This is a genomic window from Pseudonocardia sp. HH130630-07, assembly GCF_001698125.1.
Lineage (GTDB): Bacteria > Actinomycetota > Actinomycetes > Mycobacteriales > Pseudonocardiaceae > Pseudonocardia.
This window is the reverse complement of the sequence record NZ_CP013854.1, coordinates 2,783,779-2,841,449: the sequence shown is the minus strand read 5'-3', so window position 1 is coordinate 2,841,449 and position 57,671 is coordinate 2,783,779. Positions and strand designations below refer to the sequence as shown.

Genomic DNA, 57,671 nt, shown 5'->3' with positions numbered 1-57,671 from the left:
CGTGACCGCATCCACCGCTCCCCCCGTCTCCCCCGGCGGCTCCGCCGGCACCGCCGATCCGGCCGCCCTGCGGGTGATCCGGCGCGACGGCGGCGAGACCGCGTTCGACGCCTCGAAGATCTCGGTGGCCGCGACCAAGGCGTTCCTCGCCGTCGAGGGTGACTCCGGGGCGACGTCGTCGCGACTGCACCACCTGGTCGGCGAGCTGACCTCCCAGGTCGTCGCGGCGCTGGCGCGGCACCCGGTGCCGGCCGTGCACGTCGAGCAGATCCAGGACCAGGTCGAGCTGGCGCTGATGCGCGGCGGGCACCACAAGGTCGCCCGGTCCTATGTGCTCTACCGCGAGCAGCAGGCCAGGGCCCGGTCCGGCAGCGGTGGGGAAGCCGCTGCCGGCGACGGCCCGGTCGTGCACGTCACCCAGCCGGACGGCACCCGGGCCCCGCTGGACCGGCTCCGGGTCGAGACCGTGCTGGCCGAGGCCCTGCAGGGGATCGACGGTGACGTCGCGGCCGGGCCGGTGCTCGCCGAGCTGGACCGCACCGTCTACGACGGCATCACCGCCGACGAGCTGTCCCAGGCGCTGGTCATGGCCGCGCGCACGCTCGTCGAGCGGGAGCCGGACTACTCGCTCGTCGCGTCCCGGCTGCTGATGGACCGGCTGCGCACCGAGGCCGTCTCGCACCTGTCCGGCACCCGGCGGACCCCCGACGCGGCCGGCATGGCCGACGGCTACGCCGCCTACACCAGGGACTACCTGACGCACGCGATCGCGATCGGGCTGGTCGATCCCGAGCTGGCGACCTTCGACCTGGACCGGGTCACCGCGGCGCTGCGCCCGGAGCGCGACCTGCAGATCGGCTTCCTCGGGCTGCAGACGCTCTACGACCGGTACTTCCTGCACGAGCGCGGCACCCGGTTCGAGCTGCCGCAGGCGTTCTTCCTGCGGGTCGCGATGGGGCTGGCGGTCCGCGAGGTGGACCGCGAGGCCCGGGCGATCGAGTTCTACGAGCTGCTGTCGAGCTTCGACTTCATGGCCTCGACGCCGACGCTGTTCAACTCCGGCACCACCCGGCCGCAGCTGTCGTCGTGCTTCCTCACCACCGTCGACGACGACCTCGACTCGATCTTCGGCGGGTACCGCAACAACGCGCTGCTGGCGAAGTACTCCGGTGGGCTCGGCAACGACTGGACGCCGGTCCGCGGTCTCGGCGCGCACATCCGCGGCACCAACGGGGTCTCCCAGGGCGTCGTGCCGTTCCTCAAGATCGCCGGGGACACCGCGGTCGCGGTGAACCAGGGCGGCAAGCGCAAGGGCGCGGCGTGCGCCTACCTGGAGACCTGGCACGTCGACATCGAGGAGTTCCTCGACCTGCGCAAGAACACCGGTGACGACCGCCGGCGCACCCACGACATGAACACGGCGAACTGGGTGCCCGACGAGTTCCTGCGCCGGGTGCAGGCCGACGCCGACTGGACGCTGTTCTCCCCGGACGAGGTCCCCGACCTGCACGACCTCTACGGCAACGAGTTCGCCCAGCGGTACCGGGCCTACGAGGCGGCCGCCGGGCGCGGCGAGCTGCGGGTGCACCGCACGGTCCGGGCGGTCGACCTGTGGCGCCGGATGCTGACGATGCTGTTCGAGACCGGGCACCCGTGGATCACCTTCAAGGACCCGTGCAACCTGCGCAGCCCGCAGCAGCACGCGGGCGTCGTGCACTCGTCGAACCTGTGCACCGAGATCACCCTGAACACCCGGGCCGGCGGCGACGGCCGGGGCGAGGTCGCGGTCTGCAACCTCGGCTCGGTCAACCTCGCCGCGCACGTCACCCCGGACGGCCTCGACGCCGCGAAGCTGCGCCGCACGGTGAGCACGGCGGTCCGGATGCTGGACAACGTCGTGGACATCAACTTCTACACGATCCCCGAGGCCCGGCGGTCCAACCTGCGCCACCGCCCGGTCGGGCTGGGCATGATGGGCTTCTCCGACGCGCTGTTCGTCCAGCGCATCGCCCCGGCGAGCGAGGCGGCCGTCGAGTTCGCCGACCGCAGCGCCGAGCTGCTGAGCTACCACGCGATCGCGGCGTCGTCGGACCTGGCCGCCGAGCGCGGCCGCTACGCCAGCTACGACGGCTCGCTGTGGAGCCGCGGCATCCTGCCGATCGACTCGCTGGCCCTGCTCGCGCAGGCCCGCGAGGCCGGTGAGCTGGAGATCGACCGGTCCACCACGCTGGACTGGGACGCGCTGCGCGAGACGGTGCGGCGCCAGGGCATGCGCAACTCCAACGTGCTGGCCATCGCACCGACGGCGACGATCTCCAACATCTGCGGGGTCGCCCAGTCGATCGAGCCGATCCACCTGAACCTCTACGTGAAGTCGAACATGTCCGGCGACTTCACCGTCGTCAACCCGCACCTGGTCCGTGACCTCAAGGAACGCGGGCTGTGGGACGAGGTGATGGTGTCGGACCTGAAGTACTTCGACGGCTCGCTCGCCGAGATCGACCGGGTCCCCGACGACCTGAAGGAGCTGTACGCGACCGCGTTCGAGATCGAGCCGCGCTGGCTCGTCGCGGCGGCCTCGCGCCGGCAGAAGTGGCTCGACCAGGCCCAGTCGCTGAACCTCTACCTGGCGGGCCCGAGCGGCCGCAAGCTCGACGAGCTGTACCGGCTGGCCTGGCGCAGCGGCCTGAAGACCACCTACTACCTGCGGACCCGCGCGGCGACGTCGGTGGAGAAGTCCACCCTCAAGGGCACCGACGGCCAGCTCACCGGGGTGCCCAGCGGCTCCCCCGGCCCCTCGGCCGCGGCCACCGCCGGATCGGCGGCGGTCGCACCGTCCGTCACCGGTCCCGCAGCGGGGTCCCCGGCCGCGGTCGTCCCGGCGGGCGCGACGGTCCCCGCCACCACCCCGGAGAACGCGGATCCCGGCCGCGGAACCGGCTCCACCGCCGTCGACGGCACGGAGCTCGACCTGAACCCGGCGAACGCCTGCTCGATCGACGACCCCGACTGCGAGGCCTGCCAGTGACGACCACCGAGACCACCGAGAGCACCGACACCACCGGCCTCGGCGAGATCGAGCGCGGTGCCGCTCCGATCGACGCCGACGACAAGCGCATGATCAACGCGCGCGCCGACGTCAACCAGCTCCTCCCGCTGAAGTACACCTGGGCCTGGGAGAAGTACCTCGCCGGCTGCGCCAACCACTGGATGCCGACCGAGGTCGCCATGCAGGCCGACATCGCGCTGTGGCGCACCCCGGGCGGCCTGACCGACGACGAGCGGCTGATGCTGGTCCGCAACCTCGGCTTCTTCGCCACGGCGGAGTCGCTGGTCGCGAACAACATCGTGCTCGCCGTGTACCGGCACCTGACGAACCCGGAGTGCCGGCAGTACCTGCTGCGGCAGTCGTTCGAGGAGGCCGTGCACACGCACACCTTCCAGTACGTCTGCGAGTCGCTCGGCCTGGACGAGGGCGAGCTGTTCAACGCCTACCGCCAGGTCCCGTCGATCACCGACAAGGACACCTGGGCACTGCGCTACACCCGGGCGCTGTCCGACCCGGACTTCGTCACCGGCACCACGGAGGCCGACCAGGCGTTCCTGCGCGACCTGGTCGCGTTCTACGTGGTGTTCGAGGGGATGTGGTTCTACACCGGGTTCGCCCAGATCCTGGCGCTGGGCCGGCGGAACAAGATGGTCGGCGTCGCCGAGCAGTACCAGTACATCCTGCGCGACGAGTCGATCCACCTGAACTTCGGCATCGACTGCATCAACCAGATCAAGATCGAGAACCCGCACCTGTGGACCGCGGAGTTCGTCGCCGAGATCCGGCAGATGCTGCACGAGGCGTGCGAGCTGGAGGTCGCCTACGCCCGGGACACCATGCCGCGCGGCATGCTGGGCCTGACCGCCGAGTCGTGCGAGCAGTACCTGCGGTTCATCACCGACCGCCGGGCCGAGCAGATCGGGCTGGCCCCGCTGTTCGGCGAGCCGGAGAACCCGTTCCCGTGGATGAGCGAGGCCATGGACCTGCGCAAGGAGAAGAACTTCTTCGAGACGCGGGTGACCGAGTACCGCACGGGCGGTTCGCTGGACTGGGACTGACGGGGCGCGGGACGTGCTGCACTGACCGGTGTGCCGACGCTGATCCAGCTCAACGGCCTGCCGGGGACCGGCAAGTCCACGCTCGCCGAGCACCATGTGCAGCGCTTCCCGCCCGCGGTGAACCTCGATCCCGACGTCCTGCGCGGGCTCGTCGGCGGCTGGTACGACGCGCCGCAGCGGGCGGGGCTGCTGACCCGGCGAATGGTGCTCGCCGCCGCCAGGGTGGCGCTGACCGACGGTGTGGACGTCGTCGTCCCGCAGTTCCTGGCACGGGCGGAGTTCCTCGACTCCCTCGCCGGTCTCGCCGGGGACTGCGGGGCCCGGTTCGTCCCGGTCGTGCTGCACGAGCCGCTCGGGACGACCGTGGCCCGGCTCCGCGCCCGGGCCGCCGGTCCAATGACCCCGGCCCAGCGCGACGCACACCGCACCCTCGACCCCGCCGTCCTGCCGGAGTGGCACCGCCGGCTGCGGGAGCTGGTCGACGCCCGTCCCGGCACCGCCGTCGTGACCCCGGTGGTCGGCGACGTGGCGGCGACCCACCAGGCGCTGCTCGCCGTGGCCGCGTGACCGCTACCGGGGCGGGCGCACGCCGGGGAGCCGGGTCGCGCCGGCCAGGGCGAGCAGGCAGAAGCCCAGGACCCACCAGAACGTCTGGCCGAACGCGGCCGCGGCCGCACCGTCGCCGAGTGCGCCCAGCCGGGACTGCAGGATCACCGCGACCAGTGCGGTACCGACCGAGCCGCCCAGGGTGTTCAGCAGGTTCAGCGCGCTCGCCGCGCGCGGGATCATCTCCTTCGCCATCGTCCGGTAGACCAGGGCCATCACCGGGGCACCGATCAGCGCGGCACCGGCGCCGCGGACCAGCAGCGAGACGGCGACGAGCGCGTCCGCCGGGTCCCGGTCGAGCTGGGTGAACACCACCGTCCCCAGCGCGACGAGTGCGATCCCGGCGAGCACCAGGTTCCGCGGCGCGATCCGGTCCACCAGCCGGTTGACCAGCAACGAGCCGGCGAGCGCTCCGATCCCCTGCGGAGCGAGCAGCAGGCCGGTCGCCCAGGCGTCGAGCCCGCGGCCGGACTGCAGGTAGAGCGGGAGCAGGAAGGTCGCGCCGTACACCGACAGGCCCAGGATCACCAGCGCGAGCGCCGCCGGGCCGAACGGGCTGCGCACGAACAGCCGCGGGTCGATCAGCGGCGTCCCGCGGAACCGCAGGCCGTGCCACAGGAACAGGCCGAGCATCACCAGTCCGGCCAGGCAGACCGGGACGCCGGGCAGCGCGCCGCCGGTGCGCTCCACCTCGGTGAGGCCGAGCACGAACACCGCGAGGCCGGGCGAGAGCAGCAGCGCCCCGCGGACGTCGAACGCCGTCCCGCGGGACGCCGCCGCGTCCCGCGGAACGCACAGCACGGCCAGCACGGCGGCGGCGAGCCCGACCGGCAGGTTGACGTAGAACAACCACGGCCAGCTCGCGACGCCGAGGATCGCGCCCCCGGCGAGCGGTCCGAGGACCGGCGACAGCAGCGGGACGACACCGACGATCGCGATCAACCGGCCGATCCGCCGCGGCCCGGCGAGCCGGGCCAGCACCGCCTGCCCGGTCGGTGGCAGCAGCCCGCCGGCCAGCCCCTGCACGATCCGGAAGACGATCAGCGACGGCAGCGACCAGGCCAGCGCGCACAGCGCGGACGCCGCGACGAAGCAGAGCACCGCCGCGATCCAGGTGCGGCGCCCGCCGAACCGGTCGACCAGCCACCCCGAGGTGGGGACGGCCGTGACCACCGCGAGCAGGTAGGCGGTGCTCACCCACTGGATCTCGACCGGGTCGGCGCCGAACTCCGCGGACAGCGTGCTCACCCCGACCGCGACGATCGTGGCGTCCAGCGAGGCCATGAACGTCCCGAGCACCAGCACGAACGCGGCCCGCACCAGCGGCGCGTCGATCCGGTCGGTGGTCGCGGCCCCGGTCCCCCCGTCGCTCATCCGGTGCCCGTGCCCGGCGTCCCGGCCAGCGCGACCAGCTCGGCGCGCACGGCCTCGGCCAGCGCCTCGATCCGGGACGCGGTGAACAACGCGTCGGGCCAGGTGAACCGGACGGCGAGGACGGGCGCGTTCCCCGGGCCGTCGCCGGTGGCGAGCGCGTTCACCGCCAGCTCGTGCGGGAACGGCATGGCACCCGGTTCGCCGGAACCGAGCGGCCCGGCATCGGCCGGTGCCCGCCACGGCTCGCCGGCACCGGCGCCGGAGGAGCCGGAGCCGGTGAATCGGCCCAGATAGTTCAGCGTCACCCGCGGCCGGACGACGTCGCCGAGCGGCCGGTCCGGGGCGTCCCGCAGCAGGCCGTAGCCGAGGCCGTCCCCACCGGCCCGGATCTGCTCGCCGACCGCGGCCGGGCCGCGGTCGCCCGGCCGGACCAGCGCCGGGACGACTGTGGTGAACCAGCCGACGGTGCGCGAGAGGTCCAGTGCCGCGCCCGTACCGTCCGGGGCGGCCGTGGGGCGGCCGTGACCCTGCAGGTCCACCAGCAGCTCCGGGGACCCGTCACGGCCCCGCCACCGGTGCGCGGCCCTGGCCAGCGCGGTGAGCAGCACGGCGTCCGGGCCGGTGCCGTGGGCCTGGGGCAGCGCGGTCAGCACCGCCTCCGTGGTCGCCGGGTCGAGCCGGATCTCGTGGTGACGGGCCGTGGCCGCGGTGTCCCGGGCCGGGTCGGACGCGCGCTCGCCCCAGCCGGTGTCGGGGTGCGCGGTGACCGCCCGCCAGTGCCCCAGCTCGGCCCGGCGGGCGTCGGTCGCCGCGCGCGCCGTGCCCGCCCAGCCGACCCAGGTCCGTGCGGACGGCGGCAGCGCGGGGCGGGCGCCGTCCGCGGCGGCCCGGTACGCCTGGGCGAGGTCGTCGAGCAGCACCCGCCAGGACACCGGATCGACGACGAGATGGTGCGCGAGCAGCACCATCCGGCCCGGCCGGTCCGCGCCGGCGTCCAGCCACTCGGCGCGCAGCAGCGGGCCCCGGTACGGGTCGAGCCCGTCCCGGGCGGCGGCGATCCGGCGGTCGGCCACGGCCCGCGGGTCGGCACCGGGGTCGAGCGCGGTCCGGACGAGCACGTCGGCGCCGGTGACCGAACCGGGCGGCGGGACCCGCAGCACCGGCTCGCCGTCGCCGTCGGCGAGGTGCGCGCGGAGCACGTCGTGCGTGGCGAGCACCGCGTCGAGCACCCGGTGCCAGCGCGGTTCGTCGGCACCGGCGGGCACCACGGTCTCGACCCACTGGCAGTACCCGGCCGAGGGGTCGCCGGGACGGCCCGGGCCGCCGCGGCGCAGCAGGTCCCGCATCACCGGGGTGAGCGGGGCGTCACCGGATACGGGGCCGGCGGTGTCCGGGGCGGTGCCGGGGTCCGCCGGGACCGCGCGAGCCGCCATCCCGGCGACCGTGCCGCCGTCGAACACGTCGCGGGCGGTGAGCAGCCACCCCGCGCGCCGGGCCCTGGAGAGCACCTGCAGCGAGACGATGCTGTCGCCGCCGGCGGCGAGGAAGTCGTCGTCCGGGCCGAGTCCCGGGTCGCCGAGGGCGGCGCGCAGCACCTCCAGCAGGGCCCGCTCGGCGTCGGTCGCCGGTTCCCGCGCCGGACCGGTCGTCGCCCGGTCCGGCGCGGGCAGCGCGTCGCGGTCCAGCTTCCCGGCCGGGGTCAGCGGGAGCCGGTCGAGCAGGACCAGGTGCGCGGGCACCATGTGCGCGGGCAGCTCCGCGGCGAGCGCGGTGCGGAGCGCACCGGTGTCGGCAGGAGCCCCGTCGGCCGGGACGACGTAGCCGACCAGCCGGTCCTCGCGCACGATCACCGCGGCGGCGCGGACCCCGTCCCGGCCCGCCGGCACGGTCTCGATCTCGCCCGGCTCGATCCGGAACCCGCGGATCTTCACCTGGTGGTCGACCCGGCCGAGGAACGCGATCTGCCCGTCGGCGCGCAGGTGCACCAGGTCGCCGGTGCGGTACATCCGCTCGCCGGGCGCCCCGTACGGGTTCGCGACGAACGCCGACGCGGTGGCCCCCGGCCGGCCGAGGTAGCCGCGGGCGACCCCCGCCCCGGCCAGGTACAGCTCGCCGGTGCGGTCCGGCCCGACCGGCTGCAGACCGGTGTCGAGCACGTAGGCCCGGATGCCGGGGTCGGGCACGCCGATCGGCAACGGCCCCGGGTCGGCCGGGTCGTAGCCCCAGGTCACCGCGTTGATCGAGACCTCGGTCGGCCCGTAGCAGTTCACCATCCGGCGACGCGCGCCCCAGCGCCGGGCCAGCGCCGGGTCCAATCGCTCCGCCCCCACCATCAGCGCGATCTCCGGCGCCAGGGTCCGGTCGTCGGGCATCGCGGACAGGAACGACGGCAGCAGGTTCGCCAGCGTCACCCGCTGCTCGGTAATGTGGTCGAGCAGCGCGTCCCCGGACTCGCGGACCTCGGCCGGTGCCACCACCGAGGTGCCGCCGGAGGCGAGCGCGATCGTCGTCTGGAAGAACGCGACGTCGAAGCTGGTGGAGGCGAACTGCAGGACCCGGTCGTCCGGCGTCGCGCCGATCAGGCCCTCGGCCAGCAGCACCAGGTCGGCCAGTCCGGCGTGCGCCACCCCGACCGGCTTCGGGCGGCCGGTCGTGCCGGAGGTGAAGATGATGTAGGCGAGCCGGTCCGGGTCGTAGGACGGCAGCGGCACCGGCCCGGCGGCGTCGGTACCGGTGCCGGCCGGGCCGATCGGCTCGTCCAGCCGGATCCGGGGTACCCCGTGACCGGCGAGCAGCCGCTCGGCGTCGCCGCCGGTGGTGGCCCCGACGGTGAGCGCGGCGACCGGGGCGGCGTCGGCCACCATCGTCGCGAGCCGTGCCTGCGGGTAGGACGGGTCCAGCGGCAGGTAGACCGCACCGGCCCGGAGGATGCCGATGATCGCCAGCGGCATCTCGACGTCCCGGTCGAGCAGCACCGCGACCGGCTGTTCCGGCCGCACGCCGCGGCGGACGAGCTCACGGGCCAGCTCGTCGGCCCGGCGGTCCAGCTCGGCGTAGCTGAGCACCCGGTCCCGGCACTGCACCGCCGGATGGTCCGGCCGGGACGCGACCCAGCCGGCGAACCGCTCGGCCAGGGTGAACGTGGCCCCCGGGCCGCCGTCGGCCGCGCGCAGCGCCGCCGCACGGGCACCGGGGTCGAGCAGCGGGAGGGACAGCGCCGGGCGCCCCGGATCGGCGACCAGCTCGCCCAGCACGGTGTGCAGGGCGTGCCCCAGCGCGCGGACGGCGCCGGCGCCGAGCACCGCGGGCTGGTACCCGAGGCCGATCACGATCGCGTCGTCCGGGATCACGACGACGGTCAGCGGGTAGTGGGTCGCGTCGGCGATCTCCACGCCGGTCAGCTCCGGGCCCGGCCCGGTCCCGGCGGCCGGGCGGCGCTGGGCCGCCGGGAAGTTCTCCATCACCAGCATCGTGTCGAACAGGTCGCCGACCCCGGCGTCGCGCTGCACCTCGGGCAGTCCGACGTGGTGGTGCTCGGACAGGGCGACGGCCCGGTCGTGCACCCGCTCCAGCACGGCGAGCGCGGACTCCTCCGGCGTCCAGCGGACCCGCACCGGCACGGTGTTCCCGAGCTGGCCGACCATCTTCTCGACGCCGGGCACCTCGGCCGGGCGGCCCGACACCGGCTGCCCGAACACGACGTCGCGCCGGCCGGTCACCCGGCCCAGGACGATGCCCCAGGCCGTGTGCAGCACGGCGGTCAGCGTGACCCCGCGCTCGCGGGCGAAGCGGCGCAGCGCGGCGCTGAACCCGGCGCCGAGCTCGACGGAGTGCCGCTCCGGCCGGGCGACGGTGCCCGCGGCGCCGGTCCCGGCGCCGGGCGCGATCCGGGTGCCCTCCGCGACGCCGTCGAGCAGCTCGCGCCAGGCCCGGCGGCCGGCGTCGTGGTCCCGCGCGGCCAGCCAAGCGAAGTGGTCGGCGACCGGCGGCGGGGCCGGGACCGCCGGGCCACCGCTCAGTTCGTCGTGGATCGCCAGCAGCGCCCGTCCGACCAGCGGCATGGACCAGCCGTCGAGCAGGGCGTGGTGGTTGGTGATCGCGAGCCGGTGCTCGTCCGGGCCGAGCCGGGCCAGCAGGAACCGGATCAGCGGGGGGCGCGCCGGATCGAACGGGCGGGCCTGTTCCACGGCGGCCGTCCCGGCGAACGCGGCGGCCGGGTCGTCGGCGCCGGTGAGGTCGGCGAACCGCCAGTCGAGATCGGACTCGGTCGGGACGACCTGGACGACCTGGCCGTCGTCGAGCGCGGCCAGATGGATCCGCAGCGACGGGTGCCGGCGCAGCAGCTCGGCCGCCGCGGCCCGCATCCGCTCCGGGTCGAGCGCACCGGCCAGCGTCACGACGGCCTGCACGACGTAGACGTCGGCGTCACCCTCGGCCAGCGCCATGCTGTGGAACGCCAGCCCGGCCTGCAGCGCGGTCGCCGGGAGCACGTCGGTGACCGGCCGCTCGCGGGCCAGCTCGTCGATCGCGGCCTGGTCCAGGCGCACCAGCGGCAGGTCCGACGGGGTGAGCCCGCCGTCGCCGGCACCGAGCCCGCCCGCGTGCGCCGCCAGCCCGGCGACGGCGGCGCCGAAGGCCCGCCGGACCTCGGCGACCCGCTCGGGCCCGAGCGCGGCGCCCGCGACGGTCCACTCGACCGACAGGCGTTCACCGTCGCCGGTGCCGTTGAGGAAGCAGTTCAGCGCGAGCAGCTGCTCGAGCGCCTTGCCCGGCGGCTCGGTCACGCCGAACGCCGGTCCCGCCGGCATCCGCCAGCCGGCACCCGGGGCCGCCGCGAACCGGCCCAGGTAATTGACCAGCACGTCCGGCGGGGCCTCGGCACCCAGCGGAGCGGCCGGGTCCAGGTGGCGGAGCACGCCGTGCCCGGCGCCGTCCCCCGGGACGGCGCGGGCGGCCTCCTTGACCGCCCGCAGCAGCCGACCGGCGGCCGGGCCCCCGGCCAGCGCGTCGCGCAGCGCGTCCGGCCCGGCGACCTCGGCCAGCGGGAGCAGCACCGGGTGCTCGACGGTGAACCACCCGACCGTCTCGGCCAGGTCGAGATCGGCGGAGGAGCGGCCGTGTCCCTCGGTGCTCACCGTGACCGCGTCCCGGGGACCGAGCACCGAGCGCAGCGCCAGCGCCAGCGCGGCCAGCAGCACCTCGTCGACACCGGCCCGGTACCCGGCGGGCAGTCGCTCGACGAGCGCGGTGGTCTGCTCCCGGGTCAGCTCGGTGACCTCGCGCCACCCGGTCCCGGCGGTGTCGCGCCGCGGGTCCAGCGCCCGCTCGCCGAGCCGGGCGGACGCCGCCCCGGCGGCCAGCCAGTACGGCAGCTCGGCGCGCCGCGCCCCGGTCCCGCCCTGCTCGGCGAGCACGGTCGCGTGCCGCCGCCAGGACGCACCGGTCCGGCCCGGCGCCGGGTCGAGGCCGCGGGACGCCGCCTCCCACGCCCGGTGCAGGTCCGGCAGCAGCACCCGCCAGGAGACGCCGTCGACGGCGAGATGGTGCACCACGACGAGCAGCCGGTCCGGGCTCCCGTCGCCGGTGCGGGCGAGCAGCACCCGGACCAGGTCCGCGGCGGCCGGGTCCAGCTCGCCGGCCAGCAGCGTGGCGAGATCGGCGACCCGCTCCTCGGTGAGCGGCCCGGTGACCGTCTCCCGCACGGCCCGCCCGGTGTCGACGGCCTCCGGTCCGAGGACGGTGAGGCCGGATCCGCCCGACGACGGCTCGCGGCGCAGGCGCAGCGCGTCGTGCCGGGTCAGCAGCGCCCCGACGGCGCGGGTGAGGTCGCCGACGTCGACCGGCACGTCGATCCGCAGCGCCGTCCACTGCGCGTGGCCCGCGACCGTCGCGGGGTCCGGGTTCGGGTCGAGCAGCCCCCGGACGATCGGGGGTGCCGGGACCGGGCCGGTCGGGTCGTCGGCGGGGCCGTCCGGTTCCCGGTCCGCGGCGGGCAGCGCGGTGGCGGCGAGCGCGGCCAGGCTGCGCCGGGCCAGCAGGTCCCGCGGGCGCAGCTCCAGGCCGGTCTCGCGCAACCGGCTGCCGACCGAGATCGCGGTGATCGAGTCGCCGCCGAGCGCGAGGAAGTCGTCGTCGACGTCGATCCGGTCGGCCCCCAGCACCCCGGCCACGACGTCGTGCAGTGCCCGCTCGGCGTCCGTGGCCGGGGCGCGGACGGCGTCCGACGGCGCCGGGGCCGGCAGGGCCGCCCGGTCCAGCTTGCCGTTCACCGTGGTCGGGAACGCGTCGAGGACCAGCACCGTGGACGGCACCAGGTGTCCGGGTACCCGGGCGGCCAGCGCGTCGCGGACGGCGTCCGGGTCGAGGTCGCCGGTGACGTAGCCGACGAGCCGGTCCCGCCCGCCCTCGGCCCGGACGGTCACGGCGGCCGCCCCGGCCCCGGGCACCGCGGCCAGCGCGGCCTCGACCTCGCCGAGCTCCACCCGGTAGCCGCGGATCTTGACCTGGCCGTCGTCGCGGCCCAGGAACTCCAGGCCCGCACCGGTGAGCCGGGCCCGGTCCCCGGTGCGGTACATCCGCCCCGGGCCGAACGGGTTCGCGACGAACCGCTCCGCGGTCGTGCCCGGCCGGTCGAGGTAGCCCAGCGCCAGGTGCGGGCCGGCCACGTACAGCTCGCCGGGCTCCCCGGTCGCGACCGGCTGCAGGGCCGCGTCGAGCAGGTAGCCGCGGGTGCCGGCCAGCGGGAGGCCGATCGTCGGGTGCTCGCCGGTGATCGGCCCCAGGGTCGCGTCCACCGTCGTCTCGGTCGGGCCGTACAGGTTGTAGGCGGCGGTCCCGGAGGCCGCGACCCGCCGCCACAGCGGCTCGGGGGTGGCCTCACCGCCGAGGATCAGCAGCACCGGCCGGTGGTCCGGGGCGTCGAGCAGGCCGGCGTCGAGCAGCGGCCCGGCCAGCGACGGCGTGGTGTCGACGACGTCGATCCGGTCGGTGCGCACCGCCGCGGCCAGCGCGTCGCCGTCGCGGACCAGGTCGGTGTCGTAGAGGTGCAGCTCGTGCCCGGCCAGCAGCCAGAGCAGCTGGTCGAGCGCCGCGTCGAAGGCGAACGAGTAGGTGTGCGCGATCCGCAGCGCCCGGCCCGCGAGCTGCTCCGCCTCGGCGACCAGCGTCCCGCGGTGGTGGTGCACGAGAGCGGCGAACCCGCTCGCCCGGACGAGGACGCCCTTGGGCCGCCCGGTCGAGCCCGAGGTGTAGAGCAGGTAGGCGATCCGGTCCGGGTCGAGCGGGCCGGACGCCGCCGGACCGGCCGGGAGCGGGCCGGTCGGGTCGAGCACCGGGACCCCGGGCCCGGCACCGGCCGGTCCCGGCAGGTCCGCGACGCTCGCCGGGGTGCCGAGCAGCAGGGCCGGGCGGGCGTCGTCGAGGAGCTCGCGGCGGCGCTGCGCCGGGTGCGCGGGGTCCAGCACCAGGAAGGCCGCACCGGCGTCGAGCACCGCGAGCAGGGCCACGACCAGCGCGGGCTCCCGGGGCAGCGACACGGCCACCACGTCACCCGGGCCGAGGCCGCGACCGCGCAGCGCGGCGGACAGCTCGCGGACCCGCCCGACCAGCTCACCCGCCGTGCAGCAGGCACCGGCGTGCACCAGCGCCGTCCGGTCCGGGTAGGCGCCGAGATCGTCGAGCAGCTCCGGCAGGTCGGACGGGACACCGGCCGGCGCGGGCCGGTCGAGCGCGGCGAGCACCCGGTCGCGCTCCGCGCCGGGGAGCAGCCGGACCGCACCGACCGCGGGCAGCTCCGGCGCCGCCAGCCCGGTGAGCAGGTCGGCGAGCATGTCCAGGCGGCGGGCCACGGTGGGCTCGTCGTTCGTCCGGGCGTCGGTCTCGAAGCCCAGCAGCAGGCCACCCTCCGCGGTGGGGGTGGCCGTCAGGCCGAGGTCCTCCGGCGGGCCGCCGGCCACGTTCTCCAGCACGCCGGTCGCGTCGCCGAGCCGGACGCCGAAGTCGAACGACGCCTTCAGGTTGATCCCGCGCCCGTGCAGCAGCGCCCCGGCGCCGGGCAGCTCACGCGGCAGGTCCTCACCACGGAACCGCTGGTGGGAACGGATGTCGCGGAGTGCGGCCGCGGTGCGCAGGCCCAGCTCGTCGAGCCGGTCGCCGGGGCGCACCCGCAGCCGCAGCGGCAGGACGTTGACCATCATCGCCGGGGTGCGCAGTGCCGCCGACCCGGCCCGGCACATCAGCGGGAGCGCGAACACCACGTCGGTGCGGCTCTCCAGGCGGTGCAGGAACGCGGCGTACCCGGCGATGACCAGCTCGCCCCAGGTGACGCCGGCCCCGTCGGCGATCTCCTTGAGCCGGGCGACGACCGGCGCGCCCAGCTCGCGGTGCGCGGACACGGTCGCCGTGGCCGGGCCCTCCGGCGCCGGTGTGACCGGCGGTGCCTCGGGCAGCGGCGTCAGCAGGTCCCGCCAGAACGCCCGGTCGATCCCCGGCTGCTCCCCGGCCCGGTACTCCAGGTCGGCGGCGACCAGGTCGGCGAACGGGCGGAACGGGCACGGCGGCGGCTGCTCGCCGCGGACGGCGGCGGTGTACCGGGCGCCGACCCGGCGGCACAGCTGGGTGGCGGAGTAGCCGTCGAACACCAGGTGGTGGCCCAGCTGCAGGTAGTGCACCTCGGTGTCGGCCAGCACGGCGACCGACGGGTGGAACAGCGGCCGGTCGGTCATGTCCCGGCACCCGGCGGCGATCCGCGCCCGCTCCGCGTCGACGAGCTCGCGGGCCGCCGCGTGCGGGTCCGGTTCGCCGCGCAGGTCGACGACCGCCGGCGCCGGTACCGGGGCCGGGTCGACGTACTGCCGTGGACCGTCCGGTGTGGACACGACGCGCAGGCGCAGCGTCTCCGCCTCCTGCGCGGTCGCCCGGACCGCCTCGACCAGCGCCGCGACGTCGACCGGGTCGTCGCCGCGGACGTGCAGGACGTCCCCGACCACGTAGTACGGCGAGTCCGGCTCCAGCCGCTGGGCGTTCCAGATCCCGAGCTGGGCCCCGGTGAGCTCCAGCAGCCCGTCCCCGGCGCTGCTCGGGGTGTCCACACCGGTCCGGACGGTCGCCGTGCTCAACAGTTCTCCTCGGGTGCTCGTGCTCGTGCTCGTGCTCAGTGCTCGGGATCGTCGAAGTCCGCGACGCCGCGCTTCCAGTAGCCGGTGACGTCGCGGTCCGCCGGGTCGAGGCCCAGCTCGTCGCGCAGGAACCGGCGCACCGGCTTGATCGCCGTCGTCTCGCCGGCCACCCAGGCGAAGACCCGCGCCCCGGCCGGTGGACGGTCCGCGACCACGGCCCGGGCCAGCGCGTCCGACACCCCGGCCGGGACGCCGTCGCGGTGCACCCAGCGCACCTGCACCCCCGCCGGCGCGGTCAGCGGCAGCTCCTCACCGGCGTCGGCGACCTCGACGAACGCCCGGCCGGCGGCGTCGGCCGGGAGCCGCTCCAGGATCCGGGCGATCGCCGGCAGCGCGCTCAGGTCCCCGGCCAGCAGGTAGTGGTCGTAGCCGCGCGGGATGGCGAGGCCACCGGGCGGCCCGGCGACCGGGATCCGCGCCCCCGGTGACACCGTGCGCGCCCAGTCCGCGGCGAGCCCGCCGTCGTGCAGCACCAGGTCGATGTCCAGCTCGCCCGCCGCGGCGTCGTGCCGGCGCACGGTGTACTCGCGCGACACCGGACGCGGGCGCGGCCAGTGCAGCATGTCGCCGTCCGGCTCGGGCAGCCGGAGCACGCCGTCGCCGTCGGGGAACACCAGCCGGACGTGCTCCTCGTCGCAGTGGCTGTGGAACCCGGCCAGGCCGGGCCCGCCGAGCGTGACCCGCTGCAGCGACGGCCCGATCCGCCGGGTCCGCAGCACCTCCAGCTCGCGCAGCCGGATCGGGTACGGCACCTTCGTCGCGCCGGTCCGGCGGGCGCGGGCGACGGCGAGGTTCCCGGCGACATCGCCGCGGTCGGAACGGTCCGGCCGGCTCACCCGGCCCCCCGCACGATCTCGACCCACCGCCTCAGCACCGGCTCCTCGGCGAGGTCCGGGAACTCCAGCCCGGGTGCCCCGGCGGAGCGCCAGCGCTCGACCAGCGTCATGATCCGCATCGAGTCGAGCCCGCGGTCGAGCAGGTCCTCCTCGGGGTCGATGCCGTCCGGGGCACAGCCCAGCAGCTCGGCGACGTCGGAACGGATCCGCTCGGCGGTCGGCGCGCTCATCCGGCCACCCCCGCCGGGGCGGCGGCGAACGCGTCGAGGACGCCGGCGGTGCCGGTCACGACACCGCAGCGCTGGGCCACGTACTCGCAGGCCGCGTCGTGGTGGCGGCGGGAGAAGTCGGCGACGGCGTCGGCCACCAGGAACGGGGCGACGTCACGCATGAACGCCTCGACCGCGGTGGCCTGGCAGCCGATGTGCGCGTAGATGCCGGTGACGAGCAGCTGGTCCCGGCCGGCCGCGGCGAGCCGCTCGGCGAACGTGCTGCGCTGGAACGCGCTGTAGCGCCACTTGGTGAGGACCTCGTCGCCCGGACCGGGTGCGAGCTCGTCGACCACGTCGGCGGCGGTCGGGTCGTCGTCGATGACCGCGCCGATGCCGTCGCCCCAGAACTCGGTGAGCAGGCCGCGGTCGGCGGGGTCCTGCCGGCCGGGCTGGGCGGTGTAGAAGACCGGCACCCCGCGCTCGCGGCAGGCGGCCAGCAGCGCGGCGATGTTCGCCACGACCTCCGGCACCGGGGCACCGGCGTAGGGCGCCAGGAAGTAGCGCTGCATGTCGTGCACGAGCAGCGCGGACCGGGACGGGTCGGGCCGCCAGGACACCCGGCCGGCCGGGAGGTCCGCCGGACCCGGCAGCGGGTACGGCTCGATCCTGGGCAGGGACATGTCACTCACCTCTGTTCTGCGGCGCGTGCGCGCAGCGCCTCGCGCAGCTCGCGTTTGCTGGTCTTGCCGACCCCGGTGACCGGGAAGTCGGGAACGATCTCGATCAGGTCCGGGACCTTGAACGCGGCCACCCCGCGCTCGCGCACGAACCGGCGCAGCACCGACCCGGCCGGTGCCTGCGCCCCGGGGCGGGGCACCACGTAGGCGCAGGTCCGCTCGCCGAGGTAGTCGTCCTCGACGCCGATCACGGCGGCGTCCAGCACGTCCGGGTGCGCCATGAGGTGGTCCTCCACCTCGGTCGGCGCCACCTTCTCCCCACCCCGGTTGACCTGCTCCTTCACCCGCCCGACGACCTCCAGGTGCCCGCTCGGGATCCGCCGGACCAGGTCACCGGTGCGGTAGAAGCCGTCCGGGGTGAACGCGGTCGTGTCGTGCCCGGCGGCGCGGAAGTAGCCGCGGATCGTGTACGGCCCGCGGGTGAGCAGCGCACCCGCCCGGCCCGGCTGCACCTCCGCCGTCGATGGGGCGGCCGGATCGTCCGGGTCGACGACGCGGATCTCGTCGTCGGCCGAGATCGGCCGGCCCTGGGTGGTCCGGACGAGCTCGTCCGGGTCGTCGAGGCGGGTGTAGTTGACCAGGCCCTCGGCCATCCCGAAGACCTGCTGCAGCCGGCAGCCCAGTGCCGGGCCGATCCGCCCGGCCAGCTCCGGCCCGCACTTCGCGCCGCCGACCAGCACGACCTCCAGGCTGGACAGGTCGTGCGCGGTGCGGGCGGCCGCGTCGGCCCAGGCCGCGGCCAGCGGCGGGACCAGCCCGGTGATCGTCACCCGTTCCCGCTCCACCAGCTCGAACGCCGTCGACGGGTCCGGCGCCGGGGCGAACACCGAGGCGGCGCCGGCGTGCAGCGCGCCCAGCACCCCCGGCGAGCTGAGCGGGAAGTTGTGCGCGGCGGGCAGCGCCGCGAGGTACACGCTGTCCGGGCGCAGCCCGCAGATCCGGGCGCTCTCCCGGACGCTGTAGAGGTAGTCGTCGTGGGTGCGCGGGATCAGCTTCGGCAACCCGGTCGACCCGCCGGAGAGCTGCAGGAACGCCACGCCCTCCGGGTCGGGGTCGGGCAGCCCGACCGGCTCGGCGTCCAGCTCGGACAGCGGCACCGCGCCGGCGGTGGTGCCGCCCGCACCGGTGTCGAGCACGATCACCTCGCGCACGGACGCGACGTCGTCCGCGGTCGCGCGAGCGAGCGCCCCGTGGTCGAAGCGGGCGTGCGCGTCGACGGTCAGGACCGCCGTCGCCTCCGACCAGCCGGCGACGTGGCGCAGCTCGGTCCCGCGGTGCGCCGGCAGCGCGAACACCGGGCGGGCCCCGGCCCGGAACAGCGCGAACACCACCGGCAGGAACTCCGGCACGTTCGGCAGCTGCAGCACGACGTTGTCGCCGGGCCGGATCCCCAGCCCGTGCAGCCCGGCGGCGAGCCGGTGCGCGCGCCGGTCCAGCTCGGCGAAGCTCCAGCGGTGCCCGGTCTCCCCGGTCCGCCCGACGACCGCGGTGCGCTCCGGGTACGCCGCCGCCAGCAGCGACAGCCAGGCGCCGAACGACCGGCCGTGCCAGTACCCCGCCGCGCGGTAGCGGGCGGCGACCTCGGGCGGCCAGGCGACGTGCTCGGGGCCGCCGGGTGCCGGGGCGCTCACGCCACCGCCTCCACCCCGATGGCCCGCAGCATCGTGCGGAACTTCGCCCGGGTCTCGGCGACCTCGGAGTCCGGGTCGGACCCGGTCACGATGCCCGCCCCGGCGAACAGCCGCACCGTGCGGTCGCAGACCTCGGCGCTGCGGATGGCGAGCACCCACTCGCCGTCGCCGCTCGCGTCCACCCAGCCGGTCATCCCGCTGTAGTAGCCGCGGTCGGCCGGCTCGATCTCGCCGATCGCCGCCCGCGCCGCGGCCACCGGGGTCCCGCAGACGGCCGGCGTCGGGTGCAGCGCGTGCGCCAGGTGCAACGCCGACACCGACAGGTCCGCCGACCGGCCGGTGATCCGGCTGGACAGGTGCCACATGGTCGCGGTGCCGATCACGTCGGGCTCGGCCGGCGCGTCGACCTCGGCGCAGAACCCGCGCAGCACCGCGGCCACCCGGTCGGCGACCAGCGCGTGCTCGGCCAGGTCCTTCGCCGAGGCCCGCAGCGCGGCGATCCGCGCCTCGTTCTCGGCCGGGTCCTCGGAGCGGGGCGTCGACCCGGCGAGCGGGTTCGCAACCACGGTGTCCCCCTCCCGGGACACCAGCAGCTCCGGGCTGGCCCCCAGCAGGGTGCGCGGGGCGGGGTCCCCGGCGGCGGTGACGTCCGCGGCGAACGCGAACGCCGTGGGATCGGCCAGCGCCAGGCGGGCGAGCAGGTCCCGGACCGAGACCGGGTGCTGCGAGGTCAGCTCCAGCGAGCGGGCCAGCACGACCTTCTCCAGCGCTCCGGTGCCCAGCAGCTCCAGGGCCCGCCGCACCCCGTCGGCGTAGGTCTCCGGGGCCGGGACGTGGCGCACCGACCAGCCGCCGCCCGGGGCCTCCGGCACCCGGACCGGCCCGCCCGGCGCCGCCGCCGGGGCGGCCCGCCGGACCACGGCCGGGACGTGCAGGCTGCGCGGTGCGTCCGGCGCGAACCCGATCGCACCGACGACGACCGGGTCCGGGTGCCCGGCCGCGAGCGCGGTCCGCAGCGCGTCGGCCGCGGCGTCGGCCGGGGGCACCGGCGCTTCGGCGACCACGGTGTGCACCCCGTCGGCGAGCAGGGTCCCGCGGGGCGACCGGTGGAAGAACGACCCGGGCAGGTACGCCGCGAGCAGGTCACCCGGGTCGTGCTCCGGGCGGGGACGCGCGGTGGCTGGGCTGGACAAGGGGGTTCCTCTCCGGTCGGCGTGCGGCGGGCACGCGTGGTCGTGGGGGTTACAGCCCGAGGCTCGCGCCGCCGTCGACGGTCAGCGACTGCATGGTGATGTGCCGGGCCGCGTCGCTCGCGAGGAAGGCGACCGCCGCCGCGACGTCCGCGGGCTCGGCGATCCGGCCCAGCGGGATGCCGAGCCGGAACCGCTCCGGCGCGCCCGCCACGACCGGGCCGGCCCCGTCCGGGTCGGACGGGTCCGCCCAGAGCCCCCGCTGCATCGCGGTGTCGGTCGCGCCGGGGCACACGACGTTGCAGCGCACGTGCGGCGCCAGCTCCAGGCCGAGGGTGCGGGTCAGCGACACCGACGCCGCCTTCGACGCGGCGTAGGCGCCCATCGCGGCCCGGGGCGTGCGGGCCGCGTCCGAGGCGACCGTGACGATCGCCCCGGAGCCCCGGCCGGCCATCCGGCGACCGGCCGCCCGCCCGGTGTTCCAGACGCCGCCGGCGTGCACCGCCAGGCAGTCGGCGAGATCACCGTGGCCGGCGTCGAGCACCGTCCCGGTCCGCAGCACCCCGGCCGCGTTCACCAGGACACCGAGCGGGCCGACGGTCCGCTCGGCCTCGGCGACGGCCCGCTCCACGGCGTCGGCGTCGGTGACGTCGGCGACCAGCCCGTGCCCGGTCTCCCGGACCGCCGGATCACGGTCGAGCAGGACGACCGGGTGCCCGGCGGCCGCCAGCGCGGCCCCGACCGCGGCGCCGATGCCCTGCGCCCCGCCGGTGACGAGCGCTGCTGCGGGGGACACGCTCAGCCGCCCTGGCGCGGGAACGTCCGGCCGAACAGGTCGAGGGTGGAGAGCACGCCGTCGAAGTCCGGCCGGTAGCTCGACGCCGGGACCTCCCAGACGTTGCCGGACCGGAAGGACGGCAGGTTCGCGAACAGCGGGTCGCTCTTCATCTCCTCGACCGAGCGTCCACCGGCGTTCGCGACGATGGCGTTCGGCGCGTCGGCGATCTCGCCCAGCAGCTCCCGGCTGACCTCCATCGAGTCCCCGGTACTGGCGAGCCGGGCCCCGGGGGCCCTGGCGACGACGTCGACCGGCTGCAGGCCCAGCTCCCGGCCGAGCGTCGGCAGCGCGGCGTCCGCCGGGATCAGGTAGAGCTTGTCCGAGGCGAACGAGGCGATGTAACGACCTCGCCCTGCGGCGGCGTGACCGCCGCCTTCACCCGGTCCAGCTCGTCCCGGTACTGCTGCATCAGGCCGGGCACCGCGTCGGTCCGGTTCACCGCGTCCGCGACCGCGTTCAGCTGGTCCTCCCAGCTGGTGAGCGTGCGCGGCACGATGACCGTCGGCGCGATCGCGGCGAGCTGGTCGTAGGCCTGCACGGCCTGGACCGCGGTGATGCCCTGGCCGCCGCCGATGATGAGGTCCGGCTGGGCGGCGGCGACCGCCTCCAGGCTGAGCGAGTCACCGGCGGGCAGCTGCTCGGTGTTCGCGGCGCGGGCCCGGTCCGCCCAGGCCGGCGGGAACCCGCCGTCGAAGTTCGTCACGCCGAGCACCCGGGTGTCCGTCGCGACCGGGGGCGTCCCGAGCGCGTACAGGTAGCTCGCGAGCCCGCCGTTGAGGTTGACGATGCGCTTCGGCGCGGCCGGCACCTCGAGCGGCCCGCGGTCGGTGGTCACGGTGCGTGTCCCCGATGCCTCGGCCGTCTCACCCCCGGCGCCGCCGCACCCCGCCACCAGTCCCAGCGCCACCGCGACCGCCGTCGCGATCAGCGCGCGAGAGGTCCATCGACCCGGCATCCGCGGGCTCCCTTCACGTCCATGACCGACGTCATGAATCTATGAAGTTAGCCTGACCTTAACAAGTGTTCGCGTCATCTAACTTGATGACGGATCTCACCAGATCCGGTTACTCGCCGCAACCGGATCACTCCATCCGGGTCGCTGCATCCGCCTGTCACCGCCCGGCCGGGGATCAGCCCGCGTTGCGGTCACCGTCCGGGTCGAGCAGCTCCGGTTCCTCCGACCGGCCGCGCCAGGCGGCGAGCACCGCCGGATCCGCGCCGGTCCGGGCCAGCACCCGCAACGCGACGGCGTACGCCGCCCGTCCCGGTGGGTCGGCAGGCCGCGGCCGGGGTGGCTCGCCCGCGGTGACGGCTCGGACCACCCCGTCGGTGACCGCACGCTGCCCCGGATCGCCGAAACGCTCCAGCAGCCGGTCGAAGGCGGCGAGCCGGCCGGCGTCGAACGGGAGCGGCCGCCCGGTGAGGTCGGTCAGCGGGTGCGGCGGGTAGAGGTAGCCGCAGGGCAGGTACCCGGCCGGGACCGGGACGGTCGCGGCGTGCGTCCGGTCCGCGCGCAGCACGTGCGGCAGCAGGTGGGTGTGCGGGCCGTCCGGGGACCGGCCGTCCGGTGGCGGGATCGCCGCGCGGACCTCGACCCGCCCGAGGGCCGTCGTGAACACCCGGTGCGGGCCGGCCGCCACCAGCGTCGCGACGAGCCCGCCGTCCATCCGGCGCCCGTGCGCCGCCCGCAGCACGCCGAGCAGCTCCGGGTCGGCGGTGCGCACGCAGGCGTCCACCGTGGGGATGCCGAGACCGAGATCGACGAGGACGCCCGTCCGGTCCGCCGGCGCCAGCGCGTCCCGGTCCGGCCCGAGCACGGTGACGGTGCTCCGCCCGGCACGGCGGGCCCCGGCCGCGGGCAGGCACAGCACGACGGCGTGGTTCCAGTGCCCGTCCGGGCCCACCGGGGTGCGGTGGGCGACCGCGCGGACGTCCGGTCCGGCCCCGACCCGGATCCCGCCCCGGCCGGTGCCCACCGTCCCGGGCCCGGTCGCGACCGGCTCGTCCGGGGTCCGGACGAACTCCGCGATCGCGCCGGGCACGCCCATGCTCCAGCCGGACCCGGGATCGGCGAGATGCTCGGCCAGCAACTCCGGCACACCGGTCTTCCCTGCACCGCTCATGTCTGCACCGTGCCCGGCCGGACCGCGCGCGTCGACTCCCCGGGCGCTGCGCCCCGTTCCCGGCGCCGTCCCCACACCAGGGCCGTCGCGGCGGTCAGCACCACGGCGGCCGAAGGAACGAGCACCACCTGGGGCGCGCTGAACAGGTACTGCCGCCCCTCGGCCACCATCGCGCCCCACTCGGCCGTCGGCGGCTGGATCCCCAGCCCGAGGAACGACAGCCCGGAGATCGTGAGCAGCGTGCCCGCGAACCGCACGCAGGCGTGCGCGAGCAACGGGGGCGCCAGGTTCGGGCCGACGTGGCGCAGCAGCACCCGGACCGGTCCCGCACCGAGTGCGACCGCGGCCGTCACGTAGTCCCGCTCCCGCTCGGCGAGCGCGAGCAGGTGGGTCTGCCGGGCGAACGGCGTCCAGGCGATCGCGGTGACCGCCACCAGCAGCGACGCCCCGCCCGGGCCCAGCGTCACGGCCGCGACGAGCCCGAACAGGACGACCGGGATCGCCGCGAGCACGTCGACGACCCGCATCAGCACCCGTCCGAACGCGCCGGTGGCCGCAGCGAGCGCGCCCACCGCGATCCCGGCCGCCGCGGTGAGCGCGACGGCGAGCAGGCTCAGCCCGACCGTCACTCGCCCGCCGTGCAGGGTGCGCGCCAGCAGGTCCCGGCCGAGCTGGTCGGTCCCTAGCGGGTGCGCCGGTGACGGGCCCGCGAGCAGGGCCGCGAAGTCCGCCCGGTCCGGGTCCGGGAGCAGCCACGGCCCGGCGACGACGACGGCCACCACGACCACCACCACCACGAGCACCGCCCCGGTCCCGCGCGACCGGCCCCACCGGCCGGGCGCGCCACCGGTCCGGCCGCGACGCCCGTCGACCGGGCCGCACGGCGGACCCGGGCGGCTCACCGCGCGCCCCGGGCCGACCGCTGCACCGGGTCCAGCGCCGTCGCCACGATCTCGACCAGCACACCGGCCAGCACCGCCACCGTGACCACCAGCAGCGTCCCGGCCTGGATCACCGGCAGGTCCTGTGCCGGGACGGCCTGTTGCAGCAACCGGCCGAGCCCCGGGACGGCGAACACCACCTCCACCACCACCGATCCGCCGAGCAGCCCGGCGACGAGCAGCCCGGCCAGCGCCGTCACCGACGTCGTCGCCAGGCGGACCCCGTGCCGCCACAGCACGGCGTGCTCGCCCAGCCCCTTCGCCCGGGCGGCCCGCACGTGCGGGCGGGCCAGCACCGTGACCGTCTCCGCCCGTACGAGCTGCGCGACGAGCGCCCCCGGGTAGGCGGCCAGGGTCAGCACCGGCAGCACCAGGTGCTCCGGCCCGCCCCAGCCCAGCGCCGGCAGGGCGCCGAGGCCGACCGCGAACAGCAGCACCAGCCACGGCGCGAGGACGAACTCCGGCACCGCCACCCCGGCGACCGTCCCGGCCCCGAGCACCCGGTCCAGCGGGCCGCCCGGGCGCCGGGCCGCGTACGCCCCGGCGGGCACCCCGACCGCGGCGGCGACGACCAGCGCGAGCACCGTGAGCAGCCCGGACACCGTCGCCGCGGTCCCCACCTGGGCCAGCACCGGGACCCCGGAGACGTAGCCGTTGCCCAGGTCGCCCCGCAGCACGGCGGCGAGCCAGCGCAGGTACTGCTCGACCGGCGAGGCGTCCAGCCCGAACGACGCCCGGATCCGCTCCTCGACGGCCGGGTCCGGGACCGCGTCCGCACTGCGCGCCCGCAGCACCGCCCGCGCCGGGTCGACCCCCGCGAGCCGGGGCAGCGCGAACACCAGCACCGACGCCGCGAGCAGGACCGGCGGGACGACGAGCAGCCGGCGGAGCAGCAGCCCGGTCATCCCGTCGGCGTGAGCTGCGGCAGCACCGGCCGCACCTGCAGCGGGTCCGGGACGAACCCGGTCGCCCCGCGCAGCACCGCGGTGTTCACCGGGTGCACCAGCATCACGCCGACGGCGTCCGCGGTCAGCATCCCGGCCGCCTGCCGGAACAGCTCCTGGCGCTGCACCGGGTCGGCCGTGCCGTTCAGCCGGTCGACGAGCGCGTCGTAGGCGGGGTCGCAGTAGCGGTCGATCGCGTAGCTGCCGTCGCAGGTGTAGTCCGAGGTCAGGGTGCTCGCGGCGTCCGGGAAGTCGGAGAGGTAGCTGCGGGAGTTGAGGAACATGTCGTAGTCCCCGGCCAGCACCTGTGGTTCCTGCGCCTCGTAGTTGCCGACGGTGATCTCGGCCCGGATCCCGGCCTCGGCCAGCATCGCCTGCACGGCGGTCGCGAGCGTGGGCAGCTCGGGGCGGTTCGGGAAGGTCCACAGTCGCACGGTCAGCGGGTCGTCCGGTCCGTGGCTGGCCTCGGCGAGCAGCCGCCGTGCCGTCGTGACGTCGGCCGCCGGTGGCGGGGCCGTCGCGCCCCACGGGACCGCGGCGCCGAACAGGTCGGCCGCGGGCGCGGCGCCGCCGCCCAGCACCTGCCCGGCCAGCACCGGCCGGTCGATCGCGGCGGTCACCGCGCGCCGCACCCGGACGTCGTCGAACGGCGGGCGGGACTGGTTGAGCTGCAACGGCACCGTGCGGGCGTTCGGGTACTCGACGACCTCGGCGCCCGCCGACCGGACCTGGTCCAGCTGGGCCTGCGGGATCCCCTCGGCGAACTGGACGTCACCGGCCTGCACGGCGAGCGCCCTGGCCTGCGGGTCCTCCACGTACCGGACGGTGATCCGGGCCGCGCCCGCCCGGTCGCCCCAGTAGGCGTCGTTGCGGACGAGCTGCGCCGACTCGGCGCCGTCGACCTCGGTCAGCACGAACGGCCCGGTCCCGCTGCGCAGGTACCCGGGTGCCCCGCCACCGGCGTAGGCGGCCGGCGCGAGGATGCCGAGGTTGCCGCTGGACATCCGCAGCGGCAGCACCGGATCGGGCTCGGCGGTGGTGATGCGGACGGCGTCCGGCCCGTCGACGGCGATCGCGAAGCCGGTGCCCCGGACCGCCCGCGGCGGGGCCTCGACCCCCGCGACGTAGCGCAGCGCGGTGACGACGGCCTCCGGGGTCAGCGGCGTCCCGTCGTGGAACACGACACCCTGCCGGAGCGTGAACCGCCACGCGTCGCCCTGCTGCTCCCAGGACGTCGCGAGCAGCGGGGCCGGCCGCGCCCCGTCGTCCACCGTGGTCAGGGTCTCGGCGACGCCGAGCGACTGCAGCCGGGCCCCGTCGTCGGCGTCGAAGGCGTAGTCGGCGCGGGGCGGGAACTGCAGGGCCACCGTCAGCTCGCCGCCCGGTGCGGGCGCAGCACCGCCGCACCCGGCGAGGAGCAGCACCGCGGTCGTCAGTGCGGCGAGCGTGAGCCGGCCACGTCGTCGAACGATCACGACAAACTGGTACATCTGAACGTCTCTTCAGACAACCCGAGGTGAGCAACGACGCCGCTCCGTGACCCGGGGGCAGGCGCCGAGATGCACGTCGGCGAGCGGCAGCCCCCCGCGAGCCCCACAGGCACAGATCCCGGCGAGGACGATGCGGGCACCCGCGGCGGCCGCACCCCTGCCACGGAACCGCTGCCGACCGGCGCCGGGCACACCCCGCGCCGGCAGGTCCGCGTTCCGCGGAACGCACGGACAGGGCCTCCGGCACACACCGCGGACCGTGCAGGCACGGGCTCCGGCGGACACCGGGCGGCGCCGCCCCACCGACGGGCGCCGGTCCGCAGCACCCGCACGGCCGCCGCCCACCGCGTTCCGCGGAACGCACCGACGCGGCCGTACTGCGTTCCGCGGAACGCGCCACGGCGCCCGCAGCACGTTCCGCGGACCCCGGTTCAGCCTGCACCACGTTCCGCGGAACGCGCCGATCCGGACCGCGCGGCGTTCCGCGGAACGCGCCGACCCGAGCTGTACCGCGTTCCGCCGAACGTACGGTTCGGGCTGAACCGCGTTCCGCGGAACGTCGCGGGCGGGCGGCGCACCCGTCCGACCTCGGCATACCCCCACGACGCCGGACCCGACGGCCGGAAGGACCCGGCGTCGCGGGAGCGCACCGGCCTCAGCCGGTGGTTCGTGCCTCGCCGGAGCGGACCCGGCGGGCCGCCTCGACGAGGTTCGTCAGCGCGGCGACGGTCTCCGGCTCCCCGCGGGTCTTCAGCCCGCAGTCCGGGTTCGCCCACAGCCGCTCGGAGCCGATGTGCCGCAGCGCCGCGGTGAGCTGGTCGGTCAGCTCGTCGGCGTCCGGGACCTCCGGCGAGTGGACGTCGTAGACGCCCGGACCCAGCCCGCGCGGGACGCCCGGGCCGAGGTCGCCGAGCACCTCCATCCGGGAACGGGCCGCCTCGACCGTGGTGACGTCGGCGTCCAGCCCGTCGATCGCGCCCACGACCTCACCGAACTCGGAGTAGCAGAGGTGGGTGTGGATCTGGGTGGCGTCGGCCACCCCGCCGACGGCGGTCCGGAACGAGTCCACCGCCCAGTCCAGGTACGCCGGCCGGTCCCGCTCGTGCAGCGGCAGCAACTCGCGCAGCGCCGGCTCGTCCACCTGGATGATCCGGATCCCGGCGGCCTCGAGGTCGCCGACCTCGTCGCGCAGGGCCAGGCCGACCTGCCGCGCGGTGTCGCCCAGCGGCTGGTCGTCGCGGACGAACGACCAGGCCAGGATGGTGACCGGCCCGGTCAGCATGCCCTTGACGTACCGGTCCGACAGCGACTGCGCGTACGTCGCCCAGCCCAGCGTGATCGGCCGGGGCCGGGACACGTCGGAGTGCAGGATCGGCGGCCGCACGCAGCGTGAACCGTAGGACTGCACCCAGCCGAGCTCGGTGGTCGCGAAGCCGTCCAGGTTCTCGGCGAAGTACTGGACCATGTCGTTGCGCTCCGGCTCGCCGTGCACCAGCACGTCGAGGCCGATCCGTTCCTGCAGCCGGACCACGCGCTCGATCTCCGCGCGCATCCGGGCGGCGTACTCGTCGTCGGTGATGCCGCCGGACCGGTGGGCGGCCCGGTCCCGGCGGATCTGGCCGGTCTGCGGGAAGGAGCCGATCGTCGTCGTCGGGACCTCGGGCAGGTCGAGCGCCTCGCGCTGGATCGTGGCCCGGACGTCGCCCGCGGCACGCCGGTAGTGGTCGGCACCCAGGGCGGCGAGCCGCTCGCGGACCTGCTCGTCGCGCCGCGACGCCAGCGCGACCCGTTCCCTGGTCGCCGCCGCCGCGTCGAACGCGGTGGCGACGGCCGTGCGCCCCTCGTGCAGGGCCCGGCCGAGCAGCACGACCTCGGCGACCTTCTGCTCGGCGAACGCCAGCATGTCGACGACGTCGGCGGGCAGCGAGGTCTCCGCCGCCAGGTCGTAGGGCACGTGCAGCAGCGAACACGACGTCGAGATCTCGACCCGGCCCGCGACCCCGCTCAGCCGGGTCGCCTTCGCCAGCGCGGCGTCGAGATCGGTCCGCCAGACGTTGCGCCCGTCGACCACGCCCGCCAGCACCCGCTTGCGGCCCAGCCCCTCGACCGAGTCGATGCCGTCGAGGTCCGCGGCACCCGCGACGAGGTCCAGCGCCAGTCCCTCGACGGCGGTCGACGCCAGCGCCGGCAGCGCCGCCCCCAGCTCGCCGAAGTAGGACGCGACCAGCAGCTTCGGCCGCCGCGGCGCCGACGCGAGCCGGTCGTAGGCCTTGCGCAGCGCCGCGATCTCGTCGCTGCTGCGATCGGCGGCGAAGGCCGGCTCGTCGAGCTGCACCCACTCCGCGCCGGCCTCGGCCAGCTCGGCGAGCAGGTCCCGGTAGACCTCGACCAGCGGCCCGAGCAGGTCCAGCGGCCGGAAGTCCGCCGGAGCGCCCTCGGCCGGCTTCGCGAGCAGCAGGAAGGTCACCGGCCCGACGAGCACCGGCCGGGTCAGGACGTCGTAGCGCAGCGCCTCCCGGAACTCCTCCAGCGCCTTGCGGCTGCCCGGGGCGAGCCTGGTCCCCGGCCCGACCTCCGGCACCAGGTAGTGGTAGTTGGTGTCGAACCACTTGGTCATCTCGCAGGCCGGGGCGCCGGCGCGGCCCCTGGCCATCGCGAACAGGCGCTCCAGCGGGTCGGTGACGCCGGCGAAGCGCTCCGGGACCGCGTTCACCGCGAGCGCGGTGTCGAGCACCTGGTCGTAGAACGAGAACGTGTTCCCCGGGACCTGGCCGAGGCCGGCGTCACGCAGGCCGGTCCAGGTGTCGCGGCGCAGACCCGCGGCGACCTCGTGCAGTGCGGACGCGTCACCGCGCCCGGCCCAGAAGGACTCGGTCGCCCGCTTGAGCTCCCGGTCCGGTCCGATCCGGGGGTATCCCAGAACGGTGCTTGCAGTGCCCGATTCGGACGTGTTCGGCACGGCCCTCTCTCCTCGCGAGCGCAGTGGGGGCGGACCCACGGGCACCGGGGAGGGCGACGGCACGCGCCGGGCACACCTGCGCCACCGGGTGCGGCGTCGCACCGGCGGGCACGGGAGAACCCGGTCGTCCGCTCGGTCCTCCCTCGGGACCACGGATCCGCGTGCGCCGGTCGGCGCACGCACCGGCGGCAGGTCTTCGGACTCGCGGGCCCGGACACTCGCGTGCCCACCTACTGGCCGTCGCTTCCCGGGATCGCTCCCAGTGCTCATGACGGCGGTCGTTCCCACTCACCGCTGCGGGGCAGTCCCGGATTCCCACCGGGTTCCCTCTTGCCTCGTGCCGGCCTCCCGGGGGAGGCCGCCACGAACCGTCGGCGGCACCGACCCTAGTTCAGCGCCGGGGCACCGGCCAGGGCGCGCACTGTTGCCGCCGGACGAGTGTTGCCATAGATTGGCAGCAGTCGTCGTCCGACCTGACCCTTCCCCCTCCGATCGGAGGGGGGTCCTGCCCCGCCTCCCGAGGGGTAACAGCGGTCACCTCTGTGCCCGGCGCCACAGGCGTCCTAGCGTTCGCAGGCAATCGATCCGACCGCCTGGCGAAAGGGCCGACATGCAGGTAGACGAACTGCTCAAGCCGTTCCCGATCAAGGAGTTCCACCCGTTCCCGCGGGCTCTCATGGGGCCCGGCTCGCACGAGATGATCGGGCCGGAAGCGCTGAAGCTGGGCTTCAAGAAGACGCTGGTCATGACCTCGGGTCTGCGCGGCACGGACATCGTGCACAAGATCGTCGAGTCGATGAAGTACCACGGGCTCGAGGTCGTGCTCTACGACAAGGTCGAGTCCAACCCCAAGGACTACAACTCGATGGACGCCGTCGCGTTGTACCAGCAGAACAAGTGCGACTCGTTCGTCTCCATCGGCGGCGGCTCCTCGCACGACGCCTGCAAGGGCGCCCGCGTCTCGGTCGCGCACGACGGCCGCAACGTCAACGAGTTCGAGGGCTTCAACAAGTCCGAGAACCCGGCCAACCCGCCGCACATCGCGGTCTCCACCACGGCGGGCACCGGCTCGGAGACCTCGTGGGCCTACGTCATCACCGACACCACGACCGACCCGGACAACCCGCACAAGTACGTCGCGTTCGACGACGCGTCGGTCACCACCCTCGCGATCGACGACCCGGTCCTCTACTACGACTGCCCGATCGACTACACCGCGCAGTGCGGGTTCGACGTGCTCGCGCACGCCTCCGAGCCCTACGTCTCGCGGCTGGACTTCCAGCCGTCGCTGGGCAATGCGCTGCACGCGATCAAGCTGACCTCGCAGAACCTGCGCAAGGCGGTCTGGAACGGCCAGGAGCTCTCCGGCCGCGAGGGCATGATGTACGCGCAGTACATCGCGGCCCAGGCGTTCAACTCCGGCGGCCTCGGGATCATCCACTCGATCAGCCACGCGGTGTCGGCGTTCTACGACACCCACCACGGCCTGAACAACGCGATCGCGCTGCCGCGGGTGTGGGCGTTCAACATGCCGGTCGTCTACGAGCGGTTCGCCGACATCGCCGAGGCGATGGGCATCGACACCCGCGGCATGACCAAGCCGGCCGCCGCCGACGCCGCGCTGGCCGCGTCCATCCGGCTGCTGCGCGACGTGGGCATCCCGGAGCGGTTCGCCGACGTCAAGCAGGACACCTACTCGAAGAACCGGCTCGGCCAGGGCCCGACGAAGTTCTACGAGGACAACGCGACGATCGTCGGGGACGCGGCCGACGTCGACCGGATCACCCATCACGTGCTGGGTGACGCCTGCACCCCGGGCAACCCCAAGGAGTGCACCTTCGAGACGGTCCGCCCGGTCGTCGAGCACTCCATCAACGGTGACCTGGACGACCTGCTCACCTGACCGTCCGGCCAGTCCGTCGAATCTCGCACCAGCGGGCCCATCCGTCGAAGGTGATACTCACCAGCGGGTGGGCCCGCCGGGTGCGTGGCCCGCTGCACCGTCGGCCGGTGCGGCCAGCGAAGGAGAGTCCGCGTGTCCGAGACCGCCGAGAACACGGCACCGTTCGAGTCCGTCGACCAGGTCGTCGAGACGCTGCGCGAGCAGGGCTACATCGCCGACACCCGGCTGGCGACCACCGTCTTCCTGCTGACCCGCCTCGACAAGCCGCTGCTGCTGGAGGGACCGGCGGGCGTCGGCAAGACCGAGCTGGCCAAGATGCTCGCGCTCGCCACCGGACGCCGGCTGCTGCGGCTGCAGTGCTACGAGGGCCAGGACGAGACCAAGGCCCTCTACGAGTGGGACTACGGCAAGCAGCTCATGTACACCCAGATCCTGCGCGAGAAGATCGGGCAGGTCGTCGCGGACGCACCGGACCTCGCGTCCGCGGTCGACCGCGTCGGGTCGCAGGAGAGCGTGTTCTTCTCCGAGCGCTTCCTCGCCCCACGCCCGCTGCTGGAGGCGATCCGCTCCGAGCAGCCGTGCGTGCTGCTGATCGACGAGGTCGACCGGGCCGACGAGGCGCTGGAGGCGGTGCTGCTGGAGACGCTGGGCGAGTACCAGATCTCGGTCCCCGAGGTCGGCACGTTCACCGCCAGGCACCGCCCGTACGTGCTGCTGACCTCGAACAACACCCGTGACCTCGCCGCGGCGCTGAAGCGCCGCTGCCTGCACCTGTTCCTCGACTACCCCTCGGCCCGGCGCGAGCTGGAGATCGTGCGCTCGAAGAAGACCGGATTGTCCGACCAGCTCGCCGAGGAGCTGGTCGGCGTCGTGCGCGGGCTGCGCGAGCTGGAGCTGCGCAAGGCCCCCTCGATCTCGGAGACGATCGACTGGGCCCGCACGCTGGCCGTGCTCGGCGTGGACGAGCTGAACGCCCAGGTGCTCTCCGACACCGTCTCGGTCGTCGTCAAGTACGACAAGGACGTCCGCAAGGCGCTGGACGCCATCGGGTCGCTCGTCGATCCGAACGCGGTGGTCGAGGAGCACGGCCACGGGCACGGACATGGGCACGGGCACGGGCACGGCCACGACGAGGACCACGAGCACGACGAGCCCGCCCCGGCACCCGCCCGGCCGGCCGCGGCCGGCTCCGGGGACGGGGTCGACGACGGGGACGTCGACGGCCGGGCCAAGCGGGCCGCCAAGGACGAACCGGGCCGGCACCCGATCTACGGCGGCGTCACCGCCGGCAGCAGCACCCGGCCCCGGAACGTGAGTCCCGGCCAGGGCAGCCGCTCGTTCGGCGGCTCCCGCCGGCGTCCGGTCTGAGCGGCGCCGACGTGGAAGCCAGCATCCACCGCTTCGTACGGCTGCTGCGGATCCGGGCGGTACGCATCTCGGTGTCCGAGGCGCTGGACGCGATGGCCTGCGCCGCGCAGCCGGGCGTGCTCGCCGACCGGTCCGTGCTCAAGGAGGCGCTGCGCGTCGCGCTGGTCAAGGACCGGCGGGACGAGGCCACCTTCGACGAGGTCTTCGACCTGTTCTTCTCCCTGGTCCGGGTCGGGGAGGCGGAGACCGGTCACGGCCACGGGCACGGCCACGGGGACATGACCGACGACACCCCGCTGGAGGAGTTCACGCTGTCCGCCGAGCCGTCGGAGACCCCGCAGGAGGGGCACGACCACGGCACCCCGGCCGACATCCGCGACTTCTTCGACCCCGAGGACCTGGCCGAGCAGTACAACCTGCACCAGGAGGCCAACAAGATCGACATGGCGTCGATGACGGACGAGATCGTGCTCTCGAAGGAGCAGGCGGGCGACGTCACCGAGGGGCAGCGGGTCCAGATCGAGACCGATCGCTTCCACGGCGGCGGCGTGCCGGGCGACATCTCCCAGCAGCAGGACACCCGGGTCGACGCGGACCTGTCGGTGGCCCAGCAGGACGCGTTGCTGGGCTGGCTGAACTCCGAGGAGGACGCCCTGGAGGCGGCCGGTACCGAGGACGACGCGGCCGCCCTGCGCCGGCGGCTCACCGGCGTGCTCGACAACCTCCCCGAGCTGCTCAAGGCGCACCTGGAGAAGCTGCTCGCGATCGAGAACCGGATCGTCGAGGGCCACGACGACGCCGAGCGCGTCGCCGAGGTCGACCGGGCCTCGGAGACCGAGCGGATGCAGCTGGAGGACTCGCTGCGCCGGCTGGCGAAGTCGCTGCACGGTGCGCTGACCCACCGGCGCCGGGTGTCCCCGCGCGGGCGGATCGACTCGGGCCGCACGATGCGGAAGAACATGCGCTACGACGGCGTCCCGTTCACCCCGGTGACCGTGGCGCGCCAGGAGGACAAGCCGCGCCTGGTGGTGCTCGCCGACGTGTCGCTGTCGGTGCGGGCCACCGCCCGGTTCACCCTGCACCTGGTGCACGGCCTGCAGGACCTGTTCGGGCAGGTCCGCTCGTTCGCGTTCGTGGCCGATCTGGTCGAGGTGACCGACCTGTTCGCCGACCATCCCGTGGAGCACGCGCTCGGCCTGATCTTCGGCGGCGACCAGCTCGACGTCGACGCGAACTCGCACTACGGGCTGGCGTTCGGGCAGTTCCTGGACGAGCACGGCTCGGCGGTCACCCGGCGGACCACGGTGCTGGTGCTCGGCGACGGCCGGGGCAACGGCAACGACCCGAACATCGAGGCGTTCACCGAGATCACCCGCCGGGCCAGGGAGACGATCTGGCTGACGCCCGAGCCCCGCTACTCCTGGGGGCTGGGCCGCTGCGACCTGCCGGCCTACGCCGAGTACTGCGACCGGGTCCGGGTCGTGCGGGACCTGTCCGGGCTGGAGACGACGACGAACGAGATGGCCGGCGAGCTGATCGGGCGCTGACCGTTGGGGGACATCCGATGATCGGGACCGACCGGATCAGCAACGATCTCGCCGGCTGGCTGGACCGCACGCTCGTCGCACCGGGGCTGCTCGCGCCGGACCGCTTCGAGGAGGCGTTCGTGGCCTGCGTCCTGGGCACCGCGGACGATCCGGACGAGGCCTGGCTCGCCTTCTACCGCAACACCCTGGACGCGCTCGCCGGGACCCCGGTGCCGGGCGGGACGAACGCCGAGACCGCCCCCGTGCACGCGATGGCGCGGTCGCTCGCCGTCGGGCCGGACGTGCTGGAGCTGGGCTGCTGCTTCGGGTTCCTGGCCCTGCAGCTGGCCCGGGACGGCCACCGGGTGACCGCGACCGACCTGACCCCCGGCACGGTCGACCTGCTCACCCGGGTCGCCCGTCCCCTCGGCGTCGGGCTCACGACCCGGGTCGCCGACGCCCGTTCCGTCCCGTTGCCCGACCGCAGCGCGGACACCGTGTTCGCCGTGCACCTCGTCGAGCACCTGGACGAGGCCGACGGCGCCCGGGTGCTCACCGAGATGCTGCGCCTGGCCCGCCGCCGCGTCGTGGTCGCGGTCCCGTTCGAGGACACCCCCAACCCGGCCTGGGGCCACCTGCGCACCTTCACCCCCGCCACCCTGCGCACCCTCCTCCCACCGGTGGGAGCCCCGGCGCAGGTCACGGTGACCGAGTGGCACGGGGGCTGGCTGGTGATCGATCTCGACCGAGCAGACGCCGGGTCAGCGCCTCCAGCGGACCGCGGTCGTGGTGCCGCAGCCACGCCGACGCGATGATCCCCGACCCCGCGACGACGGCCACCCAGACCAGGACGACGACGGCGGTCCGCGCCGGGGCGGCGACGGTCGCGAGGGTCCCGGCCAGCCCGAGGCCCCACGCGTGGAACAGCACCGCCGCGACGACGTTCTGCCCGACGTAGCAGCTCATCGCCGTCCGGCCGATCGCGACGACGCCGTGCCGCACCCGCCCGCCCCGGCCCCGGGACCGCAGCAGCAGGGCCGGGACCAGCCCCAGCAGCCCGGCCGCGACCAGCGGGGCCGCCAGGTAGCGCTCGACGGCGAACCAGGCCGGCCCGCCGAGCGCCGTCAGCACGGTGAGCAGCACGCCGACCGCCCCGACGGCCGTCAGCCCGCGCCGGAGCCGGGCCCCGGCCGCGTCGCCGGCGAACACGCCGGCCCGCAGCAGCGCCGAGCCGAGCAGGAACAGCACCACCGCGGACGGCACGATCAGCACCAGCTCGATCCGGTAGAGCCCCATCCCGGTGAGCCGTTCCCCGACCTGACCGCTCCAGGTCGCCGGGTACGCCGGCACGCCGCCCCCCGGGGCTCCGGCCAGGGTGAGCGCCCCGACGACGAGCAGTACGAACGCCCCCGCGAGCGACCCCGCGGCGACCCGCACCGCGGCCGAGCGCCCGACCAGCCAGGCCACCAGGACCGAGGCGATCGCGTAGCCCATGAGGACGTCGAACTCGAACACCAGCACGTAGTGCAGCAGTCCCTCGACGAACAGGATCCCCGCCCTGGCCAGGTACCGGCCCGGCCAGCGCACCCCGCGGCGCACCGCGGACCGGTACTGCAGCTCCATGCCGATCCCGAACAGCAGGGTCAGCAGGGCGAGGAACTTGCCGTTGGCGACCGTGCGCAGGACGGTGTCGGCCCACCAGCCGCCGTCGAACCCGGCGAACACCGCGGCCGGGCCGCGCGGGTCGGCGAAGACCCAGATGTTCGTCGCGAACGTCCCGGCGATCGCGAGCCCGCGCAGGACGTCCGGCGCGCTCAGCCGGTCAGCGGACACCGGTGGGCTCCCGGTCGTCGTCACCGGGGAAGACGGTCGCCCACAACGGCCCCGCCACCAGCCAGATCACCGCGACCACCGTCGCCGTCCCCAGCCAGGACCACAGCGGATCGGCCGGCCACGCCCCGGGCGCCGGGAAGCCGAGCCCGCCGGCGACGGTGAACAGCGCCAGCACCACGGCGGTGAGCACCCACGCGAGGACGACCTTGCGGTACTCCCGCCACTCGTGGCGCATCCGCGCCGGCCCGCCGCGCGGCGGCTTCACCGGTCGCGGCCCGCCGGCGAACCGGTGCGCGAAGCGCGCGTCGGCCCAGCGCACCAACGAGTGCCCGAACGCGACGGTGAGGCCCAGGTACAGCGCGGCCAGTCCGTGCACCCGGGACGGCTCCCCGCCGCTCGCCAGGTCCGCGGTCGACACGGTGACCAGCACGACGTCCATCAGCGGCACGCCGAGCAGCAGCACCCCGCCCAGCCGGGGCCGGCGCAGCACGTACCGCGCCGCCAGCCCCGCGCCCAGGAACACCCAGAGACCGATCTCGGACGCGCCGATCAGCCACAGCAGCGGCTCGGCGAGCAGTGAGTCCTCCATGGGACCGACACTGCCCGGCCGGGCGGCCGCGGTCGTCCGGCGCACGACCGATCCGGGTGTACCTCCTTCGACGGACGCCGCCGTGTCCGCGGGCGTGCTGGGATGTCGGGGTGATCGCGTACCTGGCCGACCGGGAGCAGCGCGCGCCCGCACCGGTGCGCGACGCGGGGGTCGCGATCGTCTGGCTGGCGTTCGGCCTGCTCCTGGCCTGGGCGCTCCCCGAGGCCCGGATCCACTGGTGGGGCGCCGACACCGGGCCGGGCACCGCATCGATCGCGGTGCTCGTGCTGGCCTGCGCCGGCGCCACGGTGCGCCGCAGCGCCGCACCGCTGGGACTGCTGGTGACGACGGCGGCGCTGCTGCTGGGGCCGCTGACCGACGGGCGGACCGAGGTCGGCACGGTCCTGGTGTTCACCGACCTGCTCTACTGCGCCGTCCTCTACACCTCGCGCCGGACGTCGCGGGCGGTCGCCGTCGGCTCCGCGGTCGCGACGGCGGTGCTCACCCTGGTCTCGCTGCTGCTGTCCGGTACCCGGCCGACCGTGTACAACGCGCTCAACCTGGCCCTCGTCGTCGGGATCCCGCTGGTGTGGGGGCTGGAGGTGCGACGGCACCGGGACATCGCCACCGCCGAACGCGCCCGGGCCGCGGCGGCCGAGCACGCCGCCGCCCGGGAACGGGACGCGGCGGTCGCGGCCGAGCGGGCCCGGATGGCCCGCGACCTGCACGACGTCGTCGCGGGCCGGCTCTCGGCGATCGCGCTGCAGTCCGAGGCCGCGCTGCAGCCGGGTGCGGACGACGAGCTGGTCCGCCGGGTCCTCGGCACCGTCCGCGAGTCCGGCGTCGCCGCGCTCGGCGAGATGCGCACCATGATCGGGCTGCTCCGCGACGGCTCCGACCCGCCGGGCGCCCCCGCCCGCCTCGCCGAGCTGGCCGCCCTGCTGGAGGAGGCCCGCGCGACCGGTCTGGACGTGACGCTGCGCGACGACCGCGGCACCGCCCCGCTGCCCGCCCCGGTCGATCTCGCGGGCTACCGGATCGTGCAGGAGTCCCTGACCAACGCGGCCAAGCACGCACCCGCCTCCCGCGTCACGGTGCACCTGGGCCCCGGCCCCGGCCCCGGCCGGACGGCACACCACGGGTCCGGCGATGCCCCGGGATCGCACGGGGCCCGCCACGCGGCGGGGCTCGTCATCGAGGTCCGCAACGGTCCGGGGCGGCGCGCCGCCGAGGGCCCCGGGCTGCACGGCGGCACCGGGCTCGACGGGCTGCGCGAGCGGGCCACGGCCGTCGGCGGCACCCTGGACGCCGGCCCGGACGGCAGCCCGGACCGCGGCTGGCTGGTCCGTGCCGTGCTCCCCCTCGACCCGGAAGGACCCGTGGCATGACCCCGATCCTGCGTGTCGTGGTGGCCGACGACCAGGAGGCCGTGCGCACCGGGCTGGTGCTGATCCTCGGCTCGGCGCCGGACATCGAGGTCGTCGCCGAGGCCGGGGACGGCCTGGCCGCCGTCCGCGCCGCCGCCGAGCACCGCCCGGACGTCGTGCTCATGGACATCCGGATGCCCGGCATCGACGGGATCGAGGCCACCCGGCGGATCCTCGCCGAGGCGTCCGCGCAGGTGCTCGTGCTGACCACGTTCGACCTCGACGACCTGGTCGACGCCGCGCTCGCCGCGGGGGCCGCCGGTTTCCTGCTCAAGTCGGTCGACGCGACCCGGCTGACCGACGGGGTCCGGGCGGTCGCCCGCGGCGACGGGGTGCTCGCCCCGGAGATCACGCGCCGGGTGATCGCGCGCTACGCCGGGTCACCGCACCCCACCGCCGTCCCGGGGCTGGCGGACCTCACCGCCAGGGAGCGCGACGTCCTCGCCGGCCTGGGCCGTGGCCTGTCGAACGCCGAGCTGTCCGCCGAACTGGTGATCTCGGAGGGGACGACGAAGACCCACGTGTCCCGGGTACTGGCCAAACTCGGCCTGCGCTCCCGCACCCAGGCCGCGATCGCCGCCCAGGACGCCGGCCTGACCTGACCCCGCCCGGGTCAGCCGCCCTCGCGGGCGGTCATCAGGGCGCGGCGGGTCAGCACCCGGGCCAGGTGGGCGCGGTAGGCCGGGGTGCCGTGCGTGTCCGACGGCGGCTCGGTGCCCTCGGCGGCCAGCGCGGCCGCCTCGGCGACCGGACGGCCGTCGGCCAGCGCCCGCTCGGTGGCACCGGCCCGCAGCGCCGTGGAGCCCATGTTGACCAGACCGACCCGGTCGTCGCACACCGCGACGGCGACGATCGCCCAGTCGTTGCTGCGCCGGGTGAACTTCTCGTAGGCCCAGCCCTTCCCGGCGCAGCGCGGGACCCGGATCTCGACGATCAGCTCGTCCGGCTCGCGGACCGTGCTGAACACCCCGGTGTAGAACTCCCCGATCGGCACGCCGCGCCGGCCGCGCGGCCCCTGCAGGACGACCGTGCCGTCCAGCGCGAGCACCGCCGCCGGCAGGTCGGCGGCGGGGTCACCGTGCGCGAGCGTCCCGCCGAGGGTGCCGCGGGCCCGGATCTGCGGGTCGCCGACGGTCCGCGCGACCGCGGGCAGCAACGGGACCTCGGCGGCCAGCTCGGGCGAGTTCACGACGTCGCGGTGCTTGGTACCGGCACCGATCGCGATCTCGCCGCCGTCGGTACGGACGTAGGACAGCTCGGGCAGCCGGCCGATGTCGATCAGGAACTCGGGCGCGCCGAGCCGGATCTTCATGACCGGGATCAGCGAGTGCCCGCCGGCCAGGACGCTGGCGTCCTCGCCCTTCTCGGCGAGCAGCGCGATGGCGTCGTCGAGGGTGTCCGGGCGGGCGTAGTCGAACGCGAGCGGGATCATGCCCCGGCCTCCTCTGCGGACTCGCCACGGGAGAAGGCGGGTGCGGTGCGCAGCGCACCGGACTCGGCCTCGGCCCGCTGCTCGGCGTCCGGGTCCTTGCCCGCCGCGACGAGCACCGCGCGGACGATGTTGTGGTAGCCGGTGCAGCGGCAGAGGTTGCCCTCCAGTCCCTCCCGCACCCTGCGCTCGTCGAGGTCGGGATCGTGGCTGATCAGCGACACCGCGGACATGACCATGCCCGGGGTGCAGAACCCGCACTGCAGGCCGTGCTCGGACCGGAACGCGGCGGTGACGGGGTGCTCCGGGCGGCCGTCGGAGGCGCCGTCGAGCCCCTCCATCGTCGTGACGCCGAGCTGGTCGGCCTGGACCGACAGCACGGTGCAGGACTTCACGGCCTCGCCGTCGAGCAGCACCGTGCAGGCGCCGCAGGAGCTGGTGTCACAGCCGATGTTGGTGGCCTTGAGCCCGACCGTCTCGCGCAGGTAGTGCGCGAGCAGCTGGCGGGGTTCGACGTCGGCGGCGGTGCGCTCGCCGTTGACGGTGATCTCGACCTTCATCCGCGAGCCTCCTCGATGGCTTCCCAGACCCGCATCGGGGTCAGGGGCATGTCGATGTGCGTGACGCCCAGGTGGGACAGGGCGTCGACCACGGCGCTCTGCGTCGCGGGGGTGGACCCGATCGTCCCGGCCTCGCCGATGCCCTTGTAGCCCATCGGGTTCACCGGGCTGGGCGTGGTCATCTCGACCAGGTCGAAGCTGGGCAGCTCGGCCGCGGACGGGATCCCGTAGTCGGCGAAGGTGCCGGTGAGCGGGGTGCCGTTCTCGTCGTAGAGGACCTCCTCCAGCAACGCCTGGGCGATGCCCTGGGCGATGCCGCCGTGGCGCTGCCCGTCGCACAGCAGGGGGTTGAGGATGGGACCGGCGTCGTCCACCGCGACGATCCGCTGCACCGTGACCTTGCCGGACTCGGTGTCGACCTCGACCACGCAGACGTGCGCGCCGAACGGGAACGTCGGCTTCTTGCCGTCCCAGGTGGTGTCCACCTTGAGCTCGTCGGCGGCGGCCAGCTCGGCGAGCGTGACGCTGCGCGCCGACGGCACGCCGCGCACCGTGATCGCCGAGGTCGCGGGATCCAGTTCCAGGTCCTCGACGCCCGCCTCCAGCAGGTCCGCGGCCCGCTGCTTGGCGAGGTCGACCAGCTCCGCCGACGCCTGGTGCACGGCGACGCCGCCGGTCTGCAACGAGCGGGACCCCATCGTGCCCCCGCCGCGCGGCACCAGCTCGGTGTCGCCGTGCCGGACGGTGATCTTCTCGATCGGTACGCCGAGCTGGTCGGACGCGAGCATCGCCCAGGCCGTCGCGTGCCCCTGACCGTGCGGCGAGGTGCCGGTCAGCACGGTCACCGTGCCGTCGGCGTGCACCTCGACCGACGCGTCCTCGGCGAACGCGCCGCCGCCGGTGATCTCCACGTAGGAGGAGACGCCGATGCCGAGCTGGCGGACGTCGCCGCGCTCGCGCCGGGCCCGCTGCTCGGCCCGCAGCCGCTCGTAGCCGGCCTCGGCGACGGCCAGGTCGAGCGCCTCGGCGAACCGGCCCGAGTCGTACTCGACGCCGCCCTTGGTGCGGAACGGGAACCGCTCCGGCGCCACCACGTTCAGCTTCCGGATCTCGACCGGGTCCATCCCGATCTCGTGCGCGAACAGGTCGACCGCCCGCTCGATCGCCGCCGTCGCCTCCGGCCGCCCGGCACCGCGGTAGGCGGCCACCGAGGTGGTGTTCGTGACGACCGTCCGGGCGCGGAAGTCGACGTTCTCGATGTCGTAGGTGCCGGGCGCCATCATCAGGGTGAACACCGGCAGGAACGTGCCGAGCCGCGGGTAGGCGCCGAGGTCCTGCACGACGTCGAGCCGGTAGTGGGTGATCCGGCCGGCGCGGGTGCCGCCGATCGTCACCGTCTGGCGCTGGGCCCGGCCCTGCACCATCCCGGTCATGTTCTCCGAGCGGGACTCGTTCCAGCGGACCGGCCGCCCCTGCCGGCGCGCGAGCCACGCCACCAGCGCGAACTCCGGGTCGGCGCCGATCTTCGCGCCGAACCCGCCGCCGACGTCCGGCAGGACGACCCGGACCTTCTCCGGGGCCAGGCCGAGCCAGTCGGCGACCTCGTCCCGGCCGCCCTGGGCGTTCTGGTTGGACATGTGGATCGTGACCCGGTCGCCGTCCCACCAGGCGCTGGCGGCCCGGGTCTCCAGCGGGGCCGCCGCGAGGCGCTGGTTGACGATGTCCCGGCCGACGACGACCTCGCACCCGGCGAAGTAGTCCGGATCGGGGTCCTCGTCGTACCCGTACACGGCCGCGGTGTTGGTGCCCGCCTCGGGGAACAGCAGGATCTCGTCGCGGGCCGCGGCCAGCGGGTCGATCACCACGTCGAGCGGGTCGTACTCGACGTCGACCAGCTCCGCGGCGTCCTCGCCCTGGTAGAGCTGCTCGGTGAGCACCGCCGCGACCGGCTCGCCGACGAACCGCACCCGGTCGGTCGCCAGGAACGGCCGGGTCATCGCCTTCGCCGCCCCGGGGAACAGCAGGGCCGGGGCGATGTCGAGGTCCGCCCCGGTGACGACGGCGACGACGCCCGGCGACTCCAGCGCGGCCGAGACGTCCACCGAGGTGATCGTCGCGTGGGCCAGCGGCGAGCGGACGAGCGTCAGGTGCAACGCCCCGGTCAACCGCTCGTCGGTCAGGTCGTCGGTGTAGGTCGCGCCCCGCGTGAGGAAGACCGGATCCTCGGTGCGGACGACGCGGGTGCCCAAGATGCTCATCGATCGCGAGCGTATAGCCGCCCGGGGGTGTCCGCAGACCGGATCACGCAGGTCAGGGCGCTGCACCGGCCCGAGCTCGTTCCGTGTCCGCAGATGCGCCCGGATCAGCCGGAAATCTCCGAACACTCGGCACGAGCCGCCGCACGCCGGGCCTGGCTCAGGGGGCGGGGGTCTCCCACCACGGGCGGACGGCCCACAGCGGGGAGACCGGGCCGTGTCCGGCGCCCAGGGGATAGGAGTGCCGCACCGCCTCGACGATGTAGCGCTTCCCGAACCGCACCGCCTCGACGAGGTGCAGCCCGTGCGCGAGCCCCGCGGTGATCGCCGAGGCGAGCGAGTCCCCGCCGCCGTGGGTGTTCGCGGTGTCGAAGCGCGGGCCGGGCAGCTCGACGAAGGTCTCGCCGTCGTAGAGCAGGTCGAGGCAGCCCTCGGCGTCGCCGGGCAGGTGCCCGCCCTTGACCAGGACGGCGTGCGCCCCGAGCGCGTGCAGCGCCCGGGCCGCGGCGTACTGGCCGTCGCGGTCGGTCACGTCGTGCTCGACGAGCAGCCGGATCTCGTCGAGGTTCGGGGTCACCAGCGTCGCCCGCGGGAACAGGGTCTCCCGGTAGGCGTCGAGCGCCTCGCCGGCGAGCAGCGGGTCGCCGTGCATCGACGCCGCGACCGGGTCGACGACGAGCGGGGTCGCCCGGTCCGCACCGATCCCGTTGTCGTCGCAGGCCCGTGCGACGGCGGCGATGATCTCCGCGGTCGCCAGCATCCCGGTCTTCGCCGCCTGCAGCCCGATGTCGGCCGCGACGACGCCGATCTGCCCGGCGATCGTCTCGACCGGCACGGTGTGGACGCCGGTGACGCCCACGGTGTTCTGCACGGTCACCGCGCACACCGCGAGGCAGCCGTGCACCCCGCAGGCGGCGAACGCGCGCAGGTCGGCGGCGATGCCGGCGCCGCCGCCGGAGTCGGTGCCGGCGATGGTCAGGGTCCGCGGCGGTGTCGTGCCGACGGTGGGTCGCATGATCCGGTCCTCCCTGGCCGGCATTACCCGGCCGGTCCCGCGGTCGGCGGCGCCGGTCCGCACCGGACCCAGCCGCCCTCTCAGCCCGCTCGACGCACGAGCTCCCGCACACCGGACGGTATCCGGTGCCGGATCGTCCGCGACGCCCGGGAAATGCCGGGTCGCGTGGAACACTGCGTGCAGAGGAGGCCAGCCATGGGAGCACAACCGTCCGAGCGGTTCGAACCGTCGCGGTCCGGGCCGGGACAGCCGTCCGGGAGCGCGCCGCCGGTCCGGCCGGTGCCCGCGTTGCACCTGTTGACCGTCGCCGACTATCTGGAGATCGGCGAGGTCGAACCCGGTCACACCGAACTCGTCGAAGGTCAGGTCCTCATGTCCCCGGGCCCCGCTCCCGATCACGGTCACGCAGCGCTCGAACTGGCGTTCCAGCTGCGGGGACGGGTGGCGGCCGACACCGAGGTCCTCGTCGAGGTCGACGTCGACCTCGGCCTCGTACCGGCCACCGCCCCCGGCACGGTCCGCCGGCCCGATCTCGTCGTGGTCGACCGGGATGCGCGCCGCCGGGTACGCAGCGAGGGCGGAGTCGTCCGGGCTGCGGAGGTCCGCCTCGTCGTGGAGATCGTCTCGCCGGGCTCCCGGCGGCTCGACCACGTCACCAAGCGCGGCGAGTACGCCGACGCCGGGATCGCCCACTACTGGATCGTCGATCTCGGCGACCCGGTCTCCCTGCTCGCCTGCCACCTCGCCGGCGAGTTCGGCTACGCCGACGGTGGCGTCGTCACCGGCCGGCACACCGCCACCGCACCGTTCGCCGCCACCGTCGACCTGGACACCCTGCTCTGAGCCGGGAGGTCCGGTCAGTCCCCCGCCGAGATCGGCAGGTAGACCCGGCCGCCCTCGTCGCGGAACTCGCCCGACTTCTCGTCCATCCCCGCCTCGATCGCCTCGACGCTGGTCAGGCCGTGCGCCTCGGCGTAGTCCCGCACGTCCTGGGTGATCTTCATCGAGCAGAACTTCGGGCCGCACATCGAGCAGAAGTGTGCGGTCTTCGCGGGCTCCGCGGGCAGCGTCTCGTCGTGGTAGCGCTGCGCGGTGTCCGGGTCCAGGGACAGCGCGAACTGGTCGCGCCAGCGGAACTCGAACCTGGCCTGGCTCAGGGCGTCGTCCCGGGACTGCGCGTGCGGATGGCCCTTGGCCAGGTCGGCGGCGTGCGCGGCGATCTTGTAGCTGATCACGCCGACCTTGACGTCGTCCCGGTTCGGCAGGCCCAGGTGCTCCTTGGGGGTGACGTAGCAGAGCATCGCGGTGCCCGCCTCGGCGATCCGGGCGGCGCCGATCGCCGAGGTGATGTGGTCGTAGCCGGGCGCGATGTCGGTCGCGAGCGGGCCGAGGGTGTAGAACGGCGCCTCGTCGCACCACTCCTCCTCCAGCCGGACGTTCTCGACGATCTTGTCCATCGGGACGTGGCCGGGACCCTCGATCATCACCTGGACGTCGTGCGACTTCGCGATCCGGGTCAGCTCGCCCAGCGTCGCGAGCTCGGCGAGCTGGGCCTCGTCGTTGGCGTCGGCGATCGAGCCGGGACGCAGCCCGTCACCGAGGGAGAACGTGACGTCGTAGCGCCGCAGCACCTCGCACAGCTCGGAGAAGTGCGTGTAGAGGAACGACTCCCGGTGGTGTGCCAGGCACCAGGCCGCCATGATCGACCCGCCGCGGGAGACGATCCCGGTGACCCGCTTGGCGGTGAGCGGCACGTAGCGCAGCAGCACCCCGGCGTGCACCGTCATGTAGTCGACGCCCTGCTCGCACTGCTCGACCACGGTGTCCCGGTAGATCTCCCAGGTCAGCTTCTCCGGGTCGCCGTTGACCTTCTCCAGCGCCTGGTAGATCGGCACGGTGCCGATCGGGACCGGGGAGTTGCGCAGGATCCGCTCCCGGGTGGCGTGGATGTCCTTCCCGGTGGACAGGTCCATCACGGTGTCGGCACCCCACCGCGTCGCCCAGACCATCTTCTCCACCTCCTCCTCGATCGAGGAGGAGACCGCGGAGTTGCCGATGTTGGCGTTGACCTTGGTGAGGAACCGCTTGCCGATGATCATCGGCTCGGCCTCGGGGTGGTTCACGTTCGCCGGGATCACCGCCCGGCCCCGGGCCACCTCGGAGCGCACCAGCTCGGCGTCGCACCGCTCGCGGACCGCGATGTAGCGCATCTCCGCGGTGATCACCCCGGCCCTGGCCAGCGAGAGCTGGGTGCCCGGCCCGCCGTCGTCGTCCCGCCGGCCCCCGGTCCACGACGACCGCAGCGCGGGCAGGCCCGCCCGCACGTCGATCGTCGCGTCCGTGTCGGTGTAGGGGCCGGAGGTGTCGTAGACGTCGTGGTGCTCACCGTTGCTCAGGGCGATCCGCCGGACCGGGACGGAGATCCCGTCCGGACCCTCCACATAGGCCTTCGCCGAGCCCTGGATCGGACCGGTGGTGACCTGCGGACGCACGTGTACAGTCGTCATTCGACTTCCTCCCTGACCGGCATTACCCGGCTGGTTCTGCGGTCGGCGACCGTGAATCGGTCTGTCGCCCTCTCAGCCCCGCGCGACGGAGCTCCCGCGTGTTCAGTTGATCGTTCTCCCTCACGGTAGGCACGCCCGGCGCGGAAGAACAGCCCTTCGGCGGACCTCACCCGGTTGCGAGGAATGACCACGACGACGTCCGGGTTGGTCATTCGCATGACGCAGAACGCCGAACTGAGCCCGACCGACTGGGTGCGCAAGCAGACCGAGAAGATCCTGCAGACCGGGACGACCGAGGGCGTCACGGTCATGGACCGCCCGATCGTCCTGGTGACGACGACCGGCGCGAAGTCGGGGAAGCAGCGCTACGTGCCGGTCATGCGCGTCGAGCACGGCGGCTCCTACGCGATGATCGCCTCCAAGGGCGGCACCCCGGAGCACCCGGCCTGGTACCACAACGTGCTGGCGCACCCCACGGTCCAGGTGCAGGACGGCGCCACCACCGGCTCCTACACCGCGCGTGAGGTCACCGGGCAGGAGCGCCAGGAGTGGTGGGACCGCTCGGTCGAGGCCTACCCGCCCTACGCGGAGTACCAGGAGAAGACCTCCCGGGTCATCCCGGTCTTCGTGCTCGAGCCGGAGGCCTGACCACCCGGCCCTGACCGCGCGGCCGGTGCGCGCCCGACCCCTCGTGCGGGCGCGCACCGGCCGGCGGTGCCGGCTCAGCCGGCGGCCAGCCCGGTGGCCGGGGTGACCCGCCCGACCCGGCGCATCGACGTCGCCGACGCCAGGACCGCGACCAGGACGACCCCGCCGCCCAGCACGAGCAGCTGCCCGAACGGCGGCACCGCCCCCGCCATGTCCATCGCCTGTAGGCCCAGCGCCCCGTAGACCCCGCCCAGCACCACGCCGACGACCGCCCCCACGGCCCCGCCCAGTGCCGCCTCGGCGGCGACCGATCCCCTGGCCCCGGACCGGGTCAGGCCGAGCGCCCTGAGCAGGGCGATCTCCCGGGTCCGCTCGGCCACCGACAGGGCCAGCGTCACGCCGACCCCGAGCACGGCGACCACCAGGGTCACCCCGACGAGGCCGCCGCCGACCATCCGGACGACCGAGAACACCTGCTCGGTGTTCGCCCGCGCGTCCGCGGTCCACAGCACCACGGCTCCGGTGCCGCCGGTCGCCTCCGCGACCGCCGTGCGCACCGCCATCGGATCGGTCCCGGGTGCGGAGTCGACCAGGATCTCGGTCTCGTCGGTCTGCACCCGCAGCTCCGGCCGCTCCCCGAGCCGGGCCGCGAGGGCGTCGGCGGCCACCCGCCGCGCGGCGGGGTCCTCCTCCGACGACGAGCTCGCCGGCAGCACCAGCACCTCGGACCGGTAGTTGCTGTCGATCGAGTCCCTGGCGTCGGCGGTGGCGCCGTCGATCCCGACGAGCAGGGCGGCGGTCAGGCCGACCCCGAGCGCGAGCACCGTCGTCGTCGCCGCGGTGCGCCGGGACACCCGGCGGGCGTTCGCGACGGCCAGCCGGGCCGGACCGGACCGGGCCACCAGCGGTGCGACGAGCGCCGCGGCCCCGCCGACCAGGTACGGCCCGGCCACGACCAGCGCGGCGAACGCCACCAGCCCGCTCAGCGCGACCAGCGCCAGGCCGCCGAGGGAGTCGCCCACGATCGTGCCGAGGGCCCCGATCCCGGCCGCCAGCACCAGCAGCACGACCACCGCGGGCAGCCGGCGCCGCGCGCTCGGGCCGCGCGCCTCGGTGCTGTCCGCCGCCCCGAGGGCCACCACCGGCGGCACCCGGCCGGCGGCGAGCGCCGGAGGCAGCGCCGCGACGACCGCGAGCAGCACGCACCCGGCCAGCCCGAACGGCGACAGCGCGAGCGCGGGCACGTCCGTCCCGGTCGCCCGCATGACGGCCAGCACCGCGTACGACCCGCCGGTGGCGACCACGGCCCCCACCACCCCGGCGACCAGTCCGGTGATCCCGGCCTCGGCGAGCACCGAGCGGGTCACCTGGCCCCGGGTGGCCCCGACGCAGCGCAGCATGGCGAGCTCCCGCCCGCGCCGGCCGAGCACGATCCGGAACGTCGAGCCGACCACCACGACGGCCGCGACCAGCGCGAGCCCGACGAACACCGACAGCGCGGCCAGCACCGACGTCACCGCACCGGCGACGCTCGCGATCTCGGTGTCGCGGGCCTCGTCCGCGGTCTGGACGTCGGCACCCCCCGCGACGGCCTCCAGCGCGGCCTTCTCGGGCGTGCCCGCGACGTCGACCCGCGCGCCGTAGTACAGGTCCGGGCCGAAGGCGACCGCGTCGGCCGGGCTCAGCAGCAGGCCGTCCCCGCCGTCCAGGCCGTGCGAGGAGATCCCGCCGACGGTGAACGGGCGCCCGGACACGCTCAGCGCGTCGCCCAGACCGAGACCGGTCCGCTCGGCGGTCGCGGCGCTCAGCAGCACCTCGCCGGGTCCGGGTGCGTGCCCCTGCTCCGGGGCCGGGCGCACCGACATCGGGCCGGTGGCCGGGTCGGTACCGATCCGCCACTGGGCGGTGCTGCCGCCCACGGTCACCGGCAGCTCGCCCTCCTGGACGGGCACCACCTCGGTCACCCCGGGGACCGCGGCGAGCCGGGCGGCGAGCGGACCGGCACCCGCGTCGTCCTGCGGCTGGCCGACGACGAACGACGCCCCCGGCGGGGTGCGCGTCGAGTCGGCCAGCAACGCGTCCCGCATGGTCTCGGTGAACTGCACGGTCCCGGCCGCGAACACCGTGGCGACCAGCACCGCGAGTCCGGTCAGCAGGGTCTGCCGGGGCCGGCGGCGGATCCCGGCCAGCGCCGCGCGGGTCGCCGGGTTGCCGAACCGCCTCACGACGGCACCGCCGCCGTGCGCGGCGGGCCGCCCGGGCCACCCCGCCGGGGCGCGCTGAGATCGCCCAGCGCGGCGAGGACGGAGCCGGGGGTCGGGTCGGTGATCCGGCCCGCGGCGACGCCGTCGCGCAGCAGCAGGACCTGGTCCGACACCGAGGCCGCCAGCGGGTCGTGGGTGACCATGACGACGGTCTGGCCGTAGTCGTCCACGCAGCCGCGCAGCAGGCCCAGCAGCTCGCGTCCGGACGCCGTGTCCAGCGCACCGGTCGGCTCGTCGGCGACGACCAGCTCCGGGCGCCCCAGCAGTGCCCTGGCGACCGCGACCCGCTGCCGCTGCCCGCCGGACAGCTCCGAGGGCAGGTGGGCGAGCCGGTCGGCGATCCCGAGCCGCTCGACGAGCTCGGTGCGCCACTGCCGGTCCGGCCGGCGGCCCGCGAGCGACGCGGCGAGGTCGATGTTCTCCCCGGCGCTCAGGTGCGGCAGCAGGTTGCCGTCCTGGAACACGAACCCGATCCGGTCCCGGCGGACGGCGGTGAGCGCGGCGTCGCCGAGCGCGCCGAGGTCGGTGTCGCCGAGCAGCACCTGCCCCGCCGTCGGCCGGTCGAGCCCGGCCAGGCAGTGCAGCAGCGTGGACTTGCCGGAGCCGGACGGCCCCATCACCGCGGTGAACCGGCCCGCGGGCAACCAGAGGGTGACGCCGTCCAGCGCGCGGACGGCGGAGCGGCCCTCGCCGTAGGACCGGACCAGCCCGATCGCCGCGGCGGCGGCACGGGGCGCCTGGGGCGGCCCGGCGCGGTGCGCCTCGGGTGGCCCGGCGCGGTGCGGCTCAGGTGGCCCGGCGCGGTGCGGCTCAGGTGGCCCGGCGCGGTGCGCCTCGGGTGGCACGGCGCGGTGCGCTTCCGGTTGCACGGCGCGGTGCGCCTGGGGCGTCACGGCGTGGTGGGGCGGCTGCGGGGGCACGGGACGGGGCGCGCTCATCGCTGCTCCCGCCACTCCTCCAGCAGCGGCAGCACCGCGACCGTCACCAGCATCAGGAACAGCACGACGCCACCGACCACGGCGGCGCAGTTCACCAGGACATCGAGCATGGCGATGACCATGCCGCGGCGGGCCCCCCGTCCGCGTCGGACCGGAGGACGGTTGTCGGGCACCGGTCCGTCGTACTTCCGGACGAGGTGGGCGCCGCGTTCTCAGCCCTAGGGTGTGCGCCATGTCCGGCCAGACCACTGCCGTGCAGGCGGAACCGGCGCCCCCCGCGGCGCGGTTCCGGTCCCTGCTGTTCACCCTCGAGGCGTTCGCCTACCTGTTCTGGCTGGCCTTCGACGTCGTCGCCGGGCCGTCGCTGGCGGAGGGCTCGGCGTTCAGGTACTCCAGCCCGATCACCGGGCTGCTCGTCGTGGCCGTGGTCCTGACCCGCTACGTCCAGCCCACCGAGCAGATCGCGATCGTCGCGTTCGGCTCGTCGGCCGTGCTGTCGGTCGCGTCGGCCATCACCGCCGCGACGTTCTCCGGTGGCCGGATCACGGCGCTGTCGCTGGCCGAGCTGCTGGCGCTGGCGATCATCACCGTGGTGACCGTGCGGCAGGCGTCCGGGCTGGTCGCCGTGGGCACCGCGGTCGTCTCGTTCCTGGTCATCGTCGGGATGCCGGTGCTGCGCTTCCCGACCGACGCCATCGACGACGCGACGTTCACCGCGCTCTGCGGGCTGGGCTGGGCGTCCGCGGTGGCGCTGGCCGCCGTGCTGCGCGAGATCCGGGTCCGGCGCGAGGCCCGGTTGACCGAGGCCCGGTCCAACGAGCGCCTGGAGCTGGCCCGCGAGCTGCACGACGTCGTCGCCCACCACGTGACCGGGATCGTCGTCGCCGCGCAGGCCGCCGTCACCGTGGCCCGGACCCGGCCCGAGGAGGCCGGCCCGGCGCTGGAGTCGATCGAACGGGCCGGCGCCGAGGCGCTGGCCGGCATGCGCCGGATGGTGGGCGTGCTGCGGGGCGGCGAGGAGGCGGGGCGCACCGTCGTGCACGGGCCGTCCGACGTCGACGAGCTGGTGGACCGCTTCGACCCGGCCCGCACCCGTACCACGCTCGACCGCGACCCGGACCTCACCGAGCTGCCGCCGGGGGTCGGTGCGACCGCCTACCGGGTGGTGCAGGAAGCTCTGACCAACGTGCACCGGCACGCGCCGGACGCGACCTCGGTCCGGGTCGGCATGCACAGGCGGGAGGGACGGCTCGAGGTGACGGTGCGGAACGAGGGCGGCTCGCCCGAGCGGCGGTCCTCCACGCTGGGCCGGGGCGGCTTCGGCCTCGCCGGCATGGCGGAGCGGGTCGGTGCGCTGGGCGGGACGCTGCAGGTGGGCCCGGACGGGCCGGCCGCGTGGATGGTGCTGGTGGAGCTGCCGCTGGCCGGTGCCCGGTGAGCATCGGCGTCGTCCTGGCCGACGACCAGGAGATGGTGCGCACCGGCTTCCGGCTGATCCTCTCCGCCGAGCCGGACATCGAGGTGCTGGGCGAGGCCGGGACCGGGCACGACGCCGTGGCGCTCGCCCGTGAGGTGCGCCCGGACGTGGTGCTGATGGACATCCGGATGCCCGGGACGGACGGGATCACCGCGACCCGGACGCTGTCCGCGGACCCGCAGCCGCCGCGGATCGTCGTCGTGACGACATTCGACCTCGACGAGTACGTCTACGGGGCGCTGCGCTCGGGTGCCTGCGGCTTCCTGCTGAAGGACGCGGGCCCGCGGCTGCTGGTGGAGGCGGTACGCGCCGCCGCGGCGGGGGACGCCCTGGTGTCGCCGTCGATCACGGTCCGGCTGCTGGAGCGGCTCACCGAGCCGGCGCCGGAACCGCCGTCGGACCCGATGGGGCTCTCGCCGCGCGAGCTGGACGTCGTGCGCGCGGTCGCCCGCGGCCGGACCAACCACGAGATCGCCGGGGACCTGTTCGTCTCGCTGTCCACCGTCAAGACCCACCTGACGAACATCGGTTCCAAGCTCGACGCCCGGAACCGGGTCGAGATCGCCGCGTGGGCCTGGGAGAACCGTCTGGTCGAGTGAGTCCCGCGGGTTGCGTCAGTGGGCGACCGGCACGGTGCGGGCCGCGCGCTGCTCCGGGATCCGCAGGACGACGGCCACGTCGCCGAGCGACTCCGGGAACAGGGTCGGCTGGGCGGACACCGGCACGTCCGGCACGAGCGCCGGGGCGTGGCCGGGGTCCGGGACGGCGCGCTCGGAGGACCGCGCGTCCCACATCTCGAAGAGCGGCTGGGCTGCCATCACGAGCAGGATGGCCAGCACCGGGGTCACAGCCAGGATCGTCAGCACCATGGCTAGGACAATGCCCCGGACCAGGGGTCCCCGGCATCGGCCGGAGGTACGGTTCTCGCAGGTCACGGCTCGGCCCGTAGGAGGAGGCGGCCTCAGCCCCTCGGCACGTCCTCGGCGGCGGTAGACGTCGGGTCCCAGGAGTCGGCCCGGGTGCCCCAGCCGTTGCGCTTGAGCATCTTGCGCGCAGCCCGCTGGTTGCGGCCCATCAGCCGGTCCAGGTAGAGGCGGCCGTCGAGGTGGTCGGTCTCGTGCTGCAGGCAGCGGGCCAGGAAGCCGTGCCCCTCCACCACGACCGGGGCGCCGTCGAGGTCGGTGCCGGTCACCCTGGCCCACTCCGCGCGCCCGGTCGGGTAGCTCTCACCCGGCACCGAGAGGCAGCCCTCCTCGTCGTCGTCCGGGTCCGGCATCGACGCCGGGAGCTCGCCCGTCTCGAGGACGGGATCGAGCACGTGCCCGCGGACCATCGTCCGGGTGGTCTCGTCCGGGCAGTCGAACACGAACAGCCGCAGGTCGACCCCGACCTGGTTGGCGGCGAGGCCGACACCGTTCGCCGCGGCCATCGTCTCGAACATGTCCGCCACGAGCGTGCGGAGCTCGTCGTCCACCTCCCCCACCGGACGGGTGGGGTGGTGCAGCACCGGATCGCCGACCATGCGGATGCGCAGAACCGTCACCGGCGCAGGGTACGGTCACGGCCCGGCCCCGATCCCGGGTGGGCGGTTTCGCTCCCGCGTGGCGCGTCGTGGCCGATCGCCCCCATTGCCGTGTGGTTCAATCCGATCCGCGAACGACAGCCATGTCATTCGCACCGGCGGCGGCCTTCCCGCGAGGGTCCCGCCGACCGAGTTCGTCGGCCGCGCGAGGAGCGTGATGGAGTCCGCTGGGTCCCTGCCGGAGCGCCGCGGAGCACACCGCCGCTCCGCCCCGTCCCGTGATCTCGACCGCCGGGAGCGCGAGATCCTCGCGTTCGAGGGCCAGTGGTGGAAGTACGCGGGCGCCAAGGAACAGGCGATCCGCGAGCTGTTCGACATGTCCGCAACCCGCTACTACCAGGTGTTGAACGCACTCGTCGACAAGCCGGAGGCCCTGGCCGTCGACCCGCTGCTGGTGAAGCGCCTGCGCCGGCTGCGCTCCAGCCGCCAGCGCACCCGTGCCGCCCGGCGCCTCGGTCTCGAACCCTGAGCGACCCGTTGAACCCTCGGAGGTCACCATGACCGCACCCGCGTCCGGCGGACAGTCGCCGCTGAAGATCGCCGGCATCGCGCTGATCGGCGTCGGTGTGGTCGCCGGTGTGGTCGGCCTGTTCGGCCTCGGTGGCGGGGGCGAGCAGGACCCGCAGGCCGCGCCGCCGCCGGCGAGTGCGGAGCCCGTCCCCGGGTCCGAGGAGCCGGCTCCGGCGCCGCCCCCGTCGAGCGAGAGCCCCGCGCCGGACCCGGACTCGCCGCTGACCCCCGGCGCCCCCGGCACGCCCGGATCGCCCGGCTACGAGGGCCCCGGCCCGGCCGTCGCACCCCCGCCGCCGGCCCCGGTGCCCGGTGGTGGCGAGGCGTCCGCCGGCGGCAGCGCGGCCGGGGAGGGCTCGGCCACCGCCGCCCGGCCCGCCGTGCGGATCTACAACAACTCGACGATCCGCGGACTCGCCGAGAAGGCGGCCGGGCAGTTCCGCACCAACGGCTGGGACGTCGCCGAGGTGCAGAACTACTCCACCGGCGTCATCCCGACCTCGACGGTCTACTACCGCGAGGGCAGCGGCGAGCGGGCCGCCGCGGACGAGATCGCGAAGAAGTTCGGGATGCGGGTCGAGCCGCGTTTCGACGGCATCCAGGACGCCACCCCCGGCGTGATCGTCATCGTCACCCGGGACTTCTCGGCGGCCTGACGCCGGACCCGCCGGTTCAGTCGGACCGGCGGGCCGCGTACGCCTCCAGCTCGGCGACCTGCGCCGGGTCGAGTGACGGCCGCACCGCCCGGCGGGCCGTCGCGACGTGCGCGGCGGTCACCTCGCCGGCCTCCAGCGACTCGCGCATCGCGGTGAGCGCCGCCTCGCGCAGCAGGGCGGCACAGTCGGCGGCCGAGTAGCCGTCGAGATCGGCGGCGATCTCGTCCAGGTCGACGTCGTCGGCCAGCGGCACGTCCCGGCCGGACGCGCGCAGGATGTCGGCCCGGGCCGCGGCGTCCGGCGGCGGGACGAACACCAGGCGTTCCAGACGACCGGGCCGCAGCAGCGCCGGGTCGATCAGCTCCGGCCGGTTCGTCGCCCCCACGACGACGACCTCCCGCAGCGGCGTCGCCCCGTCCAGCTCGGTCAGCAGGGCGGCGACGACCCGGTCGGCCACCCCGGCGTCGGTGGAGCCGCCGCGGCGCGGGGCCAGCGCGTCCACCTCGTCCAGGAAGATCAGCGCCGGTGCGGCCTCCGCGGCCCTGCGGAACAGCTCCCGGACCGCGCGCTCGGACTCGCCGACGTACTTGTCGAGCAGCTCGGCGCCCTTCACCGCGAACACGTTGAGATCACCGGATCCGGCCAGTGCGCGCAGCAGGAACGTCTTGCCACCGCCGGGCGGGCCGTAGAGCAGCACCCCGCGCGGGGCGTCGACGCCGAGCCGGGCGAACGAGTCCGGGTGCCGCAGCGGCCACAGCACCGCCTCGGTGAGGGACTGCTTGACCTCGGTCATGTCGCCGACGTCGTCGAGGGTGAGACCACCGGCGCTCAGGGTGCCGCCGTCGGAGAGCGAGATCGGCCGGACCGCACCGACCGCGTCGAGCAGGTCCTGCTGGCGGACCTCCTCGGTCGTGTCGCCGGGGCGCAGGGCCGCGGAGACCGCGGCCTCCCGGCGCACCGCGGCGAGATCGGCGACGACGAAGCCCGGCGTCCGGGCCGCGACCACTCCCAGGTCGACGTCCCCGGCCCGGGGGACGCCGGACAGCAGCCGTTCCAGCAACGCCCGCCGGGTCGCGGTGTCCGGCAGCCCCACGGCGAGCTCGCGGTCCACGAGATCGGGCGCGCGCAGCCGCGGATCGAGACCCTCCGGCTCCGCGCTGGTGACGACGAGCGCGGGCCCGCCGGCGCGGGTGGCGGCCCGCAGCTCGTCGAGCACCAGGGTGGCCAGCGGGGGCGGGTCCGACGCCGGGAGCAGCGCCTCGGCGTCGTGTACGAGCAGCACGGCGGGCGCCCCCGGGACGGACCGGGCGTCGGCGATCGCGGCCCGCACCCGCTCGGCCGCCGTCGCGGGCTCCACCGCCGCGACGGCGGGACCGACGAGCTCCACGCACCGCGCCCCGGCCGCCGCGGCCGCGCTGCGCACCAGGGTCGCCTTCCCCGCGCCCTCCGGCCCGGTGACGAGCACGCCGAGCCGGGCGTCCCCGCCCAGCCGGGTGAGCAGCTCGGGGCGCCGGATCATCAGCTCCAGCCAGTCGAGCAGCCGCCGGGCGACCGTCTCGTTCGCCGCGAGATCGTCGATCGCCGGCGGCGGTTCGGCCCCGCTCGCGGCCTCGACCGGAGCCGGAGCCGGCGCGGCGCCGGCCGGAACCGGTCGCGCACCGTGGCCGGTCGGGCCCACCACGACTCCGGTGTCCGCGCCCCCCTGCCAGCCGACGACCGTCGACGGCGCCACCACGACCGGGCGCCCGTCCGGGTCCGCGACGGCGACGGTCAGCAGCTCCGAGGTCCACGCGCCACCGACCGCGGCGGCCAGCGCCCGGCGCACCGTCCCGACGTCGGAGCCGGGCGGCGGGTCGATGTCCTGGGGCAGCAGGGACACCGCGTCCCCGCGGACGATGACCTTCCCCATCAGGGCGAGGCGCAGCGTGGCCGGGCCGACCGTCGAGGTGGCGAGCCGGGAGCCGAGCAGCCGGACCTCGCGGGCGGCGGTCACCGCCGCCGGTGCGACGACGACCTGCGCGCCGTCGGTCAGCCCGGCGTTGGACAGCGTGACGTCATCCAGCCGGACCTGGCCGTGCGGCGTCCCGGCGTCCCCGGCGACCGCCAGCGCGGACGTCACCCGGGACCCGGTGAGCGTCACGGCGTCCCAGGACCGGAGACCGAGCCCGGCCAGCACCTCGGGGTGCAGCCGGATCACCCCGCGCCGGGCGTCGGTGGCCACCGGGGCCAGGCGGACGAGGAGGGTCAGCGAGGGTTCTCCCACGGCGGCCACGCTATCCGCCCGCGGTGCCGTCAGCGGCGGCGGAGCCCCAGCCGGCGCCCGGAGCCCCGGGGGGCCGGGGCCACCCCGGGCCCGCGGGCGGCGCGGCGGTTCGCGTCGTCCTCCCGGCGCGCGGCGCCCTCCGGGTCGAGCCGCCGGCGCACGCCGCGGGCCACGGCACCGGCCCGGCCGGCGACGCGGCGGCGCAGCGGCGCGCGCAGGCCGAGCCGCCGGGCCGAACGGGCGGCGCGGGCCACGGCCCGGCGCTGGCGCACCGGGACGTCCCACGCCTCCGGGTGCCGGGCCAGCCAGCGGTGCCGGTAGGCCGTGTACGGCAGCAGCAGCAGGTAGCCGACGCTCGCGATGGTGATCCCGAGGAACGGCACGGTCAGCAGCACCGCGACGATCACCGCCACCCCGACGAGCAGCGGCGCGATCGCGCGCTGCGGGACCCGGACCGTCTTCAGCGACACCGTCGGGACCCGGCTCACCATCAGGCCCGCGGTCACCAGCGCCCAGACCGCCACCAGCGGCGCGGCCGACCACCAGCCGTCGCCGAAGTGCAGCCACAGGTAGAGCGGGATGCCCGCGGTCATCGCCGCGGCGGGGGCCGGGACGCCCACGAAGAACTCGCGGGCGAACGGGGGCTCGCTGTCGTCGTCGATCAGGGTGTTGAAGCGGGCCAGCCGCAGCGCCATGCAGACGGCGAAGACCAGGGCGACGATCCACCCGGCCCGGGTGTCCTCGAACGCCCACAGGTAGATGACCAGGGCCGGGGCCACGCCGAAGGAGACCAGGTCGGCCAGCGAGTCGAGCTCGGCGCCGATCCGGCTGGAGGCGTCGAGCAGCCGGGCGAGACCGCCGTCCAGCGCGTCGCACAGCGCGGCGGCGACCACCGCACCGATCGCGAGGTCGAAGCGCTCGTGCAGGGCGAAGTAGACGGCCGAGAGGCCGGCACAGAGGTTGAGGACGGTGACCGCGTTGGGCAGCAGCCGGACGCCGGCCGGATATCCGTTCGGCGGGCGCGGGATCCCCATCCCCCTCAGCCCTCCACCGGCACGTACCCCAGCACCGTCTCGGCCCCCACGGTGCGCTGGCCCGGCCGGACCAGCGGCTCCGTCCCGGCCGGCAGGTAGGTGTCGACCCGCGAGCCGAACCGGATCAGGCCGAACCGCTCGCCGGCCGCGACCTCGTCGCCGTCGGTCAGCTGGCAGACGATCCGGCGGGCCAGCAGCCCGGCGATCTGCACGACGCCGATCCGCGCGCCGTCGGCCCGGGCGAAGGTGATCGCGTTGCGCTCGTTGTCCTCGCTGGCCTTGTCGAGGTCGGCGGAGAGGAACGTGCCCGGGGTGTAGCGCACGGTCGCGGCCCGGCCGTGGCACGGGGCCCACTGCACGTGGACGTCCAGCACGGTCAGGAAGATCGAGACCCGCAGGTGCGGCTCGCGCGGCAGGTCGAGCTCCGCCGGCGGCACGGCCTCGGTCACGGTCGCGACGGTGCCGTCGGCCGGGGCGAGCACCGCGTCGGTGCGCAGCGGCGGGGTGCGCGCGGGCTCCCGGAAGAAGAGCGCGGTCGCCCCGGTGGCGAGCAGGCCGACGAGCGCTCCGCGCCCGGTGACGGCCCGGACCCCGGCGGCGGCGAGGCCGACCGCGGCGACGATCGGCCTGCCCCCCGGGTGCATCGGCGGGATCGCGTCCCGGACCAGACGGGCGATGTGGGTCGGCGAGGTGCCGGTTCCTTCGGCCATGGCGGGTCGTCGG

Annotated in this window: 44 protein-coding genes and 1 riboswitch; of the genes, 15 read left to right on the top strand and 29 right to left on the bottom strand. The window is 75.3% G+C overall.

Going from position 1 to position 57,671, the window contains the following annotated elements; genetic code table 11:
• Position 1 precedes the first annotated feature (1 nt).
• From AFB00_RS13785 to AFB00_RS13775, 3 genes are read left to right on the top strand one after another with little or no spacing between them, the layout of a single operon-like run.
• Positions 2 to 3,028 carry a ribonucleoside-diphosphate reductase subunit alpha gene (locus AFB00_RS13785; RefSeq protein WP_068797564.1) on the top strand — a complete coding sequence of 1,009 codons (3,027 nt, stop codon included), beginning with the start codon at positions 2 to 4 and terminating at the stop codon, positions 3,026 to 3,028.
• Entirely contained in the window at positions 3,025 to 4,107 is a 1,083-nt protein-coding gene (locus AFB00_RS13780) for a ribonucleotide-diphosphate reductase subunit beta (RefSeq protein ID WP_083275512.1), read from the top strand. Before AFB00_RS13785 ends, AFB00_RS13780 begins: the two co-directional genes overlap by 4 nt.
• 30 nt (positions 4,108 to 4,137) lie before the next feature.
• Positions 4,138 to 4,674 carry an ATP-binding protein gene (locus AFB00_RS13775; protein WP_068797563.1) on the top strand — a complete coding sequence of 179 codons (537 nt, stop codon included), beginning with the start codon at positions 4,138 to 4,140 and terminating at the stop codon, positions 4,672 to 4,674.
• A 3-nt stretch (positions 4,675 to 4,677) separates the two neighbouring features.
• Here AFB00_RS13775 and AFB00_RS13770 read toward each other — a convergent pair whose 3' ends face one another.
• The 15 genes from AFB00_RS13770 to metE form a co-directional block, all read right to left on the bottom strand.
• Positions 4,678 to 6,087, bottom strand: a complete 1,410-nt coding sequence (locus tag AFB00_RS13770) for a DHA2 family efflux MFS transporter permease subunit (RefSeq protein WP_068797562.1) — start codon at positions 6,085 to 6,087, stop codon at positions 4,678 to 4,680.
• The gene (locus tag AFB00_RS13765) at positions 6,084 to 15,203 is read right to left on the bottom strand and encodes a non-ribosomal peptide synthetase (RefSeq protein ID WP_068797561.1); all 9,120 of its coding nucleotides are present in this window, start codon (positions 15,201 to 15,203) and stop codon (positions 6,084 to 6,086) included. Before AFB00_RS13765 ends, AFB00_RS13770 begins: the two co-directional genes overlap by 4 nt.
• A gap of 35 nt (positions 15,204 to 15,238) precedes the next feature.
• Positions 15,239 to 16,099 carry a siderophore-interacting protein gene (locus AFB00_RS13760; protein ID WP_068797560.1) on the bottom strand — a complete coding sequence of 287 codons (861 nt, stop codon included), beginning with the start codon at positions 16,097 to 16,099 and terminating at the stop codon, positions 15,239 to 15,241.
• A complete protein-coding gene (locus AFB00_RS13755) occupies positions 16,096 to 16,329 on the bottom strand; it encodes a phosphopantetheine-binding protein (protein WP_068797559.1) in 234 nt (77 codons plus the stop codon). Before AFB00_RS13755 ends, AFB00_RS13760 begins: the two co-directional genes overlap by 4 nt.
• Positions 16,326 to 16,991, bottom strand: a complete 666-nt coding sequence (locus tag AFB00_RS13750) for an isochorismatase family protein (RefSeq protein ID WP_068797558.1) — start codon at positions 16,989 to 16,991, stop codon at positions 16,326 to 16,328. Before AFB00_RS13750 ends, AFB00_RS13755 begins: the two co-directional genes overlap by 4 nt.
• A gap of 5 nt (positions 16,992 to 16,996) precedes the next feature.
• Complete coding sequence (locus tag AFB00_RS13745; protein ID WP_068797557.1) at positions 16,997 to 18,679, bottom strand: (2,3-dihydroxybenzoyl)adenylate synthase; 1,683 nt, start codon at positions 18,677 to 18,679, stop codon at positions 16,997 to 16,999.
• Positions 18,676 to 19,872, bottom strand: coding sequence for an isochorismate synthase (locus AFB00_RS13740; protein ID WP_068797556.1), 1,197 nt, complete (start codon positions 19,870 to 19,872; stop codon positions 18,676 to 18,678). The genes AFB00_RS13745 and AFB00_RS13740 overlap by 4 nt, the downstream gene beginning before the upstream one ends.
• A 49-nt stretch (positions 19,873 to 19,921) precedes the next feature.
• Complete coding sequence (locus tag AFB00_RS13735; RefSeq protein ID WP_231974371.1) at positions 19,922 to 20,665, bottom strand: SDR family oxidoreductase; 744 nt, start codon at positions 20,663 to 20,665, stop codon at positions 19,922 to 19,924.
• A gap of 2 nt (positions 20,666 to 20,667) precedes the next feature.
• Positions 20,668 to 20,904: a hypothetical protein gene (locus AFB00_RS34010; protein WP_197519847.1), complete on the bottom strand. Its 237-nt coding sequence runs from the start codon at positions 20,902 to 20,904 to the stop codon at positions 20,668 to 20,670.
• A 107-nt stretch (positions 20,905 to 21,011) separates the two neighbouring features.
• Positions 21,012 to 21,542 (bottom strand): ABC transporter substrate-binding protein, encoded by a 531-nt coding sequence (locus tag AFB00_RS13730; protein WP_231974370.1) that lies wholly within the window; start codon positions 21,540 to 21,542, stop codon positions 21,012 to 21,014.
• Positions 21,543 to 21,837: 295 nt separating this feature from the next.
• Positions 21,838 to 22,830, bottom strand: coding sequence for a DUF6925 family protein (locus AFB00_RS13725; protein WP_156819526.1), 993 nt, complete (start codon positions 22,828 to 22,830; stop codon positions 21,838 to 21,840).
• The gene (locus AFB00_RS13720; RefSeq protein ID WP_083275510.1) at positions 22,827 to 23,732 is read right to left on the bottom strand and encodes an ABC transporter permease; all 906 of its coding nucleotides are present in this window, start codon (positions 23,730 to 23,732) and stop codon (positions 22,827 to 22,829) included. The genes AFB00_RS13725 and AFB00_RS13720 overlap by 4 nt, the downstream gene beginning before the upstream one ends.
• Complete coding sequence (locus tag AFB00_RS13715) at positions 23,729 to 24,676, bottom strand: ABC transporter permease (protein WP_068797553.1); 948 nt, start codon at positions 24,674 to 24,676, stop codon at positions 23,729 to 23,731. Before AFB00_RS13715 ends, AFB00_RS13720 begins: the two co-directional genes overlap by 4 nt.
• Complete coding sequence (locus AFB00_RS13710; RefSeq protein ID WP_068797552.1) at positions 24,673 to 26,190, bottom strand: ABC transporter substrate-binding protein; 1,518 nt, start codon at positions 26,188 to 26,190, stop codon at positions 24,673 to 24,675. The genes AFB00_RS13715 and AFB00_RS13710 overlap by 4 nt, the downstream gene beginning before the upstream one ends.
• A 670-nt stretch (positions 26,191 to 26,860) precedes the next feature.
• Positions 26,861 to 29,164, bottom strand: coding sequence for a 5-methyltetrahydropteroyltriglutamate--homocysteine S-methyltransferase (metE, locus tag AFB00_RS13705; protein ID WP_068797551.1), 2,304 nt, complete (start codon positions 29,162 to 29,164; stop codon positions 26,861 to 26,863).
• Positions 29,165 to 29,354: 190 nt separating this feature from the next.
• Positions 29,355 to 29,493, bottom strand: a riboswitch (cobalamin riboswitch).
• 281 nt (positions 29,494 to 29,774) lie between these two features.
• Between metE and mdo the strand changes: the two genes are divergently transcribed.
• From mdo to mftM, 4 genes are all read left to right on the top strand, one after another.
• On the top strand, positions 29,775 to 31,067 hold the full coding sequence (gene mdo / locus AFB00_RS13700; RefSeq protein ID WP_068797550.1) for an NDMA-dependent methanol dehydrogenase: 1,293 nt from the start codon (positions 29,775 to 29,777) through the stop codon (positions 31,065 to 31,067).
• A 132-nt stretch (positions 31,068 to 31,199) separates the two neighbouring features.
• The gene (locus AFB00_RS13695) at positions 31,200 to 32,435 is read left to right on the top strand and encodes an AAA family ATPase (RefSeq protein WP_068797549.1); all 1,236 of its coding nucleotides are present in this window, start codon (positions 31,200 to 31,202) and stop codon (positions 32,433 to 32,435) included.
• An 11-nt stretch (positions 32,436 to 32,446) separates the two neighbouring features.
• Positions 32,447 to 33,982: a VWA domain-containing protein gene (locus AFB00_RS13690; RefSeq protein WP_068797548.1), complete on the top strand. Its 1,536-nt coding sequence runs from the start codon at positions 32,447 to 32,449 to the stop codon at positions 33,980 to 33,982.
• Positions 33,983 to 33,999: 17 nt separating this feature from the next.
• Positions 34,000 to 34,776: a mycofactocin oligosaccharide methyltransferase MftM gene (gene mftM / locus AFB00_RS31855; RefSeq protein WP_083275509.1), complete on the top strand. Its 777-nt coding sequence runs from the start codon at positions 34,000 to 34,002 to the stop codon at positions 34,774 to 34,776.
• Here mftM and AFB00_RS13680 read toward each other — a convergent pair.
• Entirely contained in the window at positions 34,661 to 35,794 is a 1,134-nt protein-coding gene (locus AFB00_RS13680) for a DUF418 domain-containing protein (RefSeq protein ID WP_197519845.1), read from the bottom strand. The genes mftM and AFB00_RS13680 overlap by 116 nt on opposite strands.
• Positions 35,784 to 36,383: a hypothetical protein gene (locus AFB00_RS13675; protein WP_068797545.1), complete on the bottom strand. Its 600-nt coding sequence runs from the start codon at positions 36,381 to 36,383 to the stop codon at positions 35,784 to 35,786. Before AFB00_RS13675 ends, AFB00_RS13680 begins: the two co-directional genes overlap by 11 nt.
• Positions 36,384 to 36,493: 110 nt before the next feature.
• Between AFB00_RS13675 and AFB00_RS13670 the strand changes: the two genes are divergently transcribed.
• The gene (locus tag AFB00_RS13670) at positions 36,494 to 37,771 is read left to right on the top strand and encodes a sensor histidine kinase (protein ID WP_156819525.1); all 1,278 of its coding nucleotides are present in this window, start codon (positions 36,494 to 36,496) and stop codon (positions 37,769 to 37,771) included.
• Positions 37,768 to 38,412, top strand: coding sequence for a response regulator transcription factor (locus tag AFB00_RS13665; protein WP_068797544.1), 645 nt, complete (start codon positions 37,768 to 37,770; stop codon positions 38,410 to 38,412). The genes AFB00_RS13670 and AFB00_RS13665 overlap by 4 nt, the downstream gene beginning before the upstream one ends.
• Positions 38,413 to 38,423: 11 nt before the next feature.
• Here the strand turns inward: AFB00_RS13665 and AFB00_RS13660 are convergent, their stop codons facing one another.
• From AFB00_RS13660 to thiD, 4 genes are all read right to left on the bottom strand, one after another.
• Entirely contained in the window at positions 38,424 to 39,242 is an 819-nt protein-coding gene (locus AFB00_RS13660) for an FAD binding domain-containing protein (RefSeq protein ID WP_068797543.1), read from the bottom strand.
• Positions 39,239 to 39,799 carry a (2Fe-2S)-binding protein gene (locus AFB00_RS13655; protein ID WP_068797542.1) on the bottom strand — a complete coding sequence of 187 codons (561 nt, stop codon included), beginning with the start codon at positions 39,797 to 39,799 and terminating at the stop codon, positions 39,239 to 39,241. Before AFB00_RS13655 ends, AFB00_RS13660 begins: the two co-directional genes overlap by 4 nt.
• Positions 39,796 to 42,057, bottom strand: coding sequence for a xanthine dehydrogenase family protein molybdopterin-binding subunit (locus AFB00_RS13650; protein ID WP_068797541.1), 2,262 nt, complete (start codon positions 42,055 to 42,057; stop codon positions 39,796 to 39,798). Before AFB00_RS13650 ends, AFB00_RS13655 begins: the two co-directional genes overlap by 4 nt.
• Positions 42,058 to 42,214: 157 nt before the next feature.
• Positions 42,215 to 43,069: a bifunctional hydroxymethylpyrimidine kinase/phosphomethylpyrimidine kinase gene (thiD, locus tag AFB00_RS13645; protein ID WP_068800292.1), complete on the bottom strand. Its 855-nt coding sequence runs from the start codon at positions 43,067 to 43,069 to the stop codon at positions 42,215 to 42,217.
• 195 nt (positions 43,070 to 43,264) lie between these two features.
• Here thiD and AFB00_RS13640 point away from each other — a divergent pair, with 195 nt between their 5' ends.
• Complete coding sequence (locus AFB00_RS13640) at positions 43,265 to 43,912, top strand: Uma2 family endonuclease (RefSeq protein WP_083275508.1); 648 nt, start codon at positions 43,265 to 43,267, stop codon at positions 43,910 to 43,912.
• Between the two features lie 14 nt (positions 43,913 to 43,926).
• Here AFB00_RS13640 and thiC read toward each other — a convergent pair whose 3' ends face one another.
• The gene (gene thiC / locus AFB00_RS13635) at positions 43,927 to 45,576 is read right to left on the bottom strand and encodes a phosphomethylpyrimidine synthase ThiC (protein ID WP_068797540.1); all 1,650 of its coding nucleotides are present in this window, start codon (positions 45,574 to 45,576) and stop codon (positions 43,927 to 43,929) included.
• 216 nt (positions 45,577 to 45,792) lie between these two features.
• Here thiC and AFB00_RS13630 point away from each other — a divergent pair, with 216 nt between their 5' ends.
• Entirely contained in the window at positions 45,793 to 46,224 is a 432-nt protein-coding gene (locus AFB00_RS13630; RefSeq protein WP_068797539.1) for a nitroreductase family deazaflavin-dependent oxidoreductase, read from the top strand.
• A 74-nt stretch (positions 46,225 to 46,298) separates the two neighbouring features.
• Here the strand turns inward: AFB00_RS13630 and AFB00_RS13625 are convergent, their stop codons facing one another.
• Entirely contained in the window at positions 46,299 to 48,449 is a 2,151-nt protein-coding gene (locus AFB00_RS13625) for an FtsX-like permease family protein (RefSeq protein WP_068797538.1), read from the bottom strand.
• On the bottom strand, positions 48,446 to 49,201 hold the full coding sequence (locus AFB00_RS13620) for an ABC transporter ATP-binding protein (RefSeq protein ID WP_068800290.1): 756 nt from the start codon (positions 49,199 to 49,201) through the stop codon (positions 48,446 to 48,448). The genes AFB00_RS13625 and AFB00_RS13620 overlap by 4 nt, the downstream gene beginning before the upstream one ends.
• Before the next feature lie 457 nt (positions 49,202 to 49,658).
• On the opposite strand from AFB00_RS13620, the gene AFB00_RS13615 reads away from it, so the two are divergent.
• On the top strand, positions 49,659 to 50,864 hold the full coding sequence (locus tag AFB00_RS13615) for a sensor histidine kinase (protein ID WP_068797537.1): 1,206 nt from the start codon (positions 49,659 to 49,661) through the stop codon (positions 50,862 to 50,864).
• Entirely contained in the window at positions 50,861 to 51,502 is a 642-nt protein-coding gene (locus tag AFB00_RS13610) for a response regulator (RefSeq protein WP_068797536.1), read from the top strand. The genes AFB00_RS13615 and AFB00_RS13610 overlap by 4 nt, the downstream gene beginning before the upstream one ends.
• A gap of 15 nt (positions 51,503 to 51,517) precedes the next feature.
• Here AFB00_RS13610 and AFB00_RS13605 read toward each other — a convergent pair whose 3' ends face one another.
• Both AFB00_RS13605 and AFB00_RS13600 read right to left on the bottom strand, forming a co-directional pair.
• Entirely contained in the window at positions 51,518 to 51,772 is a 255-nt protein-coding gene (locus AFB00_RS13605) for a hypothetical protein (protein WP_068797535.1), read from the bottom strand.
• Between the two features lie 92 nt (positions 51,773 to 51,864).
• On the bottom strand, positions 51,865 to 52,446 hold the full coding sequence (locus tag AFB00_RS13600; RefSeq protein ID WP_068797534.1) for a peptide deformylase: 582 nt from the start codon (positions 52,444 to 52,446) through the stop codon (positions 51,865 to 51,867).
• Between the two features lie 196 nt (positions 52,447 to 52,642).
• On the opposite strand from AFB00_RS13600, the gene AFB00_RS13595 reads away from it, so the two are divergent.
• Entirely contained in the window at positions 52,643 to 52,954 is a 312-nt protein-coding gene (locus AFB00_RS13595) for a DUF3263 domain-containing protein (protein WP_068797533.1), read from the top strand.
• Between the two features lie 28 nt (positions 52,955 to 52,982).
• Positions 52,983 to 53,651: a LytR C-terminal domain-containing protein gene (locus AFB00_RS13590; RefSeq protein WP_068797532.1), complete on the top strand. Its 669-nt coding sequence runs from the start codon at positions 52,983 to 52,985 to the stop codon at positions 53,649 to 53,651.
• A 16-nt stretch (positions 53,652 to 53,667) separates the two neighbouring features.
• Here AFB00_RS13590 and AFB00_RS13585 read toward each other — a convergent pair whose 3' ends face one another.
• From AFB00_RS13585 to AFB00_RS13575, 3 genes are read right to left on the bottom strand one after another with little or no spacing between them, the layout of a single operon-like run.
• Positions 53,668 to 55,914: an AAA family ATPase gene (locus AFB00_RS13585; RefSeq protein ID WP_068800289.1), complete on the bottom strand. Its 2,247-nt coding sequence runs from the start codon at positions 55,912 to 55,914 to the stop codon at positions 53,668 to 53,670.
• 29 nt (positions 55,915 to 55,943) lie between these two features.
• On the bottom strand, positions 55,944 to 56,948 hold the full coding sequence (gene pssA / locus AFB00_RS13580; RefSeq protein WP_068797531.1) for a CDP-diacylglycerol--serine O-phosphatidyltransferase: 1,005 nt from the start codon (positions 56,946 to 56,948) through the stop codon (positions 55,944 to 55,946).
• Positions 56,949 to 56,953: 5 nt separating this feature from the next.
• Positions 56,954 to 57,658, bottom strand: coding sequence for a phosphatidylserine decarboxylase (locus tag AFB00_RS13575; protein ID WP_068797530.1), 705 nt, complete (start codon positions 57,656 to 57,658; stop codon positions 56,954 to 56,956).
• Positions 57,659 to 57,671: the final 13 nt, after the last annotated feature.

Coding starts and splice junctions, on each gene's coding strand:
- AFB00_RS13660 (WP_068797543.1), bottom strand. CDS start 39,242: ATGATCCCGCTCGCGTTCGACTACGCCCGCCCGGACACCCTCGACGAC.
- thiD (WP_068800292.1), bottom strand. CDS start 43,069: ATGCGACCCACCGTCGGCACGACACCGCCGCGGACCCTGACCATCGCC.
- AFB00_RS13665 (WP_068797544.1), top strand. CDS start 37,768: ATGACCCCGATCCTGCGTGTCGTGGTGGCCGACGACCAGGAGGCCGTG.
- AFB00_RS13655 (WP_068797542.1), bottom strand. CDS start 39,799: ATGAAGGTCGAGATCACCGTCAACGGCGAGCGCACCGCCGCCGACGTC.
- AFB00_RS13595 (WP_068797533.1), top strand. CDS start 52,643: ATGGAGTCCGCTGGGTCCCTGCCGGAGCGCCGCGGAGCACACCGCCGC.
- mdo (WP_068797550.1), top strand. CDS start 29,775: ATGCAGGTAGACGAACTGCTCAAGCCGTTCCCGATCAAGGAGTTCCAC.
- AFB00_RS13575 (WP_068797530.1), bottom strand. CDS start 57,658: ATGGCCGAAGGAACCGGCACCTCGCCGACCCACATCGCCCGTCTGGTC.
- AFB00_RS13650 (WP_068797541.1), bottom strand. CDS start 42,057: ATGAGCATCTTGGGCACCCGCGTCGTCCGCACCGAGGATCCGGTCTTC.
- mftM (WP_083275509.1), top strand. CDS start 34,000: ATGATCGGGACCGACCGGATCAGCAACGATCTCGCCGGCTGGCTGGAC.
- AFB00_RS13630 (WP_068797539.1), top strand. CDS start 45,793: ATGACGCAGAACGCCGAACTGAGCCCGACCGACTGGGTGCGCAAGCAG.
- AFB00_RS13770 (WP_068797562.1), bottom strand. CDS start 6,087: ATGAGCGACGGGGGGACCGGGGCCGCGACCACCGACCGGATCGACGCG.
- AFB00_RS13675 (WP_068797545.1), bottom strand. CDS start 36,383: ATGGAGGACTCACTGCTCGCCGAGCCGCTGCTGTGGCTGATCGGCGCG.
- pssA (WP_068797531.1), bottom strand. CDS start 56,948: ATGGGGATCCCGCGCCCGCCGAACGGATATCCGGCCGGCGTCCGGCTG.
- AFB00_RS13715 (WP_068797553.1), bottom strand. CDS start 24,676: ATGACCGGGCTGCTGCTCCGCCGGCTGCTCGTCGTCCCGCCGGTCCTG.
- AFB00_RS13590 (WP_068797532.1), top strand. CDS start 52,983: ATGACCGCACCCGCGTCCGGCGGACAGTCGCCGCTGAAGATCGCCGGC.
- AFB00_RS34010 (WP_197519847.1), bottom strand. CDS start 20,904: ATGGAGGTCAGCCGGGAGCTGCTGGGCGAGATCGCCGACGCGCCGAAC.
- AFB00_RS13755 (WP_068797559.1), bottom strand. CDS start 16,329: ATGAGCGCGCCGACCGCCGAGCGGATCCGTTCCGACGTCGCCGAGCTG.
- AFB00_RS13615 (WP_068797537.1), top strand. CDS start 49,659: ATGTCCGGCCAGACCACTGCCGTGCAGGCGGAACCGGCGCCCCCCGCG.
- AFB00_RS13725 (WP_156819526.1), bottom strand. CDS start 22,830: ATGAGCGGTGCAGGGAAGACCGGTGTGCCGGAGTTGCTGGCCGAGCAT.
- AFB00_RS13750 (WP_068797558.1), bottom strand. CDS start 16,991: ATGTCCCTGCCCAGGATCGAGCCGTACCCGCTGCCGGGTCCGGCGGAC.
- thiC (WP_068797540.1), bottom strand. CDS start 45,576: ATGACGACTGTACACGTGCGTCCGCAGGTCACCACCGGTCCGATCCAG.
- AFB00_RS13605 (WP_068797535.1), bottom strand. CDS start 51,772: ATGGTGCTGACGATCCTGGCTGTGACCCCGGTGCTGGCCATCCTGCTC.
- AFB00_RS13640 (WP_083275508.1), top strand. CDS start 43,265: ATGGGAGCACAACCGTCCGAGCGGTTCGAACCGTCGCGGTCCGGGCCG.